We start from the raw sequence: 44482 nt of genomic DNA, 5'->3' as shown, positions 1-44482 counted from the left end.
TCGTTTTTATAAAAAGACCTTAAACAAGCTAAATATAAATGAAATCGTAATCGATTAAAAATAGAGGAAATACATAAAAGAGAGTGCCTTACTAAGGGACTCTCTTTTTCTATCTAAAAAAAGGAGGAATGCTTCATAGTAGTATGAAATGATACTTTGCTATAAGGGTAACAATATGATGTTACACATTATATAAGAATAAAAGAAGGGGATAGTGACATACAGAATAATTCTGTATGTACTATTCTTTTTTTGTATCACAAATAATCTCATTTATCACAATATTTGTATTAGCTGTCCATTGGTTATCAACTTAATACCCTTATTGATTCTTATAAGCCTTTTAATGGCTTCATCGACCTTTTTTCATCAAAAATCTATTGCAAGCCAACATTCTTTATTTCCTCATAACTAGCTCTTTTTACATCTACCTGAAGAAGATAATACTCTTAGTAACACTATTTTCCTATTAATACTGGAATTAAATCATATCTTAATAGCAATATATCTATTTTTCAAATAACTAAATGTCTTGATTTTTTGGTAAAATATCCTTAGAAGATATTTCCTGAAAATATATTAAATAAGGAATGAATAAACATGATATTAACTACACAATCACATATTAGATGGTTTAAAAATACGGGTCAAACCATTCAAACATCTGAAGGTAAGAATATTGAAGTTTTCGAATTTAAGTATGAGCAAGATGAAGAAACTTTATCTTCATGGGCAAAACATTTTCGTGAACATTATTGTTTAGATAGTGAAATTGATTTTTTTAGGGAGGGTTACAATTATACAAGAGCAGAATACTTAAACATCATAAAATTTCCTGACTCTTCTCGTACTCCAGGACCTAGTATACGGGCAGGGGATTTCGGAGAAATATTAGTAGCTGATTACCTTGAGTTTATTCTAAATTACTGGGTACCTCGTACTCGATATGGCACAAAAATAATTGGTAATGAATCTTCTAAAGGATGTGATACTCTGGCTTTTAAAATTATCAGTGATGGAGAGTATACACCTGAGGATACACTAGCAATTTTTGAAACCAAAACACAATTTTCTGGTACAAGGGCCAACCCAAGGTTACAAAATGCTGTTGATGATTCAAAAAAAGATGTAGCTAGAAAAGGTGAATCACTAAATGCAATTAAACAACAACTGTTTCTAAAAAATCAAATTGAAGAATCTAAAAAAATAAATAGGTTCCAAAATCCTACTGATCATCCATATAAAGAGATTTCAGGGGCAGTTGCTATGTTTTCTTCAAGTCTACTGGATTTACCGATGATTGCAGATACATCAATTAATGAGCATCCAAATAAAGATAATCTAACATTATTAGTAATTCATGGTGAGGATATGATGCCTCTTGTCCATGAATTGTATAGGAGGGCGGCACATGAAGCCTGAGAGACATTCCAAACGATTATTAAGTGTTACTAGATCAAAAGCAAAAATGAATGAATACAGTGTTAATGAAGAAGATCATATAAATCTCGAAAAAGATCCATCAACTCTTTTTACATTGGCAATAGGGTTATTAGGTGATTTATCAGCTCATGTGAATTCCGATGAACCAGACGAGCAACACCTAAAGGAATTACGTGAGAACCTTAGATTTTCTGCGCATTTTTTTGATGCGTATTTACAAACAAATCTTGAGGAAGATTTAGATGACTACGTTTTACTACTAGGTTCAGCTTCCTATTATTTATGCAATTTACCAGGAAGTTCACTTGTTTTAGTAAATCGTATAGATTTGGATAAACTTAACTTAGAATGTTCAAATTTAGATACATTATTAGCTCGATTGCTCACTGGAACTTTCTTACCCTGTTATGTAGTAGAAGGTGAAATATATGCAGATAATATATTGGATATTTCATATAAACTAACTGAATTTTATAAGGATGGTATTTTTGAGGAATATATTTATGATCTCATTTCTGCACTTAGGACCAAAGCTTATTCATTTGGTACTCCAAGAGAATTACTTTTTGCTGATGTAATTGGTGCGGTAATAAGAAAAAGAATTGAAAACTCTAGTAGAAAATGTTTGCCTAAATATTCTGGTATAAGTGTTGAGAATTGGGAAGACATTTTACAAAATAAAAATTTCATTCAAGAATTTTGGCCAGCTCAACACCTTTTGGGGGAAACTGGTGTTTTTAAAGGGGAATCCGCTGTAATTCAATTACCAACTAGTGCTGGGAAAACCAAGGCGACAGAAGTTATAATACGTAGTGCTTTTCTATCAAATAGAACTTCTTTGGCTGTAATCGTGGCTCCATTTAGGGCATTATGTCATGAAATAAGTATGAGTCTGAGTAAGTCATTCCAAAGTGATTCTATTAACATAGATGAAGTATCAGATGTGCTTCAAATGGATTTTGAACTGAAATCAATACTTAGAGATGATTTTATCTTAGTTGTTACTCCAGAAAAACTTATTTACATGCTTCGCCAATGTCCAGAATTGGCAACGGAAATTGGGTTATTAATATACGATGAAGGACATCAATTTGATAGTAATACACGAGGAATCAATTATGAATTACTCCTTACAGCTTTAAAAGGGATGGTTCCTGAAGAGGTACAAAAAGTATTAATATCCGCTGTAATCAATAATGCAGAAGTGGTTGGTTCTTGGCTTAATGGCCCTGAAAATAAAGTAGTTTCAGGAGTTAACCTTTCTCCTACATATCGAACTGTAGCACTTACAAGTTGGATGGATCGTCTTGGAAAACTTCAATTTTTGAATGAAGAAAATCCTAATGAAATAGATTTTTATGTACCCAGAATAATAGAGCAGCAAAAACTGGAATTGAAAGGAAGAGAAAAAAACGAACGTTTCTTTCCAATTAAAGACGATAGTAGTACTGTCTCTTTATATTTGGGTTTAAAACTAATTGCAAATGGAAGTGTAGCAATATTTTGTGGAAAGAAAGATAATGTAACCAGTCTTTGCGACAAGGTAGTGGAGGCGTATGAACGAGGATTAACTTTAACAACTCCATTTGAATTATCAGAAAAAAATGAAATAAGGAAACTGTATACCCTATATGGCTTACATCTTGGTTCGCAAGCTTCTGTCACTAAAAGTGCGGAACTAGGGATTTTAACACATCATGGAAATATACCTTCTGGTATCCGCCATGCTGTGGAACACTCAATTAAAGAAGGTTTAGCAAAATTCGTCATATGCACATCTACATTAGCACAAGGTGTTAATTTACCAATTAGGTATCTTATTGTAACTAGTATTTATCAAGGAACTGAAAGAATAAAAGTTCGTGATTTTCAGAATTTAATTGGTCGCGTCGGTCGTTCTGGTATGCATACAGAAGGTAGTGTTATTTTTGCAGACCCTAATATCTATGATAAGCGTAACATTCAAAAAAATAGATGGCGTTGGCTACAAGTAAAAAACTTATTAGATCCTAATAACTCAGAACCAGTTGAGAGCTCATTATTAAAAATATTTGATCCCTTATGTAGCGATGATAAGAAGATTACACGTAATATTAATTACATAAAATTATTTGAAATTTATTTCGAAGACTCCGATAAAGCTTACGGGGTATTGGAAAAAATAGCGAATGCATTTGCCAACGAGGGATTTTCAATTGATGGACTGAATCAACAAGTCGAATCAAAAATAAATGTACTTTCATCTATTGAAAGTTATTTGATGGCCAATTGGGAATATGTAACTGATGAAGCAGGAGAGAATTGGGTAAGCTCACTTGCTAAAGAGACTTTGGCTTATTCGCTAGCTGATGATCAAATAAAAGAACAAATTGTTATCTTATTTCAAATGCTAGCTAACAATATTTCAAATAATATTCCAGAAGACTCAAAAAAGAAATCGTATGGGAAACTGCTATACGGTGTGGAAACTGCTATAAAGATTGAAGAATGGACTAAAATGCATTTAGATGAACTTGTGGGGTGTGAAAGCTATGAGGAGCTTTTGAATGCTTTATGGCCGCTTTTAGCATCGAATATTAAAAATAAAACATTTAATAAATGCGAGAAGCCTGAAATTTTAAGAGAAGTTGCTATCGCATGGATTCATGGAAGGGCTTATTTTATACTATTAGATATTCTTAAAGATAAGGATATTCGGATGAAAACAAAAAAACAGCGTAGAGAATATAAAATAGATCATATTGTAGAAATTTGTGACAATGCACTTTCATATGAAGGTATGCTTCTAATTGGAGCGGTCGCGGAATTAGTTGAGTCTTTAATTACCGATCAAAATATATATTTAGTTGGGAATCTTAAAAAATTACAAAAACGTATGAAATATGGTGTACCTAACTCTTTAAATATACTATTTTACGAATTAGGTTTTGCAGATCGGATCATTTCTAGAGATTTGAGCGGAGTTTTAAGAGATCAATCCCCACCAACAAATAAGAGAATGTTAAAATCGTTAATTCAAAGTTACGAAGAAGATTTTCGGAAGCAATTACTAAAATACCCTTCATATTATACCTCTGTCTTAGAGAATATCTTATTGGGTAGCGACAATAGAATCGTCTAAAAGATTGTATTCAATATACACACTTACTGTAATTTCATTATTATCAAAATACAGTCGTTTAAATTTTGGATGAACAATTGCATCTGCACCATGCTCAAGTTCTAGTTCAATTAAATTTGCCTCACTATAGTTTTTATACGAGACAGATTAAAAAAATAGATACAAACAATGTTTTTGCTTATGTCTATTTTTTTGTACAACATATGACCGCATTTACCACAACATTTGTATTGTGTGGATTTAAAATATAGTTTGATAAATTAAAACAAAGTCTAATTAGTCATAAAAAAGATTGATAATTATTAATAAATTTTGATAAGAATTCCCTTGAAAGATGGAGTGAAATTGAATATTCATTCCATTTTTTATTGTTTAATATATCACTTTATGATATATTATTTTTAGATATATCATAAAGTGATATAAGAAGGTAGGGAGAAAATGAAATCATTAGAACAATTAACTGATTCTGTATTTTATATTATGGCAGGATTTACAAAACCTAGACATGGATATGTAGTGATGAGTTTGGTTGAGGAGTTAACAAATGGGAAAGTAGTCATTGGTCCTGCATCACTATACACAATTATTAAAAAGTTAATAGCCGAATCCTACATTGAGTTATTTGATGGTTCAGATTCGCGTAGGAAGGTATATGTTTTGACAGATAGAGGTAGAGAAGTGTTGGAAAAAGATATTTTGAGACGTAAAACAATGCTTGATTTTGCTGAAAATGGATTAAAAGGGGAGAACTAAAATGGGGAAAACAAAATACATAATGTCAAATGGGATTGCTTTTTCAGAAGAAAAAGATTTAAAAAAGCTAAGAAAATATGCTGCAAAAGGATGGATTGTGAAACGTTTCAAACGAATGGGATATGAATTAGAAAAGGGTGTTGCTGAAAATACTATTTTTAGTCTTGATATACGACCATTAACAGAAAATGAATGGGAAGAATATATCGAAATGTTTGAATTGGCAGGTTGGGAATATGTTTGTTCAAGTTATTATGGTGCGCACCTATTTAAGGCCAAACCTGGTACAAAACCAATTTATACAGATAAAGAAACAAAACAGGAGAAAATAAAAATACTAAGACAACCAGTTATGTCAGCATTTGTAATTAGTATGGCTATGCTGATTGTAAGTTATTTAGTTCATTCAGTAAGTTCAGGGGTATTAAGTACAATATTTTCGATAGTTTTCTTATTTTCCCTTGTCATTACCATTCCAATGTTAATGTCATTAATGGCGACCTACTACCATTCGTTTCGAACAAAATAGTATAGAAAGAGAATTTCTAAGTTTATAAAGAAGTGGTAATTATTATAACTTATTTGCCCGTCAAAACGATCAATCTATTTCATAAAACTTTTGAGAGTAAATCTATACATCCCTTATATTTCGATCAATCTTTGTTCAAAATATAGGGGATTCTTTTATGATAAAATGAATGTTCTCAGCAACCTTTTAATCAGACTTTATTTTAAGTCAATATATTGGCTGTCCTCAAGTAAAGGTATCATCAGCATTTTGTAAATAACCAGGTTAAGAAAGAATAAATACCAAAAAGCTAATTGTTTCTTAATATACAGATAGAATTAGAATTCTAAATGTTTTAAACTATGTAATCGCTCTTTTTGTTCTACTTTGTTTGGAAGTAGTAAGGAGCTACTAGTCCTTTTTCTAATAGATTTTGAACGCCATCAGGAAAATAAAACATAATTTCTTCAGCTTCTTTTATGTTTATCCAACTAATACCAGTAATTTCATTTTTGTCTTGAATAGATATTTCGCCTCCGGCTATTCTAGCTACAAAAGTGAATATTACAGCATGTGCATGCGGAAAAAATTTTTCATTAATAGCAAATATATCTTTAATTTCAACTGTTAACCCTGTTTCTTCAAATGTCTCACGGATAACTGCCTGTTCCAAGGTTTCTCCACTTTCTCTTGCCCCTCCTGGGAGGCTCCATTCACTACCATTTTCACGTTTGTTTCCGACCATAAGAATTTTTCTATTTGTATCATCATAAATAAGTGCATATACTACATCGACTCGTTCCACAATTTTCCCTCCATTAAAAAATTAAAATCTATATTATACCTTATTTTAATGAAAGCTTTTAAATTTAACTAGCACCTACCTAATACAACACAATTTAAATTAGCGTTAAATAGGAAACGAGACATTTTTAATAGCTTAACATATAAATAGAAGCTATATTTAAAGAGAGTACCAGTAACGTAGGTACTTTCTTTAAATTAAAAGTAAGATGATACAATGTATCAATTAATATATAGAAAATATAGGGGGATTAATAATTATGCGCCTATACATATTAGAAATTACTACAGAACATAAAATCAGTTTTATAAATGCAACATCAATAGAAAAGGCCATAGAAGCATTTAAAAGGATATATAAACATTATGAAGAACAAGTACCATTTTACGTTAGAGAGATACATCCGAGTGAAAAAATCATAATGGATACAATAAGTGGTGAAATACATTGCATAGGAGACAATAGCGTTCTAAAGAAATGTTTGGAGAATCTTATGCACTTATATACTTCTATTGATTGGGTTCCTACACTTGTACCAAATCAAGGTGTAAAAACTGATCCGGTTTCATTTACGATACATAAAGCATGTTTTATGAAAGGAAATCCTGAATATAACGAGGTTGGGATGGATGTTTGGAAAAGCGTTCTCCAGGTATCATTAGATGACCATGGAGAGTTTTGGAATGCCCTAAAGACATTTTTACGTATTCAGGTACTCTCAGTACTCGAATTAGAACAAATAATAAAAGTAAGTGAATTAAGGTGATAATAATGGAATTTAAAGAAATTATACAATTTGTGGAAAGAAATAAAAAAGAGCATTTTCAAGATATAATCAGTCAGAACGAAGCTGCGATTAAAAACATAGAGAAGGACAAATAAGAAGTAAACAAAGAAAAATACTAAAATAAAAAGACGTGTTCTATGTATAGAACACGTCTTTTTATTAGAATATGACAAATACATGCACGGTAAAACCGTTAATATATATTGTGCTATACATTTTCTTCTTCATTCTCATTCTCAATGTTTTTTAATGCTATTTGCCTGGATTTATTTTTAAAATCTAAATAACCAAGATAAGATAGTAGTTCTTCTTCGAATACTAGAACATCCTTGCTTTTTTCGTACATTTTATGAGCTAAACGTGTAACAATTGCTTTTGTATGTTCATCACTATCTAAAATTTGGTGATTGAACAAGTAGTCAGTACTAACCATAAAATAACTTGCAATTTTTTTTGCCATATCAAAGTTCGGTTCTTTATTCCCTAATTCCCAAGAGGATATCGCACTTCCTGTTACCCCTAACTCTATACCCAATTTGTCTAGGCTAAGCCCCTTTGTTTTTCTTAATTTTCTAAGATTCTGTCCAAAAATATTTTCTTCCAAATAAATCAACCTTTCTAACTTTTAATAAAACTATATTTTAGAGTTATTTATAGCTCCCAGTGAATATTGGTAATACCTTTTTAAAGAAATCTTAGTTTTGAATCCCATTCTACTTACCAAGTCATCTTCAGTTAAGCCCAACTTAATAAGGCGTAGAATAAATGTATTCCTCATCTGCTGTGCAGAAATACGTCTATTTAACTCCGCACGTTTCACTTCAAGTCGTATCATCTTTTGTATAGCAACTTCAGACAAAGCCTTTGGTGCATCATTTTCGTACACCCATCGATACGTACCTCGATTAAAATCAAATGCCACAAATAGGGGATTATCTGTGTGTTGTCTAGGTCTTACAGGTTCCGGAATAGTGGTGTAATATTTATAAAGCTGCTGCGTATCTTCCATAGTTAAAGAAACAGACCTAGTTGCTCCATTTTCCCCAGGTATCATTAATATATTTCTAGCAAACTGTATATGGCTCATATTAAGCGATACAAGCTCTTGTAAAGACAAACCATAGTTTACTATTAAATTAATTATACAAGCGTTTCTATCCATGATTAAAGGCCGATATTGGGCTTGTCTTTCCGTTAATCCCTTTATTGATAGAACAGTTTGCTTTAAAAGCTTTTCTTCCATTTCGGTAATGAAATCATTATCATTTAGTGATTGATCCGGAATTAAAGAGAGATTAATACCATCCAACGGACTAACTATACCTAAAAACATGTGTAACTTCTTTAAAACAACCCATATTCTGTGTCTTGTTTTCTGAGAATATTTACGTTTGTCTTCTAACTCAGAGAAATACATCTGATAGTTTGCTTCAGAAAGTTCATTCCATGATTTGATATGAAAAAGTATTTCATTTACTTCTAACCACTTAAAAAAATCCTTAATATCGTATGCATAACGTTGAATTGTAGAATGTTTTCGTCCTTGTTCATTTAAATACGCTGAAAAAGCCTCTAATGTTTTCTCTAAGCAAATTGTTTCGTTCATAATAATCACCTAATTTCTTAGGATATATTATAACAGAAAATAAGTGAAAGACCTGCTACCGCCCTTTGCTACGCACGGTTGCTGGCATATCCAAAAAGCAAACGGACAAACAACCCTTTGCGTTTTGGATATGTTGATTATTATTTATAAAGCGAAATAAATAGGGCTATCATAATACTCCAAAAAGGAACTACAAAAATTAAACCCCAAAGAATCCCTTTAAAAAATCCAATCTCGTTATAAGTATTCATTTCTATGTAAGTCGAATCTTTTAGTACAGTCATCTTTAATCCTCCCAATATGAATTGTTTATTAAAATGAAAAAAGGACAAACCTCTCCCTGGTAGGGATACGTAGGTTTGTCCTTTAGTATGTGGGTAATGATATGTTTATTTTCCATTATTATAACGTAATTTACAAATATTTTCAATTAGGTCGGACATCTTATTAACAATCATACTAGCTGTATTAAAAATCTATTATAAATATATATCTTATATATTAAAAAGAAATAAAGATAAAACTATTATAGGTTATCAAAAATAGGGGAAAGATCTACTTCCACAAGGGAAAATTTGATGTTAGAACGTAAAAAATCATAAATAGTAGAAAAAGTATACGGAAATTCAATGATTATTAGACTATCAATTCTACAAAAAAGCATAAAGAGAATTATATATTTCTACATGAAATCGGAAAGAAATTGATACAAATCACTTTATATTTATCCACCTATGAAAATAGGCTTTATTTTCTTTATTTTGTTAAATACAGCAGTATCTAGCGTTCAATTACCCACATTTTATCCAGATTAGGTTGTTATTTGTTAACATTAATCAGTATTTACACATAACTCACATTATTATTGATGATTTTTATTAGATAAATACAACAACATTAGTAATTACAATATTTTTAGAAAGATTATATTCACATTGAATCTTATTTGTCCGCATATCCACTATTTTTATAATTTTCCTTTTGATTTTTTGTAGGTATTATGGGATAGGTTTTAATACATTAGAAGAATACTCCCTAGTGTTATGTGGAGAGTTATATATTGCTAGAATTGAATTTGTATAGAAGTGCATAAAAAAAGACTCCATTTTACATGAAGTCCTTCCGATTTGGTATTTATAAGTAGGGTAGCAGAAAGGGATTACTAATCATACAAACACGAATAGCCCTCTACTTTCGATTTTTTCAAAAATAGAGAGCTCATTACTATTATTTTATTTCCATTGCGTGTAGCACCTGATCTGGAGCTGTTATTGTTACTCCAGCACGTACTAAACGTTCGAAGGTACGCATAAACTCTAGTAAATTAAACTGCTTTGGTAGTTCAATAACACGAAGTTTTTCTTGTGGCAGCTTATCAATTGCCTCGATAAACCATTCACGTACATCACTTGGAATCGTGCGTTCTTTATGGCCACGAACTTTTAGTTTTTCACGCATTTCAATTTCTAAAGCGATATATGCATGGAGATTCACTCCCTGATCATATGCATATTTTCTAAATAACGTTTCTTCTTGGTATTTTAGATAATTACGGTGATAAGACTCTTCCGTCACTGGTACCGCAAACTTCTGCTTCAATAGTGCATGCACATTCTTAAACATCTTCTTAATGTTGTGAAGAGAGTACATAGAATAATGTAAACCGAAATTAAATACAGCTTGCTCACGGTCACTATTTCTCTCTTTTGGTATATGCTGCGCAATAAGAGGGTAGATACCTTCTTTCGCTGCTGTATCGAGAATTTGATATTGAGATGTTTGATGCAATAGTTTCTTCAATGTATATACAATTTTCGTTGGATATCCTTCTTTTCGATCAACCATGTCACGTAGTCCGCGAATTACACTGCGAATTTGACGATGACAAGTATGCTTTAATACATGAATGAATTTATTCATGTCTGCAGACAGTTCACCGATATTCATCTCTTGTAGGACTGCTTCGATAAATTTCGCTTTTCGAGCATAGGTAGCTTTTGGTGTAAATGGATCCCTATGTTGTTCTTCTCCAGCTTCTTTCGAACATAAGAAGTCTGAATGGATAGACAGATATAATGTCGTATATCGTTTTGTCTGCTTTACACCTTTTTGCATTTTGCAAATTTTGAATAGGGGATTCCCCGTACATGATAATGCAGTTGTTAATTCCTCGATAACCGCACGGATTTGATGCGGATATTTTTTATGTAAGAAACGATACATCCCACCGAAGTGAGTTTTGTTTCCTCTTTCGTCCTGCTTGTCCAAAGAACGCTTTAATGTTGTTTCCGTATGTTGTTGCATCGCAATGTCTAAGAATAATTTCTTAGCTGCTACAGATAGTTTAAAGAAAGCCTTTGTAAATACAACAGGACTAATATAAACGTATGGATTTGCTTTTTCTGTTTCCTCGTTTATAAAATGAGTCAGTTTGATTGTATATCGGCCATCTAAGCCATTTTCAATAGAGATAATGTTATGTAAGCTTAACTTTTTTAAAGCGATATAGAATTGAGAATGCTGAATGTATGCAAGCTCTTCTTTATATTGCTTGTAATCTTCCCACATCATATGTATTGTTACATTTGGAATGACACCATTTGTATAGCATTTTTTATGTAAGTACAAGAATACTTCAAGATCTGCATTCGTAATACCGTATAATTTATGTTTTCTTCCGGTTTTTTCTGCAATTGCAGACATTGCGCGACGTGAAAAAGATGGCTTGGCTTTTTCGACAAAGCCTTCTACGTCAGCAATACGTTCTTCGTATGTCATGTGCTGCAGAATATCTTCTAAATATGTATCTTTATAGCTATAGTATTTCTCTTCAAATGTTTCCACAAATTTTTGCCAAGATTTTATTGTTACTAACACAGCATTGGTTGTTTCCCCATTTAAGCTACGTTGATTTCGTATTACAAATGACTTTCCCATCTTTTTCACCTCCGTTCTACAAATTCAGAAATATATGCCAAAATACTATAAAATATACCAATTTTGATTATAGCAAAATGAAAAATGTTGAAAGGTGCCCCTTTAAGAGGAATTTTTAAAACATGAAACACGTTATAAACCCAATGATTATAAGGGATCGGAGAATCTATGGAAAAAAATTTGTGTTAAGGATATGGTAAAAAACGTTTCATGTCCTAATTGTATAAACACAATAATGAAACAGGGAAAGATTGTTGATATATATAGGGGTGTGGGGAATAGTTTATAATTTTAGGTCAAGGATATGGCAAAAGTGTTTCATGTTTTAATCATAGGTCGTTCATTAGGAAAAGATACTGTAAATCCCTTTATATAAAGGGTTATAGGAGAAAATGTAATAGCTTTAAGGTCAAGGATATGGTAAAAGGTGTTTCATGTTTTGAGTTTTCGAAGGTCAAGGATATGGCAAAAGTGTTTCATGTTTGATATATAATGAAATTTACAAAAAAACTAAGGTGAACCTTTGGTACATAAGGTTTTTTGACTGTTCTATATGTATATTAAGGTCAAGGATATGGCAAAAGAGGTTCGTTAAGATTCAATGATTGTATGTATTAAAATAAAGATAAAACGTGGATATCTATGGATTTATAAGGTTTTTGAAAAAAAATTGTGTTACGTATTTAAATTAAGAAAAATTGATTGATGTCTCATGTTTTCGGATTTAGGTTAAGGATATGGCAAATTTATTTCAAATAAATTTGAAAGGATCTGGTGTATATGCGATATAAATTCTATTCATATGAACTTTTTATGAGAATATGGGAATGACTAGATAAAAATGTTTCATAATTTATAGGGAAGGTTCACTATATGGTAAAAAGTGTTTCATATCTTAATTTATTAGATTGATTGAAGACCTATTGAGAACTAATGTATAATTAATGTTATTTTATGTTGTAAATAAAGAAAATTTGTTTCATTATTGCTTGAATATTACCAAAACTAGAAAACAATAAGTGTTTACATATATGTAATAGATTAAATGTTTGTTTGAAAGGAAATTACGGAAGGAGTGATAATGTGGAGAGATTAACACAACTGTTTACGGATGCATTATTAATATCTGAGCCTTTATACGGAAACAATAAAGTAGTTTGGAAAAAATGGACTGCTTTTAGTTCAGATGTAGAAAAAGATAATACTAAGGTTGTAACTTCTCAACATGTTTCACCATCTTTTTCGGCATTAGTATCATGGTTGAGTAAAAAGAATGAAGAAGGAATTACCTCATTACAAATTGGTATTAAGTTAAAAGAATATAAAGATGAAATTCATGCAGCTATTGAAAAGGTATTAGAAGACGAGTTTAAGAATGTTAATAAGTTTAATGAAGGAACAATCATCCAGGAAGACGTAAAAGATGATGAAACGGATGAACCAATTGATAAAGAATATTTCGAAGTTAATAATTCCGCTGTTTATTTTAAATTACGTGATGGAATCTCTAAAAATCACTTTGAAGAAGACTCAGGTATGGGGGTAAAATCTTATCCTATTGAAACAAAGGAAAGTAATGCAATAGCTCAACTCTCTTCTCACAGAGATGAAGATTTAAAGCTTATTAAAGATGATGAAGCATCTCGTTGGAATACTTTAGTGAATGATGTAATGAGCAATATGGATGATCTGACAGCTGATGTATTGGACTCCATTACCATACAGTGGCTAGCACAAGCAAAATCCCCAGATGAATTTATAGAATTTTCATATGAGCAAGTTTTGGATATGTGCAATGTACCAAAAAAGAAAGTAAGTAAAGGAGAATACTACAGACCTGAAGATAAAATTAAGGTTGCTAAGCGTATTGCAGCACTAGCAAGTATCTTCATTTATTTAAATGATGATAATGAAGTAGTAGTCTTAAATGAAGAAAATGAACATGATGAAAAATATAAAGTAAAGAGAGAAGTTGTCAAACGGTTATTTGTCTTGGATTCAGTTGTATTATGGAGACACAATACAACAAATGAATATATGGGCATTGAATCTTGCCGTATCAAACCAGGGAGTTTTTTAACAAGTTATTTATATGGTTCAAATAATACCACAGCATTATTATCTAAAAAGGCACTTGAGTATAATAGTTATCGACATAAGTATCATAAACGTTTAATTCGTTATCTAACATGGCAATGGAGAATACGACAAATATATTCAACTTTGAAGCGACCATACTCCATTGGAGGAGATAAAGGCTTATTAGCTGTTATGGCAATCCCGCTTACGTGGAAACCGAGTCGGATTAGAGAACACCTAGAGAATGTTCTTACTGACTTAGAAAAAGAGAACGTAATTTCTAAGTGGGAGTATACAGTAACATTAGATGAAGAACGTTTTAATAAGAAGAATTGGTTTAAAGATTATTGGGTGAATTTAAATATTACTATACTTCCACCGGAAGAATTAATTAAGTCAATGTATAATTTACCTAAGAAAAAAACACTAGATTTAGAAAATAATACTGAAGAATCTGTAGAATATTTTGAAAAGGCTAAGGATGTCGTTAATATGCCTCCGAAAAAAAATAATGAAGAGCTTAATAGATTTGATGAAGAGGCTGTTCGAGAGAAAATACTTAAACAACGCAAAGTTGATAATAAGTCTATACGAGAATTAGCAAAAGAAATGAGAATATCAGCACCTACATTATCTAGATTTTGTAACAGAGAAACCAAGCGGCTATCTGCAAATGCAGTTGAAAAAATGTCTAAGTGGTATGAGAGACAAGGGATATTAGAAAAAATGTAGTGGCTAACCAGATTATTAAAGAAGAAAAAACATTTTGTAGGATGTTTTTTCTTCTTTTTACTATGTCTGTTTCTAAATAATAATTTATAAATAGTTTTTATGCTCTCTGAGAGAAAAGATCCTTTGCAATAATATTCAATAAACACGCAGATACGCTAAGTACAGCAGCCCCCTCATTATATAAAAGCATTATAAAAAATAGAGAAAATAGAATCGCCATAAGTAAGATTTCATTTTTAGCCTGTTTGATATGTTTCAACATAGTTAACATCTCCTTATTAATTAGTTAATAGAGTGCTAGGAACTAAAGCTAGATACTCTATTGGCATATTTTACTCATTATCAAAGTAAATTCTAAGAGTGAATTTATATTTGATAAATTTAGTTTATTTAAGTTGGAAAATATTTCTGTCAGCGTTAAAATTAAAAGTAATTATTTCTCCTGCAAGGGAACTTGTTAAATTACAAGAAGAGTTAATAACTAAGAGAAATAAGTAAAAGGAACTGTTAGCCATCAAGATGGAAGAAAAGCCAATAAATATACTAAATCAAGATATCCTTAATAATATCTAGTTATATATTAAAAGTTGAACACAAATAAAGAGAAGAATAATTAAAGTATTTTTGAGTTAGCAAAATAAAGGAATTTTTAGTATTCAATATTCTTAAGAATGTTATATCATAAAAAAAGATCAAACGATGATATAAAGAATAAACTTGATAGGTGGATAGAGAGACAATATATAGTGAATTTTATTGTAAATTACGAATCAATATATTAAGGGTATTATGAAACTATACATTTTGGTTATTCAATTAGGTAATAGCTATGAAAATAAGGTCGAACATATTGGTGTAAAAGAATCAATTGATTTAGAAAGCCCTTTAATTTTTTAGGTGCGAATGTATAGCAAACATGAAATTCCTAGTACATTCGCACCTTGAATTCTCATGCTTTATAATGGTGATTTATGATTTTTATACAAATTACTTTATTAAATAAAAACATTTGTATATTTTTGGATAAAACTAACGTATTTTTGGTTGATTTCGAACACAAATCGGTGTCGCACCTTATATAGGTGCGTGGATTGAAATCGTAATACATAGCATTGTCATACAGGTTACGATAAGTCGCACCTTATATAGGTGCGTGGATTGAAATAGTTGAGTGAATTAATGCTCGTGAGTGATTGTACGTCGCACCTTAAATAGGTACGTGGATTGAAATTGTATGATTACCTTAGCAAATTCAACGATAAGTTGTCGCACCTTAAATAGGTGTGTGGATTGAAATTTATCTTTATCTACTGCAACTACACCAAAATTATGTCGCACCTTAAATAGGGGCGTGGGTTGAAATTATTAATGTAATAGAAAAAGAGAAAGAGACTAAGGTCGTACCTTAAATAGGTGCGTGGATTGAAATCTAAAATTAGATTCCATGACTTACTACATACCCAGTCGCACCTTAAATAGGTGCGTGGATTGAAATCACATTAAGAATTTTGGAACAAAGATTGTAAAGCGTCGCACCTCATATAGGTGCGTGGTTTGAAATACTCCTATTCATTTTTCAAAGATCGTGCTTCAAGTCACACCTCATATAGGTGTGTGGATTGAAATATGCCAATCGGTGTACAAGCGGACTTCATTAACGTCGCATCTTATATAGGTGTGTGGATTGAAATTACACAGACAAAGAGGGCAACCCTACTCGCCTTGTCGCACCTTATATGGTGCGTGGATTGAAATATACAAAACGGATTTTACAATTACTTCTTGAAATGTCGCACCTCATATAGGTGTGTGGATTGAAATATGCCAATCGGTGTACAAGCGGACTTCATTAACATCGCTACCTACATTTTGTGTCGCACCTCATATAGGTGCATGGATTGAAACCATTGGTTTATCAGGAGTCATTGGCTTGTCATGGTCGCACCTTATATAGGTGTGTGGATTGAAATTCAGACGGCTTGTCTTTTTCCGTAGGCTTATCTGTGTCGCATCTATATAGGTGTATGGATTGAAATTACCTAGGGTTTATATTTATCTGGAAAGCTCATAGTCGCACCTTATATAGGTGCGAGGATTGAAATGGGGATATGCCAGGCGTTTGGCAAAGTGTTATTGGTTTATCAGGAGTCATTGGCTTGTCATGGTCGCACCTCAAAAGGTGCCTGGATTGAAATTAGCAATGCTCTGGCTTTAAAACGCTTTGCAGATGTAGATACTCAACTGGAAGTATCTACATCTGCAGTATCTAACAAACATGTAAAAAATATAAAATGGAGGGAGATTGAATGACCTACATTGCTCATATACGCGAGAGTGACAGTCAAGTACAAACAGTCGAAGAGCATTTATTAGGAGTAAAAGAACTAGCTGAAACCTATGGAGAAAAAATCGGTATAAAACATTTAGCTGGTTTAGCGGGTATGCTCCATGATATGGGTAAATACACCAATGAGTTTAAAGAATATATATTGGAAGCAGTAAATAATCCTAATTCTTCACCTAAAAGGGGGAGTGTTGACCATTCAACTGCAGGGGGGAAGTTGTTATATCAATTATTCCATACAGAAAATATGATTCCTTACAAAGGGATAATATCTGAGATAGTGGGAAATGCCATTATTTCTCACCACGGATACCTTCAAGATTTTTTAAATCCAGATTTAGAATCACCCTATTTAAATAGAGTGCGAGATAAGCAATTAAGAGGATTTGATGTTACACAACAATTCTTTTTTAAACATGTCATGAAAGAGAAAGATTTTCATGAGTATGTTGACAAAGCTACTGTAGAACTAGAAAGTTTCCTACTTAAAGAATCCCCAGAAAATGCTGAAAAACAATTAATGTTTTTAACTAAATTCATCTTTAGTACATTAATTGATGCCGATAGAACAAACACCCGATTATTTGAAGAAGAAAAAAGTGTAGAATCCGTAATAAATTCTGATGAGTTATTTGAGAAATACTACGAGAGACTCATGATAAAAATTAATGCTTTCAAAAAACAGCAGAATGCAAATACCCCTATTAACATGTTGAGAGCAGACATGTCAGATCAGTGTGATCAGTTCGCTGAGAGGCCATCAGGAATATATACGTTATCTATTCCAACTGGTGGTGGTAAAACATTAGCAAGCTTAAGATATGCACTAAAACATGCAAAAACCCATAATAAAAAACGAATTATTTATGTTGTACCTTTTACAACAATTATCGAGCAAAATGCGGAAGAGGTTCGAAGAATATTAGAGGATGAAGAAAATATTTTAGAACATCATTCAAATATAGTTGAAGAAGTGAATGAGCATGATGAAAATGAAGACGGTATGGCTAGCATACAACAAAAATTAAAGTTAGCTAAAGATAATTGGGATTCTCCTATTATTTTTACAACCATGGTTCAGTTTCTAAATGTGTTTTACGCAAAGGGAAACAGAAATACTAGAAGACTCCATAATTTAAGTGAGGCAATTATTATTTTTGATGAAGTGCAAAAAGTTCCTGTTTCATGTGTTTCATTATTTAATCAAGCATTGAATTTTTTAAAAATATATACTCGTTCCAGTATAGTCCTCTGCACTGCTACTCAACCTGCTTTGGACTTTGTAGAACAAAAATTAGACATAAATACGGATGCTGAAATGATTAATAACCTCGATCATGTAATTGAAGCATTTAAAAGAGTAGAAATCATTGATCAAGCAACTAATGAAATCTTTAATAAAGATAAACTCAAAACATTTATACATACAAAAATAGAGGAAGTACAAAGTATCCTCATTGTTCTAAATACAAAATCAGTTGTGAGAGATTTATATACACAATTACAGAGCCAAGGATTAAATGTCCCTATTTATCATTTAAGCACAACAATGTGTGCAGCACATCGACATAAAATTTTAGAAGAAGTTAGAGAATGTCTAAAGGAAGGAAGAAAAATCATTTGCATCAGCACACAGTTAATCGAAGCAGGTGTAGATGTAAGTTTTGAGTGTGTTGTTCGTTCTTTATCAGGGTTAGATTCTATAGCACAAGCTGCAGGAAGATGTAATCGCCACGGTGAAAAGGGCATACAGAATGTCTATGTCATTGATTATGAAGAGGAAAACTTAAGTCATTTAAAGGAAATTAAAATTGGAAAGAAAATTACGAAGAAAATCCTTATGGATTTAAAACATAACGATAAAATACATGGAGGACATATTTTATCAAGAGAGGCAATGAAGAGGTATTTTAAAGAATATTATAGAGAATTTGAATCTGATCTAGATTATTTTATTCCAAAACTAAAAAAGAACATGACTGAGTTATTATCCGTACCAAGAATAGAAAATAGCTATCGTCGAGCATATATTCATAAACATGATAAAAAAGATATTCCATTATTTATTATAAATAGCTACCAGACAGCGGCCAAACATTTTAACGTCATTGATGATATAACCACTTCAGTTATTGTCCCATATGAAGAAGGAAAGGATATTATCGCAGAATTAAATAGCAATAACTCCATTGAGGATTTGAGCCGATTATTACGAAAGGCACAGCAGTATACAGTTAACTTATTCAACTATGAAAAAGAAAAATTGATAATAAATGATGGACTCGTATACTATCTTGATGGGAAAATTCTAGCCTTGAAGGAAAGTGCTTATAATGATGAATATGGTTTGAATGTGCTTAATGAGAGCGATTTTAAGACAGCTATATTTTAAACCCTATCTTTGTTTGAGATAGGGTTTTTAATCCATGTTTTTATACCACATCAAAAGAATTCTTAAATTTCATATAATATATAATCGCTAAATATTGATATAGTTACATAGGAGGAGTATCATTAATTTACTAGAAAAATATAGAAAATGAAAAAGGAGGAAGAATCTTTGCGGAATTCTATTGAATTTGAGGTTTTTGGTGATTACGCACTTTTCACAGATCCTTTGATGAAAATGGGAGGAGAAAAGTTAACTTACCAAGTACCAACTTATCAAGCTATCAAAGGGATTGTCGAATCAATCTACTGGAAGCCAACTCTTCTTATGATTGTAGATAAAATAAGAATTATGAATGCAATCAAAATGGAATCAAAAGGTATTCGTCCAATTGAATATGGTGGTGGAAATACACTCGCAAATTACACATATTTAAAGAATGTAAGATACCAAGTTCAGGCTCATTTTATCTTTAATCCTCATCGACCTGATTTAGCTTATGATCGTAATGAATATAAGCATCATAACATCCTAAAACGTTCACTTAAAGTTGGAGGACGGCGAGACATTTTTTTAGGAACGAGAGAATGCCAAGGATATGTGGAGCCTTGTGTTTTTGGTGAAGGAGAAGGCTTTTACGATAATTATGGTGGAGATATTCATTTAGGCACAATGGTTCATGGGCTTAATTATCCTGATGAAACAGGTAGGAATGAATTAGAGGTTCGATTATGGAATCCGGTAATGAGAGATGGAATTATTCAATTCATCCGACCAGAAGAATGTACAAAAATCCGTAAAATATCCAAGATGGAGCCAAAGATTTTTGACAGTTCAAACGTTGAATCAGTTGATGAGCTTATAAAACAATTAGAAGAAGGAGGTGAATAAATGAGTTGGCTATTGAATTTGTATGAGACCTATCAATCAAATTTAGATCGAGTCGGTAAAATTGAAAAAAAATATAATGGCCAAGAATATACATTGCTACCTATTTCACACACTACTCAGTCAGCAAATATTGAAGTTTTAATTACAGAAGAAGGGGAGTTCCATTCAGCAACAGTCATAGATAAGAGCGACGCGAATACATTGATCCCTTGTACAGAAGACTCTGCAAGTAGGTCTGGTACCGGAGCGTATAAAGTTCCCCATCCATTACATGATAAATTAACTTACGTTGCAGGTGATCTTGGTGAATACGGCGGCAGTAAAAAAGAAGAGGAGTCATTTGGCTATTATATCGAACAGCTAAGGAATTGGGTAGAATCCCCATATACTACAGATAAATTAAAAAGCATTTACAAATACTTAAGAAAAAAACAATTAGTGAAAGACTTGGTAGAAACCAAAATATTATGGCTTGATGAAAACCAAAAGCTGATTGGAAAATGGGATAAAAAAGTTGAAGTTTTTCTGGGGAACAAGCCCGAAATCTTTACAGTGCTTCCAGCTGGCCAAGAAGCCGCGTTTGTTAGATTTACCGTGTATTCTCCAAATAAGATGCTATCAAAGGTATGGCAAGACAAAGAAATACATAACTCCTTTATTAATTTCTATGATGGCCTCCTAGATAATGAAGATTACTGCTATGTTACAGGGGAAATAAAACCGAGTACAGATAAACATGCGAAAAAGATTAGAAATGCTAGTGATCAAGCAAAGTTAATCTCTTCAAATGATTTAAGAGGTTTCACATTTAGAGGAAGATTTACTACGTCAAATGAAGTAGCGAATATTAGCTATGATGTGTCCCAAAAAGCACATAATGCATTGAAATGGCTTATTAACAAGCAAGGAAAAATTATCGATCAACGTGTATTTCTTGTATGGGGCAATGATGCAGAAGATGTTCCAGATATTGTAGAGGATAGTTACAATATATTTTCAATGGATATAAGAGGAACTAAAAAGCGAGAAATAAAATCCTATACACATGAACAATTTGCCAATGAAGTTGCTAAGGCAATTGATGGTTATAAAAATAATTTATCTTCCAGTGAAAATGTAAATATTCTCTTGCTTGATTCAGCGACAACAGGCAGATTAGCAGTTCTTTACTATCGTAATATGGATAAAAACCTTTATTTAAATAAGTTAAAGAATTGGCATTCTACATGTGTCTGGGAGCATGGTTACCGTAAAAATGCAGATAATGAATTTGTTAAATTTTATGGGGCACCGACAACCAGAGATATTGCATTTGCTGCTTATGGGCCAAAAGCAAACGAAAAAGTAGTCAAGAGTTTGATGGAGCGCATGCTTCCTTGCATCATAGACGAGAGAAAAATCCCTTTCGACATTGTTAGAAGTGCCTTTCAGCGTGCATCAAACCCTCTATCAATGGAAAAATGGGAATGGGAAAAAACATTAAGTATTACATGTGCATTAATTAATACAATGGAGGGATATCAATTGGTATTAGATAAGGAAAATAATAATAGAGATTATCTCTTCGGACGCCTTCTAGCGGTTGCGGATGTTTTGGAAAGAAAGGCATTAAATAATGGTGACCAACGTGCTACAAATGCTAGGAGATATATGAATTCCTTTTCTGAACATCCGGAAAGAACATGGAGGACCATTCAAGGGGCCCTACAACCGTATCAAGCACGTTTAGGGGAGAAAGTTTGGTATTATAACAAATTAATTGATGAGATTGGCTCAATGATAAAAATTGAAGATTTTAATAATAAACCACTGTCTGGAAAATACTTATTAGGCTTTTATAGTCAACGGCATGAATTGTATCAAAAAAAAGAAAAAAATGTTTCACTAAATGATGCAGTAAATATTGGAGAGGAGAATTAAAAATGAAAACTTTAGATCACAAAATCGATTTTGCAGTTGTTCTATCAGTTACGAAAGCTAATCCAAATGGAGATCCTTTGAATGGAAATCGCCCAAGACAAAATTATGATGGACATGGTGAAATCTCTGATGTAGCCATTAAACGAAAGATTAGAAATCGTCTGCAAGACATGGAAGAATCTATTTTTGTTCAATCAAATGACAGGAAGGTAGACCAATTTAATAGTTTAAGGGAACGAGCAGAAACCAATGTAGATTTAGTCAAAGCGTTAAAATCGAAGGATAATCCACATGAACAATTTGCTGCAATTGCATGTAAAGAGTGGATTGATGTAAGAAGCTTTGGACAAGTTTTTGCCTTCAAAGGGGGAGCTGGAAAAGGTGTATCTGTTGGAGTAAGAGGACCTGTTTCAATTCATACGGCAACGAGTGTTGATCCGATTGATATTACTAGTATGCAGATTACGAAAAGTGTAAATTCTGAGCCTGGGAAAGATAAAGGTTCAGATACGATGGGGATGAAGCATCGTGTTGATTTTGGAGTCTATGTTTTTTATGGAAGTATTAATACGCAATTAGCAGAAAAGACAGGTTTTACTAACGAAGATGCGGAGAAGATTAAAAATGCACTGGTTACATTGTTTGAAAATGATGCATCAGCAGCACGCCCTGAAGGAAGTATAGAAGTACATAAAGTTTGTTGGTGGGATCATAATTCAAAACTTGGTCAATACTCTTCTGCAAAAGTACATCGTTTATTAGAGGTTAAACGGAATATTGACGAACCAAAAACAATCGATGATTATACTGTATTGGTACATGAATTAGATGATTTAAAAGTTGAGATTATTAATGGAATGTAATAAAAAGCGTCAGAATAGTTGAACGAAAGTAAAGTATCCTTATAAAGATATACTCTATCAATTTATTAAAGGAAAGTCGCATCTCTTGCAGGTGCGTGGATTGAAATAACCAATCGAATATAAACGTGGGAAACCGAAAATAAACGATTCGGATGTTTTACAATTAACAGCACAAGCTATATGTCTTGAAGAAATGCTGCTTTGTGAAATAAAGACAGGCTTTATATTTTATCTAATTTCCTTAAATGTAAAAAGGAGGTAGTTAAATTTGAATAGGAAAATTTGGTTTATATTTACCTTTTTAGCTATTTTAGTAGCTAGTTATGTTGTTGTTCAATATTTTATTTTAGATGGATTTCAAACGGGACTTGTAAAAGCGAAGCTAATGTATGTATCTAAATTAAGTGATTTTTGGTATGTTATGTTATTTTTACATATTACAACTAGTATATTAGCATTAGTAATTGGTCCGTTTACATTATCCACAAAATTTAGGGAAAAGAATATCAGCCGTCATCGGATAGTCGGGAGAATCTATATGGTTGGTATATTATTAGGTGGCATTTCAGGACTGTACTTATCCTTTTACGCTATGGGGGGATTGGTAGCAAAGCTTGGTTTCGGCTTGTTATCCGTATTTTGGATAACATCAGCATATCAAGCATTAAATAGAGTTAAGAATAAAAAAATTCAAGACCATCAGAATTGGATGATCAGAAATTATTCCTTAACCTTTGCAGCAGTTACATTACGAATTTGGCTACCATTATTTGTATTACTATTTGGATTAGAGCAGTTTGAACTTAGTTACACTATTATTGCTTGGTTAGCGTGGGTACCGAATTTAATCATTGCGGAATTATTTATAAGACAAGGACATAAAAAAGGGAAATTCCAGGAAAATGTAGATTTACAACGCTAAGCATATTTTCAAGATGATGCCCCATTTCTATAAACTTAACAATTTTTAAAACCCCAAAATAAAAAATGTACATTTTCACCGTGAGATGCCAACTTTCTCGTTTTGGGGTATTTTCTTTTTTTAGCTTGATGGGCATGGGCAGGCTGCCACAAGTTATAATAAATTATTTAATCAGATGATCCTACAACAAAAAGAGGATTTTTATTTTAATAGACGTTCTCGAAGACCCCCATTAGATAATGTAAATGCAATGTTATCATTTGCTTATACATTATTAGCAAATGATATGACATCTGCATTAGAGAGTGTTGGATTGGATGCATATGTTGGTTTTTTGCATCGAGATCGGCCAGGAAGGGTATCTTTGGCTTTAGATGTTATAGAAGAGCTACGAGGAGTCTATGCAGATAAATTTGTCTTGTCATTAATTAATAAGCGAGTCATAAACAAGGGGGATTTTTTCCAAAAAGAAAATGGAGCTGTTATCATGACGGATGAAGCTAGAAAAAAATTTATAACAGCTTGGCAAAATAAAAAACAAGAAAAAATAACACATCCATATCTTGGTGAAAAAATATCTTGGGGATTAGTACCACATGCGCAAGCTTTGCTATTGGCTCGTTATTTACGTGATGACTTAGATGAATATCCACCATTTTTATGGAAGTAGGTGTAACAGTTGCTAGTATTAATAACATATGATGTAAGCACAACTAACAGTGTTGGACAAAAAAGACTGCGAAAAGTTTCGAAAATATGTCAAAATTATGGTCAACGAGTCCAAAATTCAGTGTTTGAATGTGTTGTGGATGCAACTCAATTTGCTACTTTAAAGATGGAATTAATTAAAATTATTAACGAAGATGAGGATAGTCTTAGATTTTATCAGTTAGGTAATAACTATAAAAATAGGGTTGAACATATCGGTATAAAGGAATCCGTTGATTTAGAAAGTCCTTTGATTTTTTAGGTGCGAATGTATAGCACACATAAAATTCCTCGTGCATTCGCACCTGAATTTTCATAATTTATGAGCGAAGTTTAATATTTTTTATACAAATTCTCTTATTAAATAAAGAAATATGTATATTTTTGAACAAAATTAGTGTATTTTTGTATGGTTTTAAACAAAAATCGCTGTCGCACCTTATATAGGTGCGTGGATTGAAATGTAGAATCATTAATTGAGCAGATTGAACTTGTATGTCGCACCTTATATAGGTGCGTGGATTGAAATGTTTAGTCCATCTGAAATATTAGATCAAGAAATAGTCGCACCTTATATAGGTGCGTGGATTGAAATACATGTCATCACGCCTTTTTCTTACGGATTACGAAGTCGCACCTTATATAGGTGCGTGGATTGAAATTCTAATAGCTTGCTCTGTTACAAGCCAATATTTTGTCGCACCTTATATAGGTGCGTGGATTGAAATTGTACACAGTATCCGACAGGAGATACATTGCCACGTCGCACCTTATATAGGTGCGTGGATTGAAATAACATATCTAAAATAACCATCATATTTCTGTTTGTCGCACCTTATATAGGTGCGTGGATTGAAATGTCCAGCATGTGCCTTGGCAAACTCAGGAGGAACGTCGCACCTTACATAGGTGCGTGGATTGAAATTTAGATTATTTCAATGCAAAAATAGAAGTAAACAAGTCGCACCTTATATAGGTGTGTGAATTGAAATATTAGACGAGATATATCCACAGAAGAAGAATTACGTCGCACTTTATATAGGTGCCTAAATTGAAATGAAATTACTTGCTGCCTTATCTAGATTACTTTCTTCGCATCTCAGGTGTGTGGAGTAAGACTGATAAAATAATTGATAGTAATTTAGTGTCTCTATTGGAGTAAGAGGACCTGTTTCAATTCATAAAGCAACGAGTGTTAATTCAATTGACATTACTAGTATGCAAATTACGAAAAGTGTAAATTCTGAGCCTGGGAAAGATAAAGGTTCAGATACGATGGGGATGAAGCATCGTGTTGATTTTGGAGTCTATGTTTTTTATGGAAGTATTAATACGCAATTAGCAGAAAAGACAGGTTTTACTAACGAAGATGCGGAGAAGATTAAAAATGCACTGGTTACATTGTTTGAAAATGATGTATCAGCAGCACGCCCTGAAGGAAGTATAGAAGTACATAAAGTTTGTTGGTGGGATCATAATTCAAAACTTGGTCAATACTCCTCTGCAAAAGTACACCGTTTATTAGAGGTTAAACGGAATATTGACGAACCAAAAACAATTGATGATTATACTGTATTGGTACATGAATTAGATGGTTTAAAAGTTGAGATTATTGATGGAATGTAATAAAAAGCGTCAGAATAGTTGAAAGAAAGTATCCTTATAAAGATATACTCTATCAATTTATTAAAGGAAAGTCGCATCTCTTGCAGGTGCGTGGATTGAAATTTATATTCGTACAGGAAATGCATATCCAGATAAAGTCGCACCATATATAGGTGCATGGATTGAAATTAAATTACTTGCTGCCTTATCTAGATTACTTTCGTCGCATCTCTTGTAGGTGTATGGAGTAAGACTGATAAGATAATTGATAGTAATTTAGTGTCTTTGTTGGAGTAAGGGGACCTACATCAATTCATACGGCAACTAGTGTTGATCCGATTAATATTACTAGTATGCAGATTACGAAAAGTGTAAATTCTGATCTTGGTAAGGATAAAGGTGCTGATACGATGAGTATGAAGTATCGTGCTGATTTTGGAGTATATGTCTTTTATGGAAGTATTAATACACAGTTAGCAAAAAAGACAGGTTTTACTAACGAAGATGCGGAGAAGATTAAAAGTGCACTGGTTACATTGTTTGAAAATGATGTATCAGCAGCACGCCCTGAAGGAAGTATAGAAGTACATAAAGTTTGTTGGTGGGATCATAATTCAAAACTTGGTCAATACTCCTCTGTAAAAGTACATCGTTTATTAGAGGTTAAACGGAATATTGGTACATGAATTAGATGGTTTAAAAGTTGAGATTATTAATGGAATGTAATAAAAAGCGTCAGAATAGTTGAAAGAAAGTATCCTTATAAGGAGATACTCTATCAATTTACTAAAGGAAAGTCGCATCTCTTGCAGGTGCGAGGATTGAAATAGTAGACAAAAGATGAAAGAAGAAGATTTCTTTAGATTATCAGAGTGCAAAAGAGAATCTAAAAGTCGCACCATATATAGGTGCGTGGATTGAAATTATGGATAAAACACCTGATAGCGATGGTCCATCAAGTCGCACCTTACATAGGTGTGTGGATCGAAATAATGAGGATACCTTGCAAGTATGAACACTTGGGAGTCGCACCTTACATAGGTGCGTGGATTGAAATCTTAAAGCTAGCCCTAGATACATCAACTCTAGTTGTCGCACCTTATATAGGTGCGTGAATTGAAATCCGTTAACGAAAATATAAAAGCATACGTGCCAATCGTACCTCATATAGGCGCGTGAGTTAGGACTGGTAAGATGCCTGATATTAATTTAGTGCCTCTGCTGGAGTAAGAGGCACTGCTTCAATTCATACAGCAACTAGTGTTGATCCAATTGACATTACTAGTATGCAGATTACGAAAAGTATAAATTCTGATCCTGAGAAGGATAAAGTTTCACATACGATGGGGATGAAGCATGGTGTTGATCTTGGAGCTTATATTTTTTATGGAAGTATTCATATGCAATGAGCAAGTAAGACAGATTTTACCAAATGTGATGCGGAAAAGATTAAAAATGAACTGGTTACATTGTTTGGAAATGATGGGTCAGCAGCACGCCCTGAAGGAAGTATAGAAGTACATAAAGTTTGTTGGTGAAATCATAATTCAAAATTTGGTCAATACTCCTCTGCAAAAGTACATCGTTTATTAAAGGTTAAATGGAATATTGACGAACCAAAAACAATTGATGATTATTACTGTATTGGTAAATGAGTTAGATGGCTTAAAAGTTGAGATTATTAATGGAATGTAATAAAAAGAGCCAGAATAGTTGAAAGGAAGTATCCCTATAAGGAAATACTCTATCAATTTATTAAAGGAAGGTCGCATCTCTTGCAGGTGCGTGGATTGAAATAACAAGATACATTTGATCAGGAACACACACCAGGTCGCACCCCTCGTAGGTGCGTGGATTGAAATTTGCAAATATCGGTAATGTGATTATGCCTGTATTGTTGCATCTCTTGTGGGTGCGTGGATTAAAACTGGTAAGACCCTTGATAGCAATTTCTTATGAGTTTACGCATTACCCAAAATTCAAATATCACTTACCTTTGGACTTTCGTCCTACATAAGCCTGAGGAATAAGAATTCTTTTGGTTAATGCGTTAATTTTAATTAATACTTATTGAAACCTATAATGTTATTATGTAATATAAAGGTATATCGTTAGTTTGTTTGATTCCGTTTATTCCTACACCTTTTTAGTGTTGTGGTTGAGTTGTAGAAGCAAGTTTCGTCTTGTTTCAATTGTGAAAGGGCTTCTTTGAGCCGATTAGTGTATATAGCTTATTTTGCTATGCACATTTTCAATCGACTTGAAGAAGCTCTTTTTGTGTTGTTTTCAGGTTTGCAGGCGGGGTTATTTTTGATATATAAAATAACAAATTAAAAAGTAGAGGAGATAAAAAAATGAAAAAAGATCGTAGACACTTAAGACTAATACCAACAGAAGAGGAACATAAAAAACGAATGGAAAAAAACCGAAAGTCATATGCTGCATCAGCAATGTTAATCGAATCCAGATCGAGAATTAATCAATTGCGAGGTTGTTTAGAGGTAGAAATCATATTAGCTGATGGTAAAATGCAATATTTTAAACCAAACGCCATTCATGAAAAGGAAGCCATTCAAGAAATTGCGTTATTTATTGAAGGCATACAGGAAGCAAAAGGAGGCTATGTTATCTTATGGCGCTTTGTCGGGCAACAAAGTTTTTATCATGGTACAAAGATCGTAGCTGAACCGAGGTTTCTTAAAATTCTGCGTAAGCTGAAAGATTATTTTTTTGACTACGAGGAAGTTGTTTATGAGACTGAAAAATAAGGAAGATAGAGGGATAGATATGAAAAAAGATAACATTTGGGTAGTGTCAGATGATTCAAAAGAGCAGGAAATAAAAGAGAAATCCCAAGAGCTGGATGATATATTCGTTGGTTTGGATAAGCTATCGGAGATTACAGATGATGAACTACCATTTTAATTATATTGAGGTAGTGTATATAGAGGGTAAAGGGAAGAACTAAGTGATGTATATACTTGGATCTTCCTTTTTTATTGTAAAAAAGGACTTGGAGAAGAATATTATGTTTACAAAAATTTTTATTGGTCTATTTTGTTATGTGTTTTTGGTAGTTCGTAATTCAAAGAAAAAATTTCTAATGGAAAAAGCCAAGAAAAAAGAAATGGAAAATAAACCGGTGGAACGCCCCGTTTATTGGTGCCCAAGAGAAAATAAACCTATTGGAAGGGAACAAGAGCGTGTTACTGTTCCAACAAAAGAGATCACCTTAGAAAAAGATGTAGCAAGTATATATGATTTAGTTGCTACATCTGTTCATAAGAATCTGGGTGAGGAAGAGAGTGATAGATTAAAACATGAGGATATAGAAGAAGTGGAGTATGCTGAAGATTTTCATCATACTCCCACTCCTGAGGCTGTTTATGATATTCCTTTTCCAAGTGATGAGGATATACCAGTGGAATTATTAGAATATGAGGACATGTATCCACAACAAGAATATGTTTCAATTCCACCGGAAACAGAACACGTTTTTCCTGTTCAACAAGGAGTAGCTGATGTTGAAGATATGGATTTTGTGAGGTGGACTGCAAAAGTAATAGAACAAGAAAAAGAACAAGGACTGACACGTGTCATAAATATGTCTAATAAGAAGCGTTATTGGATTCATACAGAGGGAGAGATATTACCAAAAAATTAATTACTGTATATGGAATTAGAGGTCAATTCACCTTATTCTTATACACTAGTTGTATTTTCTTAGTTAAATAGCATGAAATACAGCATTTTCTCACTCGTTTGTACAAGAATAAAACATTTTTTTATTTTTGTACAAATGAGTGGGACAGAACGATTCACCATATAAGGATATTCGACTATAATGAGACATTGTACGTCATTGTAATATTGAAATGTTTTGAGATTCAAGTGATTAACAGTCTTAAAACAGGAGAATTGAGAACTCTTCGTAATATTACAATGCTTAAAATAGATTAAATCCAAACATGAGGATTATATGAAGTAAAAAATATTTTTGAGTTAAAAAAATAACAATTTTGAAAGGTGAATGTAAATGAATATTAATTCCATAAGTAACAATGTAGTAGAAAAATTAGAACAAACGGTGCGCTATGAAAAGAAACAAGTCCAGGTATTACGTGTAAGTAAAAGTAGTTCTAATATACACGCTTACATGATTTTTCCGGAATTCTCAGAGATTAAAATTTCAAATACCGAACTGGATGAATATATAGAAAACCTGTCAACAAGCGTGAAGTATGTTATTGATCGCAAGTTGAGTCAACAAGAAATTGAAAAACAAAATCATTCTTTCATTATGACGTGTGAAGTCGAGGAAGATGGTGTGATAGATGATGAAACGATTCATTTTAATACGACGTATGTAAAACCACCAACAATTGCAAATAAAGTATTTAAGTTGGTATGTGGATTAGGGAATCGCTTAGATAGCTTAAAAGAATTACATATTACAGTATTAAATAATAATATTAACCGAATTGAAATTGAGTTTTACAATGAAAATGAAACATATGTGGCAGTAGAAAAAGAAGAAATTGCAAATGCAATTATGGGGGCATATACAAAAGCAAATATCTATTATGCAGCAGATCTTTATTATGCTGCAGAAGGAAATGAAATCAAATTAAAGAGCATCAAACCAAAATTAGCGGGTGATGTGTGATGAAACGAGAAAAAGGAATGATAGGAGTCTTATGCACGCTTGTTTTGATGATTTTATTACTTGTACCCTTACAAGCAGCTCAAGCTTCTGTAAAAGTAGATTTTAATGAGTTAAAAGGAAATGATGTTTCTTCATCATTTAAAGATGGACTAAACAATCGAACGAAAACAACAGAGAAAGATGATTCATTTGGATCATCAATCATTCAAAAGTTTGAAGGATTATATGCGCCGGTTTTTAAAGTAGGAGTCAATATCTTTTCTATTTCATTCGTATTAGGAGTTATTGTCATGGTTATGGCATTAATTACAAAGAATGGTCAATGGATGAAGTGGGCAACCGGAAGTATGATTTTCTCATTTATCAGCATGATGTCGATGAGACTAAGTGTATACTTCTTATTTAGTTCCGATGTATTTTCGTTTATGAACATCTTTACGGATTTTTTAGACCTGTTTAAAGCAACAGCACTTATTTCCACACCCTTTATGTTAATCGCAGGTATTCGTTTAAGAAGAATTCATGAGAGTACGAAACAGCCGGAATATTACCGTTGGGCAAATCGTGTCATAACGGGATCTTGTTTGCTGTGTATGTTAGCCGTACTCGCTCCATGGCTATTTGCAAATATGTAAAGAACTATATATAAAGATAGAAAAGGTACTGAATCTAAATTCAGTACCTTTTATCTACCCATTAGGTTCTTTCTTTCATATTCTTCAAATACTTCTTCTGAAATTGGCGATAGTATACCGCTCAAATACACAGCTGTATATATAAAGTATTGCTCATCACTTGTTTTAATTGTATGAGTACCGTGTTCCTCATTATTTGGAATAATTCGTTCAATTTTGAGTTGTTTTTTATCACAAATGATCTCTTTTACCTTATATAAATTATGTATTGGTAAACGATCAATATACAAACAAAGGTACTCTAGTAGAAATAGAATAACAGTCATTTGTAGAATGAAAGCAATCTTCAATAGAGTTGGTATGGATGCAAATAATACTAGAAATATAGAGACCAAGAAGATATTTAACTTTGAAAACCATTTTTCGTGTTGATTTAAAGAGATAATACTTTTCTTATTCGGAAACACCTGGAACCTCGTTATAAGAAAAATAATTGCAAAGATTCCTTCATAACTAAACCAGGTTTTCCACTCCGTATCAGTAAGTTCTAGCAATATATATATGATACCGGTAGATACGATCAGTGGCACCAGCTGTACCAAACTAAATAGTATGGTATGTTCTAACATTCTTTTCTTGTAGATACGATTAGTAATTGAATCCAAGTTTCTTAACTCCTTCTGCAATTTTCATGATGACACCACCAATAAGAAGATGGTATTCGCCAATTCCTTTTTCATTTACGTACCAACACATATAGTGCCTAATACCTTCTTTTGCCCCATGGTCATGTAAAGGAAAAGGAGATGCGTATTTTTCAGGTAACATATTATTATCACCGAAAGGAACCTGTTCTGCAAGTGCAAAACGTTTCTTCGAATCATTTATAATCCAACAACCATAGTTTACTGATCCATACCATATTGCGTCTTTATGAATTGGATCAATAGAAGGTTGTGCTGGATAGCTTTCAGCTAGTATTTGCGCTTTCTCTTCACGAAGTTGCTGATGTATGTGTGAATTCAATGGATCTTCCGTTCCGATTTCATAGGTTTCCTCAAAGTTACCACACTCATAAGGTACAAGGGGATTATTTGAATCAGCTGCTAATTGCAGACTGCAAGAATCTGATTTTGAAAGATAATATACACAGTCTTTGCAGGTGAAATAGTTTGAAAAAGCTGAATCACTTTCTGGTTCTGTTCCGGTATTATTTACTACAAGTTTTAACATGTCTATCACAATCCTTTTTAGGCTAATTCGTAAATTAATATAGACGTATCATATCATGCTTATAAACAAATGTAAATATTTTCCAAATAAAAATAACCTTATTAATTTTGAAAGGACTGTTTGTATTGAATAGAAATCGAGAATATATCGCTTTGCGAAATTCTATATTAATAGGCTGGTTACTGACATGCATCGTAATAGGCCTATCTATCTATTTTTCTTCTGTTGTTTATTTATTAATCGGATGTTTCATTCTATCGTTAAAATACGGATTAATGGGTACCGTGAAAAATGTCGAAAAATGTTTGCCTACCTGGGCCAACTTTGGCGTCATTGAAAAACCAGTGAATCGAAGAGTGACTAGACCTTTTCAGTTTCGAGGTGGGCTCCTTGTTTCATTAGCATTAGGATTCGTAGAGATGGTGATTAAAGGCTTATGTATCTCATATTTTATTTTAGGATTAGAAACGCACGTATATCGTTTAATGCGCAGAAACGCAAGGGTGTAAAAAGGAGGCTTCTATTATGAAAGTATTGATATTTGAATTAACTCTCATTGTGGTCCTGATTCCGTTGAATAGTGTTGTGAAAAAACATGTACCGAAATGGAAAGGAAAAGCCGGAGAGAAATTAGTAAAACGTATATTGAGCAAGTTGGATTCTCAAAATTATTGCGTGTTACATGATGTTACGGTTAATACGGAGTATGGTGATACAACGCAAATTGACCATATTGTTATCGCGGAAACCGGTGTATTTGTGATAGAGACGAAAAACTACGAGGGATGTATCTATGGAAGTGAGAAAGCAGCAAGATGGACACAAGGTATCTTTAGAAAGAAACACTCTTTTCAAAATCCATTTCGACAAAACTATAAACATATAAAAGCGATTGAATGGGTAATGGAACAACAGCTGCCGTGCATCTCTATAGCAGCATTTTATCCAAAATGCAGTTTAAAAAGGGTACATGTTCATTCTAAAGGTAAACACGCCCTATATTATAACGACTTAAAAAGTTGTATTGAATCATATACTGAGGTGCAACTAACAAGTGATGAGGTTCAACATATTTATCAAACTATGTTGCGAGCAAACATTATGGATAAGGGTATTGAAAAGAAACATGTGAAGTATTTACAGAATAAGTTTGCTAAACAATAAGAAATGGAGAAAGGCCAATGTTATATGTAGTAGGATTTATCGTAATCTCTGTAATAGCTATTCGTCTTAACGTGAAGTATTACCGGTTAAAAGGAGAGACAAAGAATTTTGTAATAAAAAGAAATGATTAAAGTAAAAATAAAGTGTATTCTGAGAGGTTTCTTCACTTATGCAATTTGAGCTGTCTTAGAAGTTTCTGAAAGGGGAATAAATTTGCTAAGTGTGAGAACCGTGGTATAAAAATGTGATAAGGGTATTTTCAAAAGCGATTAATATAATCTTACATATTTAATTAATGGGTAAAGATTAGTGAATAAACAAGAACGTTATATATTATATATAACGTTCTTTTATTTACCCTTCTTTTGTCTTTAGGTCTTTATAGATAACAAATCACATTTTATTGATGTGTGTAATATGTTCCAGCTGCATTTGTAAGAAGCTCGGTTACCATTTTTGTATACTTTTGGATGTCGTTCTCTTCTTCAATTTTTATACAAGGGAAGTGCATCATATCACCATGGTGAACAGATCTGAAACTTGATTCACCGATATCATAAGTAAATGCACGTAAATCTGCACCATAAATTACTGTGTGTATGAAATAGGGTCCTAATGAACCTTTTAACTTACCAAGATTACTAATGGCATCACTAACAATTCTAGTTGCATAGTTAACAAAATCGTTTCCGTTATTAATTGAAGATAACCAATCATTATCTACAATCTCAACAATTCCTTGGCGATTGATGTGATGATATGAATGCGCCATTTCACCATAAATACCATCAAAATGAATCTTTATTTCTGAAGTTGTTCTTCCGAAGGTATTTAAAGTGAATTGATCATGTTGTAAATTATTTATATAAGTATCATAAAGGAATGATTGAATGGGAATTACATGAATCAATACTCCATAAGGACGGTCAGTTAAGCAATAACCTTTGTTTTGTTGAATTGCTTCTAAGCGACTGTGATGAAATTGTTTAATTTCTTTCTCAACGTCACGCGACATATTAAATCTCCTTTTAACTTCAGTGTAGTCTAAGTCGTATTTCCCTGTAGAATTTCTCCCAGTAAATTTCGACTTATTTGAAATGTGAGGACCGGAGTAAGATTTACCAATTCTAATGTGTAATATATACAAATCATCTTTAAGTTGATGAAACTGCATTTCAAGAGACGATAATTGAGGTTCAATTGTATCACGAAGCGTATTCTCTATTGCTTGGGCATAATCATCTAAACTCATGTCAATTTTCATACCAGGAACAGAAGTTACTACCCCTTCATCTTCTTTAACACCAATGATCATGTCGCCACCAATTGTATTGGCAAAACTAGTCACATCACGTGCAAATTCTTTTTTTCCACTTGCACTTTTCAAATCTACACTTTCTTTGTATTCAATGGTTGTCCCCTCAATAATTGGGTAAGTTATCAAGTTGAAATAATCTTGAATTGTAATTTTGGAAAATGGTTTACGTATCATTTATTTATCCCCTTCGTTTCGTAAAGTAAGTAAAATTCCATATATACAGATTATATATTCATTATAGCAAACTTAAAATTTTTATTGATATTTTTTAAAAGGAAATGAATTATCGTTTCTCAGTTAATGGTGAAAATACAAGTTGAATTTTGTTAGATAAACAAAAAATATGTGTTATATAAAGATTAAATAATGAATTCTACCTGTACTAATTTAGTATTCTTAAAAACATCATAGGTATATAATAATACTATCTGATGGATACTAATTAGAATGATAGGTGATATTATGGTTAAGAGACAACATTATGTACCAAGATTTTATCTTAAATATTTCGCGGTAAATGATAGGGTAAATTACTATGATAAAATTTTATCCAGAAAATTTTCTAACACACATGTAGATAATGTAGCACAGCAAAGATATTTTTATGATTTATCGGAAGAATCCTTAGGTAAACAGCAAGAAAATGCCAACAAATCCATGGACTCTCATTTTTTTGATAAGCAATTTTTAGAAGGTTATTTTTCTAAATTAGAAGATGGATTTGCTAAAAGTTTTAGAACAATTAACGAGAAGCTATATAATTCGCCTAATATATTCGAAACTAACTTAATTGATATCTTAAGTGAGGAGGAGAAGATAGATTTAGTCTTCTTTATAGCCTTACAAAGTATTAGAACGCCTGCTTACAGAGAGTTAAGTGGAAATTTCATATATATGCTTCAAGTAAATATACCGGATTTTACTGATATCTTACCAGATGATAATGAGAGATTATTATTTCATTTAGCTTCTGGTGTTTTGGATAGAGTTGGGAGATATCTATTAAGTGATAAGTTCGAGTGGTATCTTGCTGTTATAGAGAAAACTGAAACAGCAGAATCTCAGAATTGGAGAACGGCATTAATGAAACATGTTAATATTACTGATGAATTTCTAATTTCTGATAATCCTGTTGTAAATATTAAACACATCAAGAAAAATACTTTGAATATTTCAACTGAATTTTGTTTACCACTATCACCGAAACATTTATTAGTTATTAGGGAAAGAAACTATCCTTTTGAAAAGCCGGATAATTCCATCTTTATTCCGAGTAACAATATAATTCGAGTTTATAATGAATATCAAATACGTTTTGCAACAAGAAAAATAATATATAATAATAGCACTAATGAGAAAAAATTAAATAAATATTTTAAGCTTTATCCACGTGATCACACTCATAATACAGGTACTTTCTGTGTGCATGAGTGGGAGGGGAAGATCAAAATATAATAGTCAAGTAACATGATTTTTTCTATAAAAATATTGCTACATTAAGATTTTTAAAAACATAACGTGCTATAATTATAGTAATCCAATACTAAAAAATCATATTTTAAAAGGACACACCTACGTATAACTATAGCGTAGGTGTGTCCTTTTTTGTTTAATGAAGAAAAAAGATTAGAGGTTTTATTATATGATGTTTTAAAGTGTATATTTATTTAAAATTGTTTTTATTTCTGTATTGATAATTTTTAAGAGGATCCCACTTACATATGAAGAAAATAAATCTAAAGAAAGTTTATGTGTCGCTTTATGAAATTAAAATTATATATTATGAGGTTCAAATGTTAAACTGGATTTAGTAGAGTAATGGTATAGTCTATAAGTCTTTTAAAAGCAATTATGTGGGAGAGGAGTTAAATTTATGTTAGTCATTAATAATTTGAAAATTAGTGGTATTGGCGGAATAAGTGAATTAGAGATTAACTTTAATAAGGGACTGAACCTAATTTGTGGACCAAATGGTGTGGGGAAAACTACTATATTAGATAGTATAGCCGAAGCCTTTAGTACTGGACAGAGAAATAAGGTATTAAAGAAAAACTCAAATTATACAATTGGTACATGTAAATTGAAATATTCAGGTAATGATTTAGAAGAGAAAATTTATACATATGAGGTTCAAGGATTTACTCCAAATGAAGAGGTAGGTTATCATAGCTATCTGGAAAAAGAGGTATATAATCTTATATATTTTAAAACAGGAAGATCCTTTTTATATCAAGAGTTGGAAGGTATATCGAAAGATCCAGAAAGGGATGTTCATACTCTATATGCACAGTCGGCAGAGGGGATAAGATTTGATGATTTTAAAAGTTGGTTTATAAACAGATATGTTTTTAACCACATAGATAAACAATTAAGAAAATCTGAGAAAAAAAATATTGAATTATCTATCAGGAGTTTTAATTTACTATACGAAAACATTAGTTTCAAAAATATCAAACATGATACGTTTGATATCTTTTTAGAAACCCCAAATGGTGACATATATTATGAATATTTATCTTCAGGTTTTAAATCTTGTTTATTTATCATACAGGGGTTAATAAAAGAAATCGAATTTCGCTTTAAAAATGAAAGTGAAATGGCCGTTGAAGATTTTCAGGGAGTAGTATTAATTGATGAGTTAGATCTCCATCTACATCCTCATTGGCAATCAAAACTACTTAACATTTTAAAAGAGATTTTACCTAAAGCACAAATCATCGCGACAACACATAGTCCACATATGATACAGAATGCTGCAATCGAAGAAATTTTACCTCTAGCGATGGATCAGGATGGGAAGCTGTTTTTACGTGACCTTCCAAACAGCAAATATGGATATCAAGGATGGACTGTTGAAGAGATTTTGGTAGATGTCATGGGATTAGAAAGTACTCATTCTTCCGTTTATAAAGAAAATTTAAAAGCATTTGAGGAAGCCATAGAAAGTGAAAATATAGAGGAAGCCCAATTAAGATATAGAGAATTAGAGTCAATGTTGCATCCCAATAACCCGCTACCAAAAATTTTGAGGCTGCAAATAGCAGATATCGGTGGTGTGATAGATTGATACACATACAGCGTCCGGCTTGTCCAAAAAAGTTGACAGAAGAAGTAAAAGACAACCTAACTCATGAATTTATTACTAGTAAGAAAAGTGTTTGGGGACAAACATATATAAAAAAAGCCTTATTAAAAATGTCCTATAGTAAATGTGCTTACTGTGAATGTAAGTTGGACAAAGAAAGTATGTATATGGAAGTAGAGCATTTCTTACCTAAAAATATTTATCCACGCCAGGTGGTTGAATGGAAAAATCTATTGCCTAGTTGTAAGAGATGTAATGTAAAAAAAGGGATACACGATCCCAATGAGGAATCTATAGTTAATCCTGCTGAGGAGATTCCAATAGAACATTTAACGATGTCTAATTTTCGTATTAAGGGGAAGAATGAAAAAGGAAAGAATACAGTTAGTGTTTTGCATTTAAATGAAAGTGATAGAATTTATTTAATGCGAGTTAACGTGGGAAATAAAGCGATTGATACGATAGAAAACCTATTACGTCGCGCTGAAAATATTGAAAGTAAGAAAGATACGACTGTTGAGAACAGGAATGCTGTTAAAAATGGCGCCTTACAATTATTAAAGGAAGCTCAGAAGGATGCAGAATACGCTGCTACTGTTTCTACGATGTTATTTACTACTGATGATTTTTTTGAACTTAAAGAAACAATGGTTCGCTTAAATTTATGGCAAGACGATCATCAAGAATTATTCATTGCCGCAGAAAAGAATACATTAGTGAAATCTGTACACCCTTCTACAGTAGGGTGACCTTATAAATATTGTTCGGAAACTAGTTTCATTATTAGGAAGGGAAGAAAGATTACTTTGAAGAAAGTAACTTTGAGGGGGGGAACATTATAGAAACTTATTTACTAAAACAATATCAAAAGAAAATGATATCGCAAAATCTTAAATTTCATATATAAAATTAATAAGAACTATGATATGATGAAAGTAACAAAATACTTCTAAAACTATCTTGCAAAAGGACACACCTACGCATACATATGCCATAGGTGTGTCCTTTTTTATGTATTTTTAAGATTTCAAGACTCAAAAGGGGGATATATATTGTGTACCAGTAATATAGCATCTGCTAATGTATCTTTTGAAAAATTGAAAAGTCAGGAAGAGAATGAAGAAAGTATGGTGTCAATATGCCCGCATTGTAAGGAACGGTCATATACAGCACTTTATAATGATTATCCAAAATGGATAGAGTTTTGCCTATGTTGTAATTATCAAGAAGTAAATACATTGGAAAGTCCGTTTGTTTATTAGATGCAGCTATTTACGTATTTTAAGTAGGAGGAAGAAATTTCGATATGAAAATATGGATTAAAGCCATTTGTATAACATCATTCGTAATTCAAATGTCAGCATGTAACAGTTCTACGCAAACAAAAAATGATTCGAGACCTGCCCAAGCAGTACAAAACGGAATACATCAGCACGTAGAAGGGAAAGGTATTGTTGATATTCCAGAAGCTTATATGGGGAAATTAAAAGGCTTAGAGATCGTTAAAGGGAAGGCATTACATATTAAAGACGGAGATACGATAGACGTAAACGTAAAGGGGCAGAAACAGACGGTAAGGTTACTGTTATTAGATACCCCTGAGTCTGTATCTCAGAAAATTCCACCACAAAAGATGGGAAAAGTGTAACCTTGGTTTATGATCAAGGACCAAAAGAAGACAAGTACGGTAGGAAATTGGCTTATGTATTTTGTAATGCTATACACATCAATGAATTAATGGCCAAGTCGGGTTATGGGATTATAGCCTATATTTCTAAACCTAATACTACATTACTACCCGAAATGCTAGAGGCAGAAAAAGAAGCAAAAGAATCAATGGCTGGAGTGTGGAGCATTAAAGGGTTTGTAGATGAAAAGAAACGGCATTATAACCGTAATGATGCAGCTTAGCACCCTAATCCATTGCAATACAAATATTTGTGCAAAATGGAGGTTTTTTGAATGGATGAAAACAAAAGAAATATGCTCTTATCCTTTATCATTTCAATTTTATTTATTTTTGTGAGTCTATTGCCATTTAGTAATAATGAATATGTGTATGTTATCTCCAAAATTGGTGCTGCAGCTGGTGTAATAAATATTGTGATGATGAGCGTTTTCTTGTATTTTCAAAGCAAAAAAACGGGACATTTATTAAATTAGTGAATTAAAACTTAGTAGTTTTCCTTACTTATATCTTTTTAAGCTTGGTAAGGAAAACCGTAAAGGAGTGTGAAAGGTGAGTCAAGTACCTGGATTTTTGAAGTTTGTTTTAGCGAAAGAAAGACGGTATGTATATTTAGTTGTAGCAGAAAAGAAAAACAAAAAAGTACATACACACATGGTATATGGATTTGGTCCGCTTGAAAAAGCATTAGAAACCATGTACGAAATGCGTGATGATTTTGAAAATCTTTTTCCTCTAGAATTAAAAGAGAGGGGATACGACTGGGAAGATATTAATGATTGGATACTTTCTATTGAAACAGGGTACTCGAAACACAGAAATAAACTAGTCATATATTAGCAAATGTTTTGCATTAAAAAAACAGGTGAGGCGAAAATAAGATGTCGATCATTCAAAAGTATCACATTCCAATTGCTTGGACGATAGCTACTAGTGCAATGCTCATAAGTTTGATTTTTAGTGAGTGGATGAAGCTGCCTCCATGTGATTTGTGCTGGTATCAAAGGATGGCCATGTATCCATTAGTGTTAATATTGGGAATAGGAATGTATAGAAAAGATCCTAATGTAAGTGTATATGCATTTCCATTTGCATGTATTGGATTAATAATAGCTGTCTATCAAATTACGATTCAGGCTTTTCCAACAAGTGAACTGAGGATATGTTCAGTAGGTGTTTCTTGTACAGAAGATCATTTGAATTTGTTTGGTTTCATCTCAATTCCTATGCTATCTTTTGTTGGGTTTTTAGCTATAATCGTACTTCTGTACATAAAACCAAACAGTAAATTAAATCGTAGTAAAACAGATCGCTAAACAAGAAAAATTTATATATAAATATGATTAAATGCATTAAAAACTGAATTTAAAAATAAAAAATATAAAAAGGGAGATAACAAAAATGAAAACACTACAAGTAAATAAAGAAATGAACAAAATTCCAGAGGCAGATGTAGAATTACTTAAGATCATGGCTCATCCAGTTAGGCTACAAATTGTAAAAGAGTTAGAACATCGTAAGATTTGCAATGTAACCCAGTTAACGGAGCTATTAAATATACCTCAATCTACCGTATCTCAGCATCTTTCTAAAATGCGTGGGAAAATTCTCCGTGCAGAAAGAAAAGGATTGGAGATGTACTACCATGTTGCGAATGCTAAAGCATGCCAGATTGTCGGAGTATTAGGTCTGTAATTTTAACTCGAAATAGGGTAATAGAAAGAGTTTTGTTAAATATAGCTGCAATATCTGATGTACTGCAGAATAAAAAATTTACAAGCTTAGGATGTAGCCCTTCTAATGATGGGGGAAGAATGTGTTTCTTAACTTGATAGCAATGTGAGGCTATCCCTTATAAGAATTAAATGTATAAATTTATATATAAACAGATTCTAAAAAGACTAGGGCTTTATCCCTAGTCTCTGTTATTTATGGATTTCGTCTATCTTTTTAGTATTTAAAAGTTATTACTGGTCCATCATACAGCTACCTTTACAAATTATCGTTCCCGTGTAAGCTGCGGTAAATCCAGCCCTCTCAATTTTAATCGAGTGAAGAGATAATGTTCCTTTAAATCCATTCACATCATAGTAATAGGTTTGTGCTTCTTTTCTCCGGTGCGATAAAAGACATCTACTGACAACGATTTAGTAAATACATCACTTAAATTCAATTCTATTTTGTTTGTTGATGCTGCACTAGCATCCGTTGGAAATGATAGTGCGGTAAAGCTAATACCAAAGGGAAGGTAGTAGATAGTAAGACTGAAAGTATCTTTTTTCTTTTCGCGACTTAACCCCATGCCCATCAAGCTAACCAAGTAATTTAATAGGTACGAAATGATTCTTGTTTCAAAACTAGTAAGTGATAGAAAAGTAGGCATGCTAAAGAAGCCTATTAAAACGCGATTTTTTCGCTAGGCAGCTTGTCTATGCTTCACCGCCGTTTTATACACAATCCCTAGAATATCAAAGACGGTCATCTTCTTATACCTATGACATTTACGACCGTTTTTTTTGAGCAGCTGATAAAGGCGATGTAGAATTTTTAAAAGTTCTTCTGTGCCAACGGCTATCGCTTGAAACAGTAATGGAAAGTAATCTTTAATCATATAAATCGCTTTGTATTCACTCAGCTCCTGCTTTTTCTTTTCAAGCAGAAGCTGACGTATTTGAAGCATCGTAGAAGAACAGAGGAGAATGCCGATGAGTTGTCCATATAAATGGCACTCTAGGCGTTCTCTTTTTATATTTTGACATTTATCAATTTCAAAGAATGACTTCCACGTTTTAAACAAAATTTCAATCTGCCAACGAAGTGAATATAATGAATGCACGTAGTTCGTCGGTACGTCTTCTAGCGACGTGTTCGTGATATATACATTCATGCCCATTAAACGTTTACTTTTATCCTTCATGACAATGCCTTTCTTCTTTTCACGTATCGCTTGGTTTTTCAGACGTGTTTTCGTTTGATCATCGGTTAAACGATGGATAATAACACGTGCTGGAAGTTTCTGATTTTGGCCAATGTATGCCTCAGGGATTTCTATCGTTTCACCAGGGATTAGACCAGACATCATTTGTGTCATATCAAGCTGGATGTATTCTGTCTGCTTTTTTACCGTACCATTGTTGAAGTATTCGGGTTCAGGGTTCTTAGTATAAATGCGTGTATTCAGCTTCAACCGAGAGATATAGTAAGCCTCTTTATCATGAATGGTTTGTAAGTCTCCTAAATCGAAGTAACCAAGATCACGTAAACACAAATCGCCTGCTTCTACGGTTTCAAGGCAGATGGTACCATATGTTTTATCATTATTCTTTCCTGGCCCAAGCTGCACGTTAAGAAATTGACCACTAAGTAAATCGTATTCTAATTGGATTTTCACGCCTGCCTTATTACTACTCCCACCTGAACCTTGATAGTCAGTAGCGAATTGATCAGGTAGTTGAAACACTGTTGCATCTAGAATACGGATACGATTAAAAGTAGAGATTATATGTGCAGAAAGTGAGTGATATGAACAGAGTTTTTGTGTGAGAAGGGAAGTAAACACTTCTCGAAGAAATGCGACAGCTGCTGGATTAAAGCGTTGATTCAGTCCTTCTGGGCTCATGAGTGTAGCTGTATTTGTATAAAGCTGACTACATAATCGAGTAAGAGAATCGCTTGCTACGTGTTGACTAATCCAAATACATAAAGCGGACAAATCTCGTGCGCCATATTTACTTTTACGTTTTACGAAACCCGTCTCCTGTGCGAGCTGTTGAAGGATACTTGGGGATAGATATCGCTGTAATTCTTCAGCGAATAAATGAAACTCATCTTGAATCGATAGAGTCATACAAAACGCCATCCTTTCTGTATTTTTCTACAAAAAGAATAGCGTTTTTTTGATTATATGGATACAAATTTACCTTAGATTGATAGCGATGTATGGTAACCCAAATTAGACCAACGATTTCTCCTTGGCTGAGTTTCGCTCCCCGACTTTTCCTATGGAAACGTAGAAAAACAAATGATTAAACAATTTATATTTTGTCTTTTTGTGGCTTTGTAAAATAGATTGATCATTTATAACAAAGTTTGATAATTAATAATAAAGATTGATGAAATTGTTAATTCAAATAAGACTTGTATTTGAATTAGGGAGCTATTTTGAATTATTCGTAATCTAAAATAATCAAATTTTATTTTACAGTATCAACAAAACAAAATATTGACCACTCGGTACAAAAATAGTATTCTATTCATGTTATCTTTAAAATGAGAGGA

At 32.5% G+C, this 44482-nt stretch carries 37 protein-coding genes, 8 pseudogenes and 1 CRISPR repeat array; of the genes and pseudogenes, 35 read left to right on the top strand and 10 right to left on the bottom strand.

Annotation, left to right across the window (positions count from 1 at the left end):
• Window positions 1–600 precede the first annotated feature (600 nt).
• The 4 genes from ACZDYH_RS28975 to ACZDYH_RS28960 all read left to right on the top strand — a co-directional run bounded on the left by ACZDYH_RS28975 (window position 601) and on the right by ACZDYH_RS28960 (window position 5849).
• Window positions 601–1422, top strand: coding sequence for a Hachiman antiphage defense system protein HamA (locus tag ACZDYH_RS28975; protein ID WP_193533541.1), 822 nt, complete (start codon window positions 601–603; stop codon window positions 1420–1422).
• The gene (locus ACZDYH_RS28970; RefSeq protein WP_474887842.1) at window positions 1412–4564 is read left to right on the top strand and encodes a DEAD/DEAH box helicase; all 3153 of its coding nucleotides are present in this window, start codon (window positions 1412–1414) and stop codon (window positions 4562–4564) included. The genes ACZDYH_RS28975 and ACZDYH_RS28970 overlap by 11 nt, the downstream gene beginning before the upstream one ends.
• A 441-nt stretch (window positions 4565–5005) precedes the next feature.
• On the top strand, window positions 5006–5320 hold the full coding sequence (locus tag ACZDYH_RS28965; protein ID WP_193533544.1) for a PadR family transcriptional regulator: 315 nt from the start codon (window positions 5006–5008) through the stop codon (window positions 5318–5320).
• A gap of 1 nt (window position 5321) precedes the next feature.
• Window positions 5322–5849: a DUF2812 domain-containing protein gene (locus ACZDYH_RS28960; RefSeq protein WP_474887841.1), complete on the top strand. Its 528-nt coding sequence runs from the start codon at window positions 5322–5324 to the stop codon at window positions 5847–5849.
• Between the two features lie 361 nt (window positions 5850–6210).
• Here the strand turns inward: ACZDYH_RS28960 and ACZDYH_RS28955 are convergent, their stop codons facing one another.
• Window positions 6211–6633, bottom strand: a complete 423-nt coding sequence (locus ACZDYH_RS28955) for an NUDIX domain-containing protein (RefSeq protein WP_474887839.1) — start codon at window positions 6631–6633, stop codon at window positions 6211–6213.
• A 259-nt stretch (window positions 6634–6892) separates the two neighbouring features.
• On the opposite strand from ACZDYH_RS28955, the gene ACZDYH_RS28950 reads away from it, so the two are divergent.
• On the top strand, window positions 6893–7399 hold the full coding sequence (locus ACZDYH_RS28950) for a hypothetical protein (RefSeq protein ID WP_474887837.1): 507 nt from the start codon (window positions 6893–6895) through the stop codon (window positions 7397–7399).
• A gap of 229 nt (window positions 7400–7628) precedes the next feature.
• Here ACZDYH_RS28950 and ACZDYH_RS28945 read toward each other — a convergent pair whose 3' ends face one another.
• From ACZDYH_RS28945 to ACZDYH_RS28930, 4 genes are all read right to left on the bottom strand, one after another.
• Window positions 7629–8024 carry a helix-turn-helix domain-containing protein gene (locus ACZDYH_RS28945; protein WP_016078900.1) on the bottom strand — a complete coding sequence of 132 codons (396 nt, stop codon included), beginning with the start codon at window positions 8022–8024 and terminating at the stop codon, window positions 7629–7631.
• Between the two features lie 30 nt (window positions 8025–8054).
• Window positions 8055–9026 (bottom strand): tyrosine-type recombinase/integrase, encoded by a 972-nt coding sequence (locus ACZDYH_RS28940; RefSeq protein ID WP_474887834.1) that lies wholly within the window; start codon window positions 9024–9026, stop codon window positions 8055–8057.
• A 140-nt stretch (window positions 9027–9166) separates the two neighbouring features.
• Window positions 9167–9310: a hypothetical protein gene (locus tag ACZDYH_RS28935; RefSeq protein ID WP_474887832.1), complete on the bottom strand. Its 144-nt coding sequence runs from the start codon at window positions 9308–9310 to the stop codon at window positions 9167–9169.
• Between the two features lie 943 nt (window positions 9311–10253).
• Window positions 10254–11963, bottom strand: a complete 1710-nt coding sequence (locus ACZDYH_RS28930; protein WP_474887830.1) for a hypothetical protein — start codon at window positions 11961–11963, stop codon at window positions 10254–10256.
• 1083 nt (window positions 11964–13046) lie between these two features.
• Between ACZDYH_RS28930 and ACZDYH_RS28925 the strand changes: the two genes are divergently transcribed.
• Window positions 13047–14774 (top strand): helix-turn-helix domain-containing protein, encoded by a 1728-nt coding sequence (locus tag ACZDYH_RS28925; protein ID WP_088021452.1) that lies wholly within the window; start codon window positions 13047–13049, stop codon window positions 14772–14774.
• Window positions 14775–14871: 97 nt separating this feature from the next.
• Here the strand turns inward: ACZDYH_RS28925 and ACZDYH_RS28920 are convergent, their stop codons facing one another.
• A complete protein-coding gene (locus ACZDYH_RS28920; RefSeq protein ID WP_000912110.1) occupies window positions 14872–15036 on the bottom strand; it encodes a hypothetical protein in 165 nt (54 codons plus the stop codon).
• Between the two features lie 551 nt (window positions 15037–15587).
• Between ACZDYH_RS28920 and ACZDYH_RS28915 the strand changes: the two are divergent.
• The 18 genes and pseudogenes from ACZDYH_RS28915 to ACZDYH_RS28830 all read left to right on the top strand — a co-directional run.
• Window positions 15588–15671 (top strand): annotated as a pseudogene (locus ACZDYH_RS28915) (CRISPR-associated endonuclease Cas2); the annotation flags it as partial.
• 1203 nt (window positions 15672–16874) lie between these two features.
• On the top strand, window positions 16875–17084 hold the full coding sequence (locus ACZDYH_RS28910) for a hypothetical protein (protein ID WP_474887827.1): 210 nt from the start codon (window positions 16875–16877) through the stop codon (window positions 17082–17084).
• Complete coding sequence (cas3, locus tag ACZDYH_RS28905) at window positions 17081–19510, top strand: CRISPR-associated helicase Cas3' (RefSeq protein WP_474887825.1); 2430 nt, start codon at window positions 17081–17083, stop codon at window positions 19508–19510. Before ACZDYH_RS28910 ends, cas3 begins: the two co-directional genes overlap by 4 nt.
• A 168-nt stretch (window positions 19511–19678) precedes the next feature.
• Window positions 19679–20398 (top strand): type I-C CRISPR-associated protein Cas5c, encoded by a 720-nt coding sequence (gene cas5c, locus ACZDYH_RS28900; protein WP_002182196.1) that lies wholly within the window; start codon window positions 19679–19681, stop codon window positions 20396–20398.
• The gene (gene cas8c / locus ACZDYH_RS28895) at window positions 20399–22318 is read left to right on the top strand and encodes a type I-C CRISPR-associated protein Cas8c/Csd1 (protein ID WP_474887823.1); all 1920 of its coding nucleotides are present in this window, start codon (window positions 20399–20401) and stop codon (window positions 22316–22318) included.
• Between the two features lie 2 nt (window positions 22319–22320).
• On the top strand, window positions 22321–23181 hold the full coding sequence (cas7c, locus tag ACZDYH_RS28890) for a type I-C CRISPR-associated protein Cas7/Csd2 (protein WP_000853368.1): 861 nt from the start codon (window positions 22321–22323) through the stop codon (window positions 23179–23181).
• Window positions 23182–23290: 109 nt separating this feature from the next.
• Window positions 23291–23413: pseudogene (locus ACZDYH_RS28885) on the top strand (CRISPR-associated protein Cas4); the annotation flags it as partial.
• 36 nt (window positions 23414–23449) lie between these two features.
• Window positions 23450–24103: a DUF2306 domain-containing protein gene (locus ACZDYH_RS28880; RefSeq protein WP_474887821.1), complete on the top strand. Its 654-nt coding sequence runs from the start codon at window positions 23450–23452 to the stop codon at window positions 24101–24103.
• Window positions 24104–24239: 136 nt separating this feature from the next.
• A pseudogene (cas1, locus tag ACZDYH_RS28875) lies at window positions 24240–24773 on the top strand (CRISPR-associated endonuclease Cas1); the annotation flags it as partial.
• Window positions 24774–24782: 9 nt separating this feature from the next.
• Window positions 24783–25073 (top strand): CRISPR-associated endonuclease Cas2, encoded by a 291-nt coding sequence (cas2, locus tag ACZDYH_RS28870; protein WP_000960662.1) that lies wholly within the window; start codon window positions 24783–24785, stop codon window positions 25071–25073.
• Window positions 25074–25242: 169 nt separating this feature from the next.
• Window positions 25243–25869: a CRISPR direct-repeat array (repeat unit 32 nt; unit sequence GTCGCACCTTATATAGGTGCGTGGATTGAAAT).
• A gap of 88 nt (window positions 25870–25957) precedes the next feature.
• Window positions 25958–26437, top strand: a pseudogene (cas7c, locus tag ACZDYH_RS28865) (type I-C CRISPR-associated protein Cas7/Csd2); the annotation flags it as partial.
• Window positions 26438–26697: 260 nt separating this feature from the next.
• Window positions 26698–27142: pseudogene (locus ACZDYH_RS28860) on the top strand (type I CRISPR-associated protein Cas7); the annotation flags it as partial.
• Window positions 27143–27633: 491 nt separating this feature from the next.
• Window positions 27634–28111: pseudogene (locus tag ACZDYH_RS28855) on the top strand (type I CRISPR-associated protein Cas7); the annotation flags it as partial.
• A gap of 659 nt (window positions 28112–28770) precedes the next feature.
• Window positions 28771–29184 (top strand): DUF6018 family natural product bioysynthesis protein, encoded by a 414-nt coding sequence (locus ACZDYH_RS28850; protein WP_474887818.1) that lies wholly within the window; start codon window positions 28771–28773, stop codon window positions 29182–29184.
• Window positions 29168–29341 carry a hypothetical protein gene (locus ACZDYH_RS28845; protein ID WP_181002917.1) on the top strand — a complete coding sequence of 58 codons (174 nt, stop codon included), beginning with the start codon at window positions 29168–29170 and terminating at the stop codon, window positions 29339–29341. The genes ACZDYH_RS28850 and ACZDYH_RS28845 overlap by 17 nt, the downstream gene beginning before the upstream one ends.
• A gap of 103 nt (window positions 29342–29444) precedes the next feature.
• A pseudogene (locus ACZDYH_RS28840) lies at window positions 29445–30143 on the top strand (transposase).
• Between the two features lie 309 nt (window positions 30144–30452).
• Window positions 30453–31082: a hypothetical protein gene (locus ACZDYH_RS28835; protein ID WP_098381633.1), complete on the top strand. Its 630-nt coding sequence runs from the start codon at window positions 30453–30455 to the stop codon at window positions 31080–31082.
• Entirely contained in the window at window positions 31082–31717 is a 636-nt protein-coding gene (locus ACZDYH_RS28830; RefSeq protein ID WP_474887815.1) for a hypothetical protein, read from the top strand. Before ACZDYH_RS28835 ends, ACZDYH_RS28830 begins: the two co-directional genes overlap by 1 nt.
• A 50-nt stretch (window positions 31718–31767) precedes the next feature.
• On the opposite strand, the gene ACZDYH_RS28825 is transcribed toward ACZDYH_RS28830, so the two are convergent.
• Both ACZDYH_RS28825 and ACZDYH_RS28820 read right to left on the bottom strand, forming a co-directional pair.
• Entirely contained in the window at window positions 31768–32346 is a 579-nt protein-coding gene (locus tag ACZDYH_RS28825) for a hypothetical protein (RefSeq protein ID WP_474887844.1), read from the bottom strand.
• Between the two features lie 19 nt (window positions 32347–32365).
• A complete protein-coding gene (locus tag ACZDYH_RS28820) occupies window positions 32366–32950 on the bottom strand; it encodes a hypothetical protein (RefSeq protein ID WP_474887813.1) in 585 nt (194 codons plus the stop codon).
• A gap of 125 nt (window positions 32951–33075) precedes the next feature.
• Here ACZDYH_RS28820 and ACZDYH_RS28815 point away from each other — a divergent pair, with 125 nt between their 5' ends.
• Both ACZDYH_RS28815 and ACZDYH_RS28810 read left to right on the top strand, forming a co-directional pair.
• On the top strand, window positions 33076–33459 hold the full coding sequence (locus ACZDYH_RS28815) for a hypothetical protein (protein ID WP_474887811.1): 384 nt from the start codon (window positions 33076–33078) through the stop codon (window positions 33457–33459).
• A gap of 16 nt (window positions 33460–33475) precedes the next feature.
• A complete protein-coding gene (locus ACZDYH_RS28810) occupies window positions 33476–34114 on the top strand; it encodes a nuclease-related domain-containing protein (protein WP_474887809.1) in 639 nt (212 codons plus the stop codon).
• 400 nt (window positions 34115–34514) lie between these two features.
• On the opposite strand, the gene ACZDYH_RS28805 is transcribed toward ACZDYH_RS28810, so the two are convergent.
• Window positions 34515–35606 (bottom strand): AlbA family DNA-binding domain-containing protein, encoded by a 1092-nt coding sequence (locus ACZDYH_RS28805; RefSeq protein ID WP_474887807.1) that lies wholly within the window; start codon window positions 35604–35606, stop codon window positions 34515–34517.
• Window positions 35607–35894: 288 nt separating this feature from the next.
• On the opposite strand from ACZDYH_RS28805, the gene ACZDYH_RS28800 reads away from it, so the two are divergent.
• The 9 genes and pseudogenes from ACZDYH_RS28800 (at window position 35895) to ACZDYH_RS28760 (ending at window position 41899) form a co-directional block, all read left to right on the top strand.
• The gene (locus ACZDYH_RS28800) at window positions 35895–36887 is read left to right on the top strand and encodes a DUF4238 domain-containing protein (protein ID WP_474887805.1); all 993 of its coding nucleotides are present in this window, start codon (window positions 35895–35897) and stop codon (window positions 36885–36887) included.
• A gap of 418 nt (window positions 36888–37305) precedes the next feature.
• Complete coding sequence (locus tag ACZDYH_RS28795; protein ID WP_474887803.1) at window positions 37306–38499, top strand: AAA family ATPase; 1194 nt, start codon at window positions 37306–37308, stop codon at window positions 38497–38499.
• Entirely contained in the window at window positions 38496–39266 is a 771-nt protein-coding gene (locus ACZDYH_RS28790; protein ID WP_474887801.1) for an HNH endonuclease, read from the top strand. Before ACZDYH_RS28795 ends, ACZDYH_RS28790 begins: the two co-directional genes overlap by 4 nt.
• 303 nt (window positions 39267–39569) lie before the next feature.
• A complete protein-coding gene (locus ACZDYH_RS28785) occupies window positions 39570–39779 on the top strand; it encodes a hypothetical protein (protein ID WP_474887799.1) in 210 nt (69 codons plus the stop codon).
• A gap of 44 nt (window positions 39780–39823) precedes the next feature.
• Window positions 39824–40428 (top strand): annotated as a pseudogene (locus ACZDYH_RS28780) (thermonuclease family protein).
• 51 nt (window positions 40429–40479) lie between these two features.
• The gene (locus ACZDYH_RS28775; RefSeq protein ID WP_063549926.1) at window positions 40480–40680 is read left to right on the top strand and encodes a hypothetical protein; all 201 of its coding nucleotides are present in this window, start codon (window positions 40480–40482) and stop codon (window positions 40678–40680) included.
• 76 nt (window positions 40681–40756) lie between these two features.
• Window positions 40757–41044, top strand: a complete 288-nt coding sequence (locus ACZDYH_RS28770) for a hypothetical protein (RefSeq protein ID WP_474887797.1) — start codon at window positions 40757–40759, stop codon at window positions 41042–41044.
• Window positions 41045–41085: 41 nt separating this feature from the next.
• Window positions 41086–41520 (top strand): disulfide bond formation protein B, encoded by a 435-nt coding sequence (locus ACZDYH_RS28765; RefSeq protein WP_474887795.1) that lies wholly within the window; start codon window positions 41086–41088, stop codon window positions 41518–41520.
• An 85-nt stretch (window positions 41521–41605) separates the two neighbouring features.
• Window positions 41606–41899 (top strand): ArsR/SmtB family transcription factor, encoded by a 294-nt coding sequence (locus ACZDYH_RS28760; protein ID WP_088118876.1) that lies wholly within the window; start codon window positions 41606–41608, stop codon window positions 41897–41899.
• Between the two features lie 721 nt (window positions 41900–42620).
• Here ACZDYH_RS28760 and ACZDYH_RS28755 read toward each other — a convergent pair.
• Window positions 42621–44051, bottom strand: coding sequence for an IS4 family transposase (locus ACZDYH_RS28755; RefSeq protein WP_474887793.1), 1431 nt, complete (start codon window positions 44049–44051; stop codon window positions 42621–42623).
• Window positions 44052–44482 lie beyond the last annotated feature (431 nt).

Source organism: Bacillus sp. EB V-12 (genome assembly GCF_056158125.1).
Note: the sequence above shows the minus strand (reverse complement) of the source record. Positions and strands in the feature narration are given on the sequence as shown.

Excerpts from the sequence above, each read along its gene's own strand:
- ACZDYH_RS28975 (WP_193533541.1), top strand. The coding sequence starts at position 601 with ATGATATTAACTACACAATCACATATTAGATGGTTTAAAAATACGGGT.
- ACZDYH_RS28970 (WP_474887842.1), top strand. The coding sequence starts at position 1,412 with ATGAAGCCTGAGAGACATTCCAAACGATTATTAAGTGTTACTAGATCA.
- ACZDYH_RS28965 (WP_193533544.1), top strand. The coding sequence starts at position 5,006 with ATGAAATCATTAGAACAATTAACTGATTCTGTATTTTATATTATGGCA.
- ACZDYH_RS28960 (WP_474887841.1), top strand. The coding sequence starts at position 5,322 with ATGGGGAAAACAAAATACATAATGTCAAATGGGATTGCTTTTTCAGAA.
- ACZDYH_RS28950 (WP_474887837.1), top strand. The coding sequence starts at position 6,893 with ATGCGCCTATACATATTAGAAATTACTACAGAACATAAAATCAGTTTT.
- ACZDYH_RS28940 (WP_474887834.1), bottom strand. The coding sequence starts at position 9,026 with ATGAACGAAACAATTTGCTTAGAGAAAACATTAGAGGCTTTTTCAGCG.
- ACZDYH_RS28935 (WP_474887832.1), bottom strand. The coding sequence starts at position 9,310 with ATGACTGTACTAAAAGATTCGACTTACATAGAAATGAATACTTATAAC.
- ACZDYH_RS28930 (WP_474887830.1), bottom strand. The coding sequence starts at position 11,963 with ATGGGAAAGTCATTTGTAATACGAAATCAACGTAGCTTAAATGGGGAA.
- ACZDYH_RS28920 (WP_000912110.1), bottom strand. The coding sequence starts at position 15,036 with ATGTTGAAACATATCAAACAGGCTAAAAATGAAATCTTACTTATGGCG.
- ACZDYH_RS28910 (WP_474887827.1), top strand. The coding sequence starts at position 16,875 with ATGGGGATATGCCAGGCGTTTGGCAAAGTGTTATTGGTTTATCAGGAG.
- cas3 (WP_474887825.1), top strand. The coding sequence starts at position 17,081 with ATGACCTACATTGCTCATATACGCGAGAGTGACAGTCAAGTACAAACA.
- cas8c (WP_474887823.1), top strand. The coding sequence starts at position 20,399 with ATGAGTTGGCTATTGAATTTGTATGAGACCTATCAATCAAATTTAGAT.
- cas7c (WP_000853368.1), top strand. The coding sequence starts at position 22,321 with ATGAAAACTTTAGATCACAAAATCGATTTTGCAGTTGTTCTATCAGTT.
- ACZDYH_RS28850 (WP_474887818.1), top strand. The coding sequence starts at position 28,771 with ATGAAAAAAGATCGTAGACACTTAAGACTAATACCAACAGAAGAGGAA.
- ACZDYH_RS28845 (WP_181002917.1), top strand. The coding sequence starts at position 29,168 with ATGAGACTGAAAAATAAGGAAGATAGAGGGATAGATATGAAAAAAGAT.
- ACZDYH_RS28835 (WP_098381633.1), top strand. The coding sequence starts at position 30,453 with ATGAATATTAATTCCATAAGTAACAATGTAGTAGAAAAATTAGAACAA.
- ACZDYH_RS28830 (WP_474887815.1), top strand. The coding sequence starts at position 31,082 with ATGAAACGAGAAAAAGGAATGATAGGAGTCTTATGCACGCTTGTTTTG.
- ACZDYH_RS28825 (WP_474887844.1), bottom strand. The coding sequence starts at position 32,346 with ATGTTAGAACATACCATACTATTTAGTTTGGTACAGCTGGTGCCACTG.
- ACZDYH_RS28820 (WP_474887813.1), bottom strand. The coding sequence starts at position 32,950 with ATGTTAAAACTTGTAGTAAATAATACCGGAACAGAACCAGAAAGTGAT.
- ACZDYH_RS28810 (WP_474887809.1), top strand. The coding sequence starts at position 33,476 with ATGAAAGTATTGATATTTGAATTAACTCTCATTGTGGTCCTGATTCCG.
- ACZDYH_RS28805 (WP_474887807.1), bottom strand. The coding sequence starts at position 35,606 with ATGATACGTAAACCATTTTCCAAAATTACAATTCAAGATTATTTCAAC.
- ACZDYH_RS28800 (WP_474887805.1), top strand. The coding sequence starts at position 35,895 with ATGGTTAAGAGACAACATTATGTACCAAGATTTTATCTTAAATATTTC.
- ACZDYH_RS28795 (WP_474887803.1), top strand. The coding sequence starts at position 37,306 with ATGTTAGTCATTAATAATTTGAAAATTAGTGGTATTGGCGGAATAAGT.
- ACZDYH_RS28775 (WP_063549926.1), top strand. The coding sequence starts at position 40,480 with ATGGATGAAAACAAAAGAAATATGCTCTTATCCTTTATCATTTCAATT.
- ACZDYH_RS28765 (WP_474887795.1), top strand. The coding sequence starts at position 41,086 with ATGTCGATCATTCAAAAGTATCACATTCCAATTGCTTGGACGATAGCT.
- ACZDYH_RS28760 (WP_088118876.1), top strand. The coding sequence starts at position 41,606 with ATGAAAACACTACAAGTAAATAAAGAAATGAACAAAATTCCAGAGGCA.
- ACZDYH_RS28755 (WP_474887793.1), bottom strand. The coding sequence starts at position 44,051 with ATGACTCTATCGATTCAAGATGAGTTTCATTTATTCGCTGAAGAATTA.